The 53,891-nt window shown below is 62.1% G+C and carries 54 protein-coding genes; 31 read left to right on the top strand and 23 right to left on the bottom strand.

Features of this window, described 5'->3' with window-relative positions; genetic code table 11:
- Nucleotides 1-108: hypothetical protein (locus BUE09_RS20720; protein WP_244153209.1), on the top strand; the 108-nt coding region annotated here is incomplete at its 5' end.
- A 70-nt stretch (nt 109-178) separates the two neighbouring features.
- Here the strand turns inward: BUE09_RS20720 and BUE09_RS19740 are convergent.
- Genes BUE09_RS19740 through glyQ form a run of 4 tightly spaced genes read right to left on the bottom strand, consistent with a single transcriptional unit; the run spans nt 179 to nt 4,458 of the window.
- Nucleotides 179-916 carry a lysophospholipid acyltransferase family protein gene (locus tag BUE09_RS19740; RefSeq protein ID WP_073303819.1) on the bottom strand — a complete coding sequence of 246 codons (738 nt, stop codon included), beginning with the start codon at nt 914-916 and terminating at the stop codon, nt 179-181.
- Entirely contained in the window at nt 913-1,455 is a 543-nt protein-coding gene (gene gmhB, locus BUE09_RS19735; RefSeq protein WP_073303838.1) for a D-glycero-beta-D-manno-heptose 1,7-bisphosphate 7-phosphatase, read from the bottom strand. The genes BUE09_RS19740 and gmhB overlap by 4 nt, the downstream gene beginning before the upstream one ends.
- Nucleotides 1,456-1,459: 4 nt before the next feature.
- Nucleotides 1,460-3,514: a glycine--tRNA ligase subunit beta gene (gene glyS, locus BUE09_RS19730; protein WP_073303816.1), complete on the bottom strand. Its 2,055-nt coding sequence runs from the start codon at nt 3,512-3,514 to the stop codon at nt 1,460-1,462.
- The gene (gene glyQ / locus BUE09_RS19725; RefSeq protein WP_073303813.1) at nt 3,511-4,458 is read right to left on the bottom strand and encodes a glycine--tRNA ligase subunit alpha; all 948 of its coding nucleotides are present in this window, start codon (nt 4,456-4,458) and stop codon (nt 3,511-3,513) included. Before glyQ ends, glyS begins: the two co-directional genes overlap by 4 nt.
- Before the next feature lie 139 nt (nt 4,459-4,597).
- Here glyQ and BUE09_RS19720 point away from each other — a divergent pair, with 139 nt between their 5' ends.
- From BUE09_RS19720 to BUE09_RS19710, 3 genes are all read left to right on the top strand, one after another.
- Nucleotides 4,598-5,164, top strand: a complete 567-nt coding sequence (locus tag BUE09_RS19720; RefSeq protein WP_073303810.1) for a DNA-3-methyladenine glycosylase I — start codon at nt 4,598-4,600, stop codon at nt 5,162-5,164.
- Nucleotides 5,165-5,240: 76 nt separating this feature from the next.
- Nucleotides 5,241-6,128, top strand: a complete 888-nt coding sequence (locus BUE09_RS19715; protein ID WP_073303807.1) for a lysophospholipid acyltransferase — start codon at nt 5,241-5,243, stop codon at nt 6,126-6,128.
- Nucleotides 6,129-6,155: 27 nt separating this feature from the next.
- Nucleotides 6,156-6,428, top strand: coding sequence for a PilZ domain-containing protein (locus BUE09_RS19710; RefSeq protein ID WP_073303804.1), 273 nt, complete (start codon nt 6,156-6,158; stop codon nt 6,426-6,428).
- A 33-nt stretch (nt 6,429-6,461) separates the two neighbouring features.
- On the opposite strand, the gene BUE09_RS19705 is transcribed toward BUE09_RS19710, so the two are convergent.
- The 5 genes from BUE09_RS19705 to ehuB all read right to left on the bottom strand — a co-directional run bounded on the left by BUE09_RS19705 (nt 6,462) and on the right by ehuB (nt 10,090).
- Nucleotides 6,462-6,779 carry a tetratricopeptide repeat protein gene (locus tag BUE09_RS19705; RefSeq protein ID WP_073303801.1) on the bottom strand — a complete coding sequence of 106 codons (318 nt, stop codon included), beginning with the start codon at nt 6,777-6,779 and terminating at the stop codon, nt 6,462-6,464.
- Nucleotides 6,780-6,844: 65 nt separating this feature from the next.
- Nucleotides 6,845-7,678 (bottom strand): ectoine/hydroxyectoine ABC transporter ATP-binding protein EhuA, encoded by an 834-nt coding sequence (ehuA, locus tag BUE09_RS19700; RefSeq protein ID WP_073303798.1) that lies wholly within the window; start codon nt 7,676-7,678, stop codon nt 6,845-6,847.
- Nucleotides 7,675-8,334, bottom strand: coding sequence for an ectoine/hydroxyectoine ABC transporter permease subunit EhuD (gene ehuD, locus BUE09_RS19695; RefSeq protein ID WP_019341491.1), 660 nt, complete (start codon nt 8,332-8,334; stop codon nt 7,675-7,677). Before ehuD ends, ehuA begins: the two co-directional genes overlap by 4 nt.
- Nucleotides 8,331-8,990: an ectoine/hydroxyectoine ABC transporter permease subunit EhuC gene (gene ehuC, locus BUE09_RS19690; RefSeq protein ID WP_073303795.1), complete on the bottom strand. Its 660-nt coding sequence runs from the start codon at nt 8,988-8,990 to the stop codon at nt 8,331-8,333. The genes ehuD and ehuC overlap by 4 nt, the downstream gene beginning before the upstream one ends.
- Before the next feature lie 245 nt (nt 8,991-9,235).
- The gene (gene ehuB / locus BUE09_RS19685; protein WP_073303792.1) at nt 9,236-10,090 is read right to left on the bottom strand and encodes an ectoine/hydroxyectoine ABC transporter substrate-binding protein EhuB; all 855 of its coding nucleotides are present in this window, start codon (nt 10,088-10,090) and stop codon (nt 9,236-9,238) included.
- Between the two features lie 245 nt (nt 10,091-10,335).
- Here ehuB and ehuR point away from each other — a divergent pair, with 245 nt between their 5' ends.
- Nucleotides 10,336-11,745, top strand: coding sequence for a MocR-like ectoine utilization transcription factor EhuR (gene ehuR, locus BUE09_RS19680; protein WP_073303789.1), 1,410 nt, complete (start codon nt 10,336-10,338; stop codon nt 11,743-11,745).
- Nucleotides 11,746-11,943: 198 nt separating this feature from the next.
- Nucleotides 11,944-12,597: a 7-cyano-7-deazaguanine/7-aminomethyl-7-deazaguanine transporter gene (locus BUE09_RS19675; protein WP_073303786.1), complete on the top strand. Its 654-nt coding sequence runs from the start codon at nt 11,944-11,946 to the stop codon at nt 12,595-12,597.
- Between the two features lie 68 nt (nt 12,598-12,665).
- On the opposite strand, the gene trkA is transcribed toward BUE09_RS19675, so the two are convergent.
- The 4 genes from trkA to def form a co-directional block, all read right to left on the bottom strand.
- Nucleotides 12,666-14,039 (bottom strand): Trk system potassium transporter TrkA, encoded by a 1,374-nt coding sequence (trkA, locus tag BUE09_RS19670; RefSeq protein ID WP_025239774.1) that lies wholly within the window; start codon nt 14,037-14,039, stop codon nt 12,666-12,668.
- Nucleotides 14,040-14,283: 244 nt separating this feature from the next.
- Complete coding sequence (rsmB, locus tag BUE09_RS19665; RefSeq protein ID WP_073303835.1) at nt 14,284-15,609, bottom strand: 16S rRNA (cytosine(967)-C(5))-methyltransferase RsmB; 1,326 nt, start codon at nt 15,607-15,609, stop codon at nt 14,284-14,286.
- A gap of 5 nt (nt 15,610-15,614) precedes the next feature.
- Nucleotides 15,615-16,544 carry a methionyl-tRNA formyltransferase gene (fmt, locus tag BUE09_RS19660; protein WP_073303783.1) on the bottom strand — a complete coding sequence of 310 codons (930 nt, stop codon included), beginning with the start codon at nt 16,542-16,544 and terminating at the stop codon, nt 15,615-15,617.
- 53 nt (nt 16,545-16,597) lie between these two features.
- A complete protein-coding gene (def, locus tag BUE09_RS19655; protein ID WP_073303780.1) occupies nt 16,598-17,104 on the bottom strand; it encodes a peptide deformylase in 507 nt (168 codons plus the stop codon).
- Nucleotides 17,105-17,252: 148 nt separating this feature from the next.
- On the opposite strand from def, the gene BUE09_RS19650 reads away from it, so the two are divergent.
- The 3 genes from BUE09_RS19650 (at nt 17,253) to tsaC (ending at nt 20,077) form a co-directional block, all read left to right on the top strand.
- Complete coding sequence (locus BUE09_RS19650; RefSeq protein WP_073303777.1) at nt 17,253-18,278, top strand: LysM peptidoglycan-binding domain-containing protein; 1,026 nt, start codon at nt 17,253-17,255, stop codon at nt 18,276-18,278.
- A gap of 86 nt (nt 18,279-18,364) precedes the next feature.
- On the top strand, nt 18,365-19,456 hold the full coding sequence (gene dprA, locus BUE09_RS19645; RefSeq protein WP_073303774.1) for a DNA-processing protein DprA: 1,092 nt from the start codon (nt 18,365-18,367) through the stop codon (nt 19,454-19,456).
- Nucleotides 19,457-19,519: 63 nt separating this feature from the next.
- Nucleotides 19,520-20,077, top strand: coding sequence for an L-threonylcarbamoyladenylate synthase type 1 TsaC (gene tsaC, locus BUE09_RS19640; RefSeq protein ID WP_073303771.1), 558 nt, complete (start codon nt 19,520-19,522; stop codon nt 20,075-20,077).
- 35 nt (nt 20,078-20,112) lie between these two features.
- On the opposite strand, the gene BUE09_RS19635 is transcribed toward tsaC, so the two are convergent.
- Nucleotides 20,113-21,090, bottom strand: coding sequence for a quinone oxidoreductase family protein (locus BUE09_RS19635; protein WP_073303768.1), 978 nt, complete (start codon nt 21,088-21,090; stop codon nt 20,113-20,115).
- A gap of 152 nt (nt 21,091-21,242) precedes the next feature.
- Between BUE09_RS19635 and hemF the strand changes: the two genes are divergently transcribed.
- Both hemF and aroE read left to right on the top strand, forming a co-directional pair.
- Complete coding sequence (hemF, locus tag BUE09_RS19630) at nt 21,243-22,160, top strand: oxygen-dependent coproporphyrinogen oxidase (protein WP_073303765.1); 918 nt, start codon at nt 21,243-21,245, stop codon at nt 22,158-22,160.
- A 77-nt stretch (nt 22,161-22,237) separates the two neighbouring features.
- The gene (aroE, locus tag BUE09_RS19625; RefSeq protein ID WP_073303762.1) at nt 22,238-23,056 is read left to right on the top strand and encodes a shikimate dehydrogenase; all 819 of its coding nucleotides are present in this window, start codon (nt 22,238-22,240) and stop codon (nt 23,054-23,056) included.
- Between the two features lie 7 nt (nt 23,057-23,063).
- Here aroE and BUE09_RS19620 read toward each other — a convergent pair whose 3' ends face one another.
- Nucleotides 23,064-23,675: an NAD(P)-dependent oxidoreductase gene (locus tag BUE09_RS19620; protein ID WP_073303759.1), complete on the bottom strand. Its 612-nt coding sequence runs from the start codon at nt 23,673-23,675 to the stop codon at nt 23,064-23,066.
- A gap of 15 nt (nt 23,676-23,690) precedes the next feature.
- The gene (locus BUE09_RS19615) at nt 23,691-24,002 is read right to left on the bottom strand and encodes a glycine zipper domain-containing protein (protein ID WP_019341475.1); all 312 of its coding nucleotides are present in this window, start codon (nt 24,000-24,002) and stop codon (nt 23,691-23,693) included.
- A 418-nt stretch (nt 24,003-24,420) separates the two neighbouring features.
- Between BUE09_RS19615 and pbpG the strand changes: the two genes are divergently transcribed.
- The 13 genes from pbpG to BUE09_RS19555 all read left to right on the top strand — a co-directional run bounded on the left by pbpG (nt 24,421) and on the right by BUE09_RS19555 (nt 36,882).
- Complete coding sequence (gene pbpG, locus BUE09_RS19610; protein ID WP_073303832.1) at nt 24,421-25,362, top strand: D-alanyl-D-alanine endopeptidase; 942 nt, start codon at nt 24,421-24,423, stop codon at nt 25,360-25,362.
- Between the two features lie 255 nt (nt 25,363-25,617).
- A complete protein-coding gene (gene treS, locus BUE09_RS19605) occupies nt 25,618-27,687 on the top strand; it encodes a maltose alpha-D-glucosyltransferase (RefSeq protein ID WP_073303757.1) in 2,070 nt (689 codons plus the stop codon).
- A gap of 143 nt (nt 27,688-27,830) precedes the next feature.
- Nucleotides 27,831-28,028, top strand: a complete 198-nt coding sequence (locus BUE09_RS20530) for a hypothetical protein (RefSeq protein ID WP_197675241.1) — start codon at nt 27,831-27,833, stop codon at nt 28,026-28,028.
- Between the two features lie 157 nt (nt 28,029-28,185).
- Nucleotides 28,186-28,383 carry a DUF2934 domain-containing protein gene (locus tag BUE09_RS19595; RefSeq protein WP_073303829.1) on the top strand — a complete coding sequence of 66 codons (198 nt, stop codon included), beginning with the start codon at nt 28,186-28,188 and terminating at the stop codon, nt 28,381-28,383.
- Nucleotides 28,384-28,564: 181 nt separating this feature from the next.
- Entirely contained in the window at nt 28,565-30,610 is a 2,046-nt protein-coding gene (locus BUE09_RS19590; protein ID WP_073303754.1) for a hybrid sensor histidine kinase/response regulator, read from the top strand.
- 271 nt (nt 30,611-30,881) lie between these two features.
- A complete protein-coding gene (locus tag BUE09_RS19585) occupies nt 30,882-31,880 on the top strand; it encodes an NAD(P)H-quinone oxidoreductase (RefSeq protein ID WP_073303752.1) in 999 nt (332 codons plus the stop codon).
- A gap of 278 nt (nt 31,881-32,158) precedes the next feature.
- Nucleotides 32,159-32,713, top strand: coding sequence for a hypothetical protein (locus BUE09_RS19580; RefSeq protein WP_231975552.1), 555 nt, complete (start codon nt 32,159-32,161; stop codon nt 32,711-32,713).
- 51 nt (nt 32,714-32,764) lie between these two features.
- Nucleotides 32,765-33,268 carry a DUF1643 domain-containing protein gene (locus BUE09_RS19575; protein ID WP_073303750.1) on the top strand — a complete coding sequence of 168 codons (504 nt, stop codon included), beginning with the start codon at nt 32,765-32,767 and terminating at the stop codon, nt 33,266-33,268.
- A 465-nt stretch (nt 33,269-33,733) separates the two neighbouring features.
- Nucleotides 33,734-34,252: a hypothetical protein gene (locus tag BUE09_RS20220; protein WP_143164691.1), complete on the top strand. Its 519-nt coding sequence runs from the start codon at nt 33,734-33,736 to the stop codon at nt 34,250-34,252.
- Nucleotides 34,253-34,492: 240 nt separating this feature from the next.
- Nucleotides 34,493-34,876: an ACT domain-containing protein gene (locus BUE09_RS19570; RefSeq protein WP_073303747.1), complete on the top strand. Its 384-nt coding sequence runs from the start codon at nt 34,493-34,495 to the stop codon at nt 34,874-34,876.
- 110 nt (nt 34,877-34,986) lie between these two features.
- Nucleotides 34,987-35,553 carry a DUF1993 domain-containing protein gene (locus BUE09_RS19565; protein ID WP_073303745.1) on the top strand — a complete coding sequence of 189 codons (567 nt, stop codon included), beginning with the start codon at nt 34,987-34,989 and terminating at the stop codon, nt 35,551-35,553.
- A gap of 244 nt (nt 35,554-35,797) precedes the next feature.
- The gene (gene pnuC / locus BUE09_RS19560) at nt 35,798-36,361 is read left to right on the top strand and encodes a nicotinamide riboside transporter PnuC (RefSeq protein WP_073303743.1); all 564 of its coding nucleotides are present in this window, start codon (nt 35,798-35,800) and stop codon (nt 36,359-36,361) included.
- Nucleotides 36,358-36,882: an AAA family ATPase gene (locus tag BUE09_RS19555; protein ID WP_073303741.1), complete on the top strand. Its 525-nt coding sequence runs from the start codon at nt 36,358-36,360 to the stop codon at nt 36,880-36,882. Before pnuC ends, BUE09_RS19555 begins: the two co-directional genes overlap by 4 nt.
- Before the next feature lie 114 nt (nt 36,883-36,996).
- Here BUE09_RS19555 and BUE09_RS19550 read toward each other — a convergent pair whose 3' ends face one another.
- The gene (locus BUE09_RS19550; protein WP_073303739.1) at nt 36,997-38,814 is read right to left on the bottom strand and encodes a bifunctional metallophosphatase/5'-nucleotidase; all 1,818 of its coding nucleotides are present in this window, start codon (nt 38,812-38,814) and stop codon (nt 36,997-36,999) included.
- A gap of 191 nt (nt 38,815-39,005) precedes the next feature.
- Here BUE09_RS19550 and BUE09_RS19545 point away from each other — a divergent pair, with 191 nt between their 5' ends.
- Nucleotides 39,006-39,497: a DUF4126 domain-containing protein gene (locus tag BUE09_RS19545; protein WP_073303823.1), complete on the top strand. Its 492-nt coding sequence runs from the start codon at nt 39,006-39,008 to the stop codon at nt 39,495-39,497.
- A 104-nt stretch (nt 39,498-39,601) separates the two neighbouring features.
- Here BUE09_RS19545 and BUE09_RS19540 read toward each other — a convergent pair whose 3' ends face one another.
- The 5 genes from BUE09_RS19540 to trpB form a co-directional block, all read right to left on the bottom strand.
- Nucleotides 39,602-40,396, bottom strand: coding sequence for a hypothetical protein (locus BUE09_RS19540; RefSeq protein ID WP_073303737.1), 795 nt, complete (start codon nt 40,394-40,396; stop codon nt 39,602-39,604).
- 600 nt (nt 40,397-40,996) lie between these two features.
- Entirely contained in the window at nt 40,997-41,839 is an 843-nt protein-coding gene (gene yghU, locus BUE09_RS19535) for a glutathione-dependent disulfide-bond oxidoreductase (protein ID WP_073303735.1), read from the bottom strand.
- 617 nt (nt 41,840-42,456) lie between these two features.
- Complete coding sequence (locus tag BUE09_RS19530) at nt 42,457-42,948, bottom strand: GNAT family N-acetyltransferase (protein WP_073303733.1); 492 nt, start codon at nt 42,946-42,948, stop codon at nt 42,457-42,459.
- A 162-nt stretch (nt 42,949-43,110) separates the two neighbouring features.
- Nucleotides 43,111-43,932, bottom strand: coding sequence for a tryptophan synthase subunit alpha (gene trpA, locus BUE09_RS19525; RefSeq protein WP_073303730.1), 822 nt, complete (start codon nt 43,930-43,932; stop codon nt 43,111-43,113).
- Entirely contained in the window at nt 43,929-45,140 is a 1,212-nt protein-coding gene (gene trpB / locus BUE09_RS19520) for a tryptophan synthase subunit beta (protein ID WP_019341442.1), read from the bottom strand. Before trpB ends, trpA begins: the two co-directional genes overlap by 4 nt.
- A gap of 198 nt (nt 45,141-45,338) precedes the next feature.
- Between trpB and BUE09_RS19515 the strand changes: the two genes are divergently transcribed.
- Nucleotides 45,339-46,223: a LysR family transcriptional regulator gene (locus tag BUE09_RS19515; RefSeq protein WP_073303728.1), complete on the top strand. Its 885-nt coding sequence runs from the start codon at nt 45,339-45,341 to the stop codon at nt 46,221-46,223.
- 147 nt (nt 46,224-46,370) lie between these two features.
- On the opposite strand, the gene galE is transcribed toward BUE09_RS19515, so the two are convergent.
- Nucleotides 46,371-47,441: a UDP-glucose 4-epimerase GalE gene (galE, locus tag BUE09_RS19510; RefSeq protein WP_073303726.1), complete on the bottom strand. Its 1,071-nt coding sequence runs from the start codon at nt 47,439-47,441 to the stop codon at nt 46,371-46,373.
- 401 nt (nt 47,442-47,842) lie between these two features.
- On the opposite strand from galE, the gene BUE09_RS19505 reads away from it, so the two are divergent.
- From BUE09_RS19505 to BUE09_RS19485, 5 genes are read left to right on the top strand one after another with little or no spacing between them, the layout of a single operon-like run.
- Entirely contained in the window at nt 47,843-49,027 is a 1,185-nt protein-coding gene (locus BUE09_RS19505) for a glycosyltransferase family 1 protein (RefSeq protein WP_073303724.1), read from the top strand.
- The gene (gene glf, locus BUE09_RS19500; protein ID WP_073303722.1) at nt 49,015-50,256 is read left to right on the top strand and encodes a UDP-galactopyranose mutase; all 1,242 of its coding nucleotides are present in this window, start codon (nt 49,015-49,017) and stop codon (nt 50,254-50,256) included. The genes BUE09_RS19505 and glf overlap by 13 nt, the downstream gene beginning before the upstream one ends.
- 16 nt (nt 50,257-50,272) lie before the next feature.
- Nucleotides 50,273-51,427, top strand: a complete 1,155-nt coding sequence (locus BUE09_RS19495; protein ID WP_073303720.1) for a glycoside hydrolase family 1 protein — start codon at nt 50,273-50,275, stop codon at nt 51,425-51,427.
- Nucleotides 51,424-53,229: an ABC transporter ATP-binding protein gene (locus BUE09_RS19490; RefSeq protein WP_073303718.1), complete on the top strand. Its 1,806-nt coding sequence runs from the start codon at nt 51,424-51,426 to the stop codon at nt 53,227-53,229. The genes BUE09_RS19495 and BUE09_RS19490 overlap by 4 nt, the downstream gene beginning before the upstream one ends.
- Entirely contained in the window at nt 53,226-53,441 is a 216-nt protein-coding gene (locus BUE09_RS19485; RefSeq protein WP_073303716.1) for a KTSC domain-containing protein, read from the top strand. Before BUE09_RS19490 ends, BUE09_RS19485 begins: the two co-directional genes overlap by 4 nt.
- Nucleotides 53,442-53,891: the final 450 nt, after the last annotated feature.

Below are 53,891 nucleotides of genomic sequence, written 5' to 3'. Positions count from 1 at the left end.
GACGTCACCACGGTGCCGTACAAGCAGATCGTCATCGCGGTTGGCGAGGGGGCTAAAGCCTCGCTGAGCGCTTTTGATCACCTGATCCGCAGCTCTGTCGAAGACTGAGCGTCGAGGTAAAAAGAAGGGGAGCAGACGTCGGTCTGCTCCCCTTTTGCTATCGGCCTGTTTTTTTGAATCAGGCGTTGCGTTCCAGATCCGCCACGGTCGCATTGATCCAGTCTTCGGCGCGCTGGTTGAGCTCAGCGGCTGCACGAGGGCCTTCGCTCTCTGCATGCATGGCCGGTCCTATGACGACTTGGATTACCCCCGGCCGCTTGCCCCAACCGGACTTGGGCCAGAACGTACCGGCATTGTGCGCTACCGGTAAGACCGGGAGCTTGGCGTTGACGGCCAGCGCCGCGCCGCTGCGCGAGAACTTGCCGACCTGTCCGACCGGAACGCGTGTTCCTTCTGGAAAGATCAACACCCAGGCGCCCTGCCCCAGTCGCTCCAACCCCTGTTTGGCGACCTGACGGAGTGCCTCTTTTGGGCTATCGCGGTCAATTGCAATCGGCTTGAGCAGCCAGATTGCCCATCCAAAGAACGGAACGTTGAGCAATTCGCGCTTGAGCACCTGACTCAATGGCTCGAAGTAGGCCGACAAAAAAAACGTCTCCCAGGTGCTTTGGTGCTTGGACAAAATCACGCAGGGCTTTTCCGGGATGTTTTCTGCACCACTCACTTCATAGCGCAAACCGATAACGGTCTTGGCCAACCACACGGCGCTGCGACACCAGGTCTGGACGACGAACCGGTAGCGGGTGCGAAACGACATGAAGGGTGCGAACACCAGGCTGACCAAGCACCATGCGAAGGCCGTGAACGACAGCAACAGGTAGAACAACACGATGCGTAGCGGCAGCAAGACGCTCATCGTTTGGCTCCCAGCAGATGATCGACTACGGCAGCCAGGTCATCGAACACCTGGGTGCCGGTTGGCAACGAACCTTCCAACGCCTTAGAGCCTTTTCCGGTGCGAACCAGGTAAGGCACGCCGCCAAGGTGAATTCCGGCAAGCAGATCACGCTGGCTGTCACCCACCACCGGAACGCCCCGGAGGTCATCGAGATGGAAGTGCTCTGCGATTTGCTGGAACAACCCGGGTAGCGGCTTGCGGCAGTTGCAGCCATCATCAGGGCCATGCGGGCAGTGGACGATCAGATCGATGCGGCCGCCCTCTTCCATTGCCAACTGCTGCAGCTTGAAATGCATGTCGCCAAGAGTGGTGGCGTCGAACAGGCCGCGGGCGAGGCCGGACTGGTTGGTAGCAACTGCCACCGTCCAGCCGGCCTTGCACAGCCGTGCGATCGCCTTGATCGAGCCTGGGATCGGAATCCATTCTTCCAGGCTCTTCACATAGGCGTCGGAGTCCTCGTTGATCACGCCGTCGCGATCAAGCACGATCAGCTTCACCGGCTTAGCCAAGTGCGGAAATATCGGCAACGCCAAGGAACAATCCTCTCAACCGGGCAAGCAAGGCATAGCGGTTGGCGCGAACCGAAGCGTCTTCGGCGTTGACCAATACCGCCTCGAAAAAGGCATCCACCGGACCGCGCAGATGCGCCAGACGCTCGAGCGCCTCGCGATACTGACGACCCGCAGCCAGGGGCTGCACGGCTTGTTCGGCCTGCTGCAGCGCAGAATACAAAGAGAACTCGGTGGCGTTGTCGAAGTAACGAGGCTCGATGGTTTCCGGTAGCTTTGCTTCGAACTTGCTCAGCAGATTCGAGACGCGCTTGTTCGCAGCCGCCAAGGCTTCGGCCTCCGGCAGATTGCGGAATGCCTGTACCGCTTGCACGCGCTGATCGAAGTCCAACGCTGAGCCCGGCTGTACGGCACGAACCGATAGATAGGACGCTACCTCGACGCCTTCGTCTTCATACCGCGCACGCAGGCGATCAAAGATGAAGTCGAGAACCTGATCGGCCAATCCTTCGGTTTTGACTTGACCACCGAACTGGCTGATGGAGAAGCGCACAGCGGCAACCAGATCCAGATCCAGACGCTTCTCGATCAGAATGCGCAGGATGCCCAGGGCCGCGCGCCGAAGCGCGTAAGGATCCTTGCTGCCAGTGGGCAACATACCGATACCGAAGATGCCTACCAAGGTATCCAACTTGTCGGCCACAGCAAGGATGGCACCTGTATGGGTACTGGGCAGCTCTGCGCCCGCACCGCGGGGCATGTACTGCTCGTTTAGTGCCAAGGCGACATCGGTGGGTTCACCATCGTTGGCGGCGTAGTAATAACCAGCAATCCCCTGCATTTCGGGAAACTCGCCGACCATTTCGGTGGCCAGGTCGCACTTGCTCAACAGGCCCGCGCGCGCAGCCCACTGTGCATTGCCTTCGGTGCGTTCGGCGATGAACGCGGCCAGCCTGGAGACGCGCACGGCCTTGTCGTACACGGTCCCGAGCTGAGCCTGGAAGACCACGTTTTTCAGGCGCTCATTGAAGCTGTCGAGCTTCTGCTTCTTGTCCTGCTTGAAGAAGAACTCGGCATCAGTGAGTCGTGGACGCACCACTTTCTCGTTACCCGCAACGATCTGAGCCGGATCCTTGGATTCAATGTTTGCGACCGTGATGAAGCGCGGAAGCAGCTTGCCGTTGGCGTCCAGCAGGCAGAAGTATTTCTGGTTGTCCTGCATGGTGGTAATCAGCGCTTCCTGCGGAACGTCCAGGAAGCGTTCTTCAAACGAACACACCAGCGGCACAGGCCATTCGACCAGTGCAGTTACTTCGTCCAGCAGCGCGGGTGGCACGATAGCACTGCCGCTCTGCTCGCCTGCCAGCTGCTCGACACGCTTGGCGATCAACTCGCGACGTTCGGCGAAATCGGCAATGACGTGAGCGCCGCGCAGGTCTTCCAGATAGCTTGTTGGCTTGGAAATTCGCACCGGATTCGGGCTGTGGAAGCGATGCCCGCGAGATTCGCGACCAGCACGCTGAGTGAGGATGGTGCAGTCGATGACCTGCTCACCGAACAGCATGACCAGCCACTGGGTTGGCCGGACGAACTCTTCCTTGCGCGCGGCCCAGCGCATGCGCTTCGGAATTGGCAGCTCGTTAAGCGATGTCTCGACGATAGCGGGCAGCAGCTCGGCAGTTGCCTGGCCGGGAATCGAACGGCTGTACCGGAGTTTTGGGCCGCTGCGGTCGACTTCGGCAAGGTCCACGCCGCACTTGCGCGCAAAGCCCAGGGCGGCCTGGGTCGGTTCGCCTTCGGCGTCGAACGCCGCCTGCAGCGGCGGCCCGTCGAGGTTGATGCTGCGATCAGGCTGCTCGGTGTCGAGCTGCTCGATCAGCACTGCGAGGCGTCGAGGTGCGGCAAACGCCTGTACCCGGCCATGCTTGAGACCAGCGTCCTTCAAGCCTTTCTCGATGCCCGTGCGAAACGCGTCGGACAACTTGCCCAAGGCCTTGGGCGGCAGCTCTTCGGTGCCGAGCTCGACCAGGAAATCCAGTGCACTCATTCTGCTGCCTCCAGCTTGGCCAGTACTTCGTCACGTAGGTCCGGGGTGGCCATGGGGAAGCCGAGCTTGGCGCGTGCCTGCAAATAGCTCTGCGCCACCGAACGAGCTAGCGCGCGAACGCGCAGGATGTACTGCTGTCGTGCTGTCACCGAGATGGCCCGGCGCGCATCCAGCAGGTTGAAGGTATGCGAGGCCTTCAGCACCATTTCATAGGTGGGCAACGGCAGCGCCAGTTCGATCAACCGGTTGGCTTCCGATTCATAGAAGTCGAAGAGTTCGAACAGCTTGTCGACGTTGGCGTGTTCGAAGTTATAGGTGGACTGCTCCACCTCGTTCTGATGGAACACATCGCCATAGGTGACGGTGCCGAACGGGCCGTCCGTCCAGATCAGGTCGTAGACCGAGTCGACGCCCTGCAGATACATCGCGAGTCGCTCGAGGCCGTAGGTGATTTCGCCTGTAACGGGGTAGCACTCGATGCCGCCGACCTGCTGGAAGTAGGTGAACTGGGTGACTTCCATACCGTTGAGCCAGACTTCCCAACCGAGCCCCCAGGCGCCCAGCGTCGGCGATTCCCAGTTGTCCTCGACGAAACGTACATCGTGCACCGAGGTGTCGACGCCGATGCGACGCAACGACTCCAGATACAGATCCTGGATGTTGTCCGGGTTGGGCTTGAGCACGACCTGAAACTGGTAGTAGTGCTGCAGACGGTTAGGGTTCTCGCCATAACGACCATCGGCAGGGCGACGCGAAGGCTGGACATAGGCTGCGTTCCAGGTTTCAGGACCGACAGCGCGCAAGAATGTGGCGGTGTGGAAGGTGCCGGCGCCCATTTCCATATCGTAGGGTTGCAGAACAACGCAACCCTGCTCTGCCCAATAGCTTTGCAGGGCGAGGATCAGGTCTTGGAAGGTGCGCACGGCAGGCGTAGGCTGGGTCAAAATTTCACCTGTGCTGGCTTCGACAGAAAGCCTCGGAGTATACCCGATAACGGCTCGAACCCGTGGAGACACGTGCTCTACGGCGTAGCGCCGGTGGCACTTCCGATCGGCTTTTCGCCGCGTTCAAGGATCTGAAAACATGCCGCGTTGCGCCTGGTGCAGTGACGACCCGTTATACATCGACTACCACGATAGCGAGTGGGGTGTTCCCACTCGTGATCCTCAGGTCCTCTTCGAATTTCTCGTTCTTGAAGGCGCACAGGCGGGACTGTCCTGGATCACGGTGTTGCGCAAGCGAGAGCGTTATCGCCAGGTGTTGTTCGGCTTCGATCCGACGCGTCTGGCACAGATGACCGATGCCGAGATCGACGAACGCATGCTCGACGCCGGCATCATCCGCAACCGTCGAAAACTCGAAGCCGCAAGGCGCAATGCCCAGCTCTGGCTCGAGTTGGACGACCCGGTGGGTTGGTTGTGGTCCTTCGTTGGGGGCGAGCCGAAGGTCAACCATTTCGAGTCGATCAACCAGGTGCCTGCGGTGACCGCCGAAGCCGAGGCCATGAGCCGTGCATTGAAGAAGGCCGGGTTCGGCTTTGTCGGCCCGACCATCTGTTACGCCTATATGCAGGCGTGCGGCATGGTCATGGACCACACCACTGACTGCGATCGTTACCCCGCTCTGGCGCGGGTACCGGCTAGCACCTAAACGGCTGTGACGCCTTAGGGGTAGCCAATCGCGCTAAGCAGTTACACTAGCGTCTTTGATTTTTCGGGAGAGATCCTTGGACAAGCTCAAAGGTGCGCTGGTGGTTGGCTTTCTGCGCCTGTTCGCCCTACTCCCCTGGCGCGCAGTTCAGGGGTCGGGTCGCTTCATTGGCTGGCTGATGTGGAAGCTGCCCAACCGTTCTCGCGAAGTCGCCCGGATCAATCTTTCCAAGTGCTTTCCAGAACTCGATGCTATCGAGCGCGAGCGCTTGCTCGGACAGAGCCTGCAGCAGATCGGCATGGCGTTCACTGAGAGTGCCTGCGCCTGGATCTGGCCAGCAGACAAGACGCTGCGGCTGGTCAAGGAAGTCGAGGGGCTGGAAGTGCTGGAGCAAGCTTTGACTTCAGGCAAGGGAGTCGTAGGCATCACCAGCCATCTGGGCAACTGGGAAGTCCTCAATCACTTCTACTGCGCACAATGCACACCGATCATTTTCTATCGCCCGCCGAAGCTCAAGGCGGTCGATGATCTCCTGCAACGCCAGCGTGTCCAACTGGGCAACAAGGTCGCGCCCTCAACCCGAGAGGGCATCATCAGCGTCATCAAGGAAGTCCGAAAGGGCGGCGCCGTGGGCATACCCGCGGATCCGGAACCCAGCGAGGGCGCCGGCGTTTTCGTGCCGTTCCTTGGCACACAGGCGCTGACGAGCAAGTTCGTGCCTGGCATGCTGACGGGCGGCAAAGCGGTAGGGGTGTTTCTTCACGCGTTGCGCTTGGATGATGGTTCGGGCTACAAGGTCATTCTCGAGGCGGCACCTCCAGCCATGTACGACGAGGACGTCGAGGTCGCGGTGGCAGCCATGAGCGGCGTCATCGAGCGCTACGTGCGGACTTGGCCGAGCCAGTACATGTGGACGATGAAACGCTTCAAAAAGCGGCCAGCGGGCGAAAAACGCTGGTACTAACGACAGCTCACCCAGCAAAGGACTTCAATGGGAAATCCGAATCAGCGGCAGCATCCACGCGCACCCATGAAGTGCCGTATCCGCATTACCCACGAGTCATTTGGCGAGGTGTTCGCACACACCCGAGATCTCTCGGATGGCGGCGTCTACGTAAAACACCCGCAGTTGACCGAGTTGCAGCCGGGCATGACGGTCAGTGGGCAGGTGCAGGATCTCCCCATTCCTGCCCCTGTGCTGCAAATGGAAGTGATGCGTGTCGATGCTGAGGGTGTTGGCTTGCGCTTCGTCCAGCCCGATTAGTAGCGGTCCGGCAGGGTGTGCGACCGGCTGGCGCTAGCTGCCGGCCTGTTTGTTCAGCTTGCGTAGAAACACATCCATTTCCTTCTCGGCTTGCTTGTCACCGTGTGCTTGCGCCGCGAGCAGACCTTGTTCCCAGGCGCGCCTCGCGCCGTCGAGATCCCCACAAGCTTTTAATGCCTTGCCGAGCAGCTTCCAGGCGGCAGAGTATTTCGGATCCTGTTCGACGCAGCGTTGCAAATGAATCGCCGCTTCAGCTGCGTCCCCAAGATCCAGGTAGCCCTTACCAAGCCCGAAGCGCAGCATGGGGTTGTCCATGCCTTTGGCCAGCATCTTCTGCAGTGATTCGATCATTGCGTTCCCCTGGGAAATCCTTCCTGAAGCAGCCGATGAAGCCGTGACGTGCTCTGACCTCTAGCCTAGCTCGCCTGGGTTACCGCACTGAGAAACTCCTGTGTGCGGGTTTCCTGAGGGTTGCCGAACAGCTCGTCCGGGGTGCCCTGCTCGTGGATTCGTCCTTCATTGAAGAAGCACACGCGATCTGCGAATTCCCGAGCGAAACCCATCTGATGGGTCACCATTAGCATCGTCAGGCTGTGCGCATCGCCCAGTCTGCGGATGACATTGAGCACTTCGCCGCAGAGCTCTGGATCCAGCGCTGATGTCACCTCGTCGAACAGCATCACCTTGGGCCGCATCGCCAAGGCACGGGCAATGGCGACGCGCTGTTGCTGGCCGCCGGACAGTTGCGAAGGATAATGGTCGAGTTTGTCTTCCAGCCCGACCATGGCCAGCAGCTCTTCGGCACGCTCGCGGGCTTCCTTTTTCGACAGCCCTAGTACCTGCACCGGTGCTTCCATCACATTCTGCCGGGTGCTCATGTGCGGGAATAGGTTGAAGCTCTGGAACACCATACCCACCTTGCCGCGGACGCGACGCAGATGCCGTGCGTTGGCGCGAACCAGATTGCCACCGGCATCCGGCATGTGGGTCAGCGGCTGGTCATCAACCATGATCACGCCTTCGTCGATATCTTCCAGGGTCATCAGCGCCCGTAAAAGCGTGGACTTACCCGATCCACTGGGTCCGATGATCGCCACCTTCTCGCCCGTTCGGACATCCAGGTTGAGATGGTTGAGTACGGTCAGATCACCGAAGTGTTTGCTCACATCGCGAAACTGCACCATCAGCTCTGGCTCGTTGGCGGTGCTGGCTAGGTTTTGTGTGTCGCCGGCAGGCATCGATGCGTTCATCGGGCAAGCTCCATTCGGTTTTCCAGTCGGCGAACGAACCAGGCGAGGCCGAGACTGAGAATAAGGAAGAACAGGCCGACCATGGTGATCGGCTCCAGGTAACGGAAGTGTTCCGAGCCGATGTTCTTGGCCCGCTGCATGATTTCCACCACGGTGATGGCGGAGAGCACGGGCGTGTCTTTGAGCATCGAGATCATGTAGTTGCCCAGCGCTGGCAGGATGGGTCGCAGCGCCTGCGGCAAGATTACTTTGCGGTAGGCGTTGAGCGGTTTCATGTTCAGCGCCGTCACCGCCTCCCATTGCGCGCGCGGTACCGCGTCGAGTCCGGCGCGGTAGACCTCGGCCGTGTAGCAGGCGTAGTGCAGTGCGATGCCGATGATCCCAGCTTGCAGCGCGGACAGGTTGAAACCGTAGTTGGGCAACACGAAGAACAGGAAATACACCTGAATCAGCAGCGGTGTGCTGCGGATGAACTCGATCAAGCCGGTCATCGGCCAGGACAACCAGCGATGCCGGCTGCGTCGTGCCACCGCCAGGAACAGGCCCAACACGATGGCGATGGAAAACCCGGCAATGGTGATGCCGATGGTTTTCAGTGAGGCATCGAGCAGTCTGGGCAAAATCTCCCAGGCGAAGTTCCAATCGAAGAAGTTCATGACATGCCCCCTCGCATGCGGCCGCGCGCCAGACGCCGCTCTAGGGTGCGCATGGAGAAGTTGATGATCTGCGCGAGCACGAAATACATCACCAGCGCCAGACCGAAGATTTCCAGTGTCATCAGGGTTGCCTGATCAAGCTGACGAGCCCGGAACGCCAGGTCCGACAAGGTGATCAGCGACACCAGCGACGTGTTTTTCAGTAACTCGATCAGCAGGTTGGTACCGGGCGGGATTGCCGCCAGCAGCGCTTGCGGCAGGATGACCCTGCGCAGGCGCTGACCGGCGGTCATGTTCAGCGCCTGACAGGCTTCGTACTGCCCTTCATGCACTGAGCGGATCGCGCCGCGAAGCACCTCGGCACCGTAGGCGCCGATGTTCAGGCCGAGGCCGATCACCGCGACATTGAATGCGCTCATGGCAATGTTGAACGGGGGCATCGGCAGCACAAAATAGAGCCAGAACAGCTGCACCAGCAACGAGCTGCCGCGGAACACTTCGATATAAGCGATGGCCGCCCAGCGCAGCGGCTTGATCGGAGAAAGGCGGCCTAGGGCGCCGATCAGTGCGGCGAGTATCGCCAGCAGCGAGCCAAAAAAGGTGATCTTCACGGTCACCCAGGCTCCCTCTAGCATGAGTGGGAGTAGTTCGTTCATCGTGGATTTCCGGTTAGCGGCGCGGCGATAGGAGCAGGTCGCCCGTCAGGCTTGGCTGCGTGGGAGGGCCGATCGTGGCGCCGGGTAGCGTTACGCGACGGGCAACAGGCCAGTCGAAAGTGGTCGCATCGCAGTGTTGCGACGGAGCCGGAGAGAAGGGGTAGAGCTATCTGAAGGCTATTCACGTGGGAGCCCGGCAGGGGCTCAAAAAGCCCGCGCCGGTTCCTTGTTCATGCGCCAGTGGATCAGGCGCTGCAGAGTTCCTCAGCGGTCTTATCGGTGATGTTCGAGCGGTCGAAGCCGAAGGGCTCGACGGTTTTGAGATGCTCCTCGCTGCCAAGCCATTTCTTCAGCTCGGCGTTGACTGCGTCACGCAGCGCCTTGTCTTCCGGGCGGAACGCCAGCGCGCCATAACCGGTGTTGGCCGGGTCGTCTTTGAAGTCATCCGTCGCCTCGACCTGATCCCCGGCCTTCTCCGCCAGCCCACGCATGGTCAACTGAGTGCCCACTGCAGCATCGGCGCGGCCAGTGCGTACGGCCTGCAGTTGCGAGGTGGTGTCGGGAACCTGGACGATCTGGGAATCCTTGATGCCGGCCTTGCGTGCGTAATTGAGATTGACGGTGCCGGACATGATGGCAAGTTTGATCGACTCATCCTTGGCGATGTCTTCGTAGCTCTGCAATTGCTTGGGGTTGCCGGCCTTGACCAGCAGCGTATCCTGCAGCTGGTAGTGCGGATCAGTAAACAGAACCTGCTTGCAGCGCTCGGGCGTGATGTACATGCCGGCTGCGATCAGGTCGAAACGGCTGGCGCGCAGGCCGGGAATCAGCGAGCCCCATTCCGTAAGCACGGGTTTGATGGTTTCGATGCCCATCTGCTGGAAGATTTTCTCGACGATCTCAGGGGATTCGCCGGTCACGCTGCCGTCGGTGGCAGTGTAGGCAAAGGGGGTCTCGTTGGCATAGCCAATACGGACGCTGCTCTCGGCCTTGATGTCATCAAGGGTGTCGGCGTGGGCCAGACCGCCAAGGGAAAGACTGGTGAACACTGCGGAGGCCAGCAGAAGCTTGCCGAAATGGAAAGGACGTGCGCGATTCATCGTGAATTCTCCTGTGCTTTTTTATGGTTCGCGGGCCGGAGCCTGCAGTTCTAGGGCAGCTTCAAGAGCATCAGGACAGGGCATTCCCTGCCTCCACGCGGCTTTAGGCCCCTTCTTCTGCGAGAGGTGCGCCGCGTTTCGCTGCCTGAGCATAGCAAAAGCGGTTTTCCTCCTAGGATTGCACTAGGACAATTGCTTGGTGGTGCGCTTCAGCCGATCCTGTCGGCTCGACAGAGGTAGACGTCATGTCCGATTGGAAAGAGGCCTTGCTCGCCGCGCATGGCGGTGGGTCAAAGTACAAGCTGCTGGTAACTGCCATCGCGACCGACATCGAGCGCGGTGAGCTGCGGGATGGCCAACGCCTGCCGACGCAGCGGCTGCTGGCCGAGCAGCTGGATATCAGCGTGCAGACGGTGACCAACGCCTACAAAGAGCTGGAGCGCCAGGGCTGGGTGCGTTGCGAAGTCGGGCGCGGCAGCTTTGTCAGCCGGCGCATCAGCGAGCGGGTCGCCACTTCCATGCTTGATCGCGGCGAACATTCGCTGCTCGATTTCTCGACGGTTCGCATCGTCCGCAACGAGCGCCATGACCGCTACTGGCGGCAGGCTTGCGAGGAACTGGCCGCCGAACACGAGCAGCCATGGATACATGCCTGCCGGCCAATCGCCGGCTTCGAACATCACCGTGAGGCCGGCGCGCAATGGCTCGCCGAGCTGGGGCTCAAGGTCGCGCCGCGGGATCTGCTGCTAACCAATGGCGCCTCTCAGGCTATCTTCCTTGCGCTCGCGTCGCTGGCCGGCCCAGACGACCTGGTGCTGTGTGAAAGCTGTACGGATCACGGCGTGATCGGCACCGCTCAGGTGCTCGGCTTCAAACTGCAGGGCTTGGAGGCTGATCACGATGGTCTCGACCCGGAGCATTTCGAGGATATCTGCGCCAACGAAAGGGTTACCGCGCTGGTCTGTACCCCAAACCTGAACAACCCCACCAGCAGCCTGATGCCCGACGGGCGTCGACGGGAAATCGCCGAGATCGCGCGCCGCTATGGCGTCTACGTTATCGAAGATGACGTCTATGGCCCCTTGCTCGGTGCCGCTCGAGCAGCGCCGCCACTCAGCCACTACCTGCCGGAACTGTCGTTCTACTGCACCAGCCTGACCAAGTCCGTGCTGACCGGCTTGCGCCTCGGCTATTTGGTGATGCCTCGGCGGTTGGCGTTGCGTACCGAGAGCATCTTCAGGGTGAACAGCTGGATGACAGCGCCGCTGCTCGGTGAGATCGCGACGCGCTGGATCGAGCGCGGCCGTGCCAGCGAATTGGTAGGCCTGCAGCGCGAGTTGATTGCTGGCCGGCAGGCAGCGGTGACCGCCGAGCTGGGTGATTACCTGCGCGGCAGCCACCCGGCTTCGCTCAGTGCCTGGTTAAACGTTCCCGAACATTGGGAACTCGACGCCCTGCAGCACGAATTGCGCGCGCGCGGGATCGCATTGACCCTGCCAGATCCCTTCCTTCCGCCTGGTAGCCAGAGGCCCAGGGCGATGCGTCTGTGCATCGGCGCCGAGTGCAGCGACCAGCGCTTGCGCACGGGGCTGGCAAGCATACGAGACGTGTTTGAGCAGTACCCGGAAATCCACGCGTTTCGCGGTGCTCGCTAGCCGCCGGATATCTATCGAGGGCGGCCGTGAAGACGGGTCGCGTCGGCTGGTTAGCCTCGGCAGAGCGACCAGCCGTTCAAGGCATTCCGACCGGGCACGCTATCCGCCAGGTTGAAATGCCACTAGAATGCGCCCCGCTCGGGCCATGTCGGCACGGCAATGGGTTCCCTAACCCCATCACTTCAAAAAGGAAATACCATGTTGCAGCTCCCTTCATCGGTCCGCCGAGCCACTTTGGCCGGTCTGATCGCGTTCCACATCGTCATCATCATCGCCAGCAACTATCTGGTGCAGCTGCCGATCACCCTGTTCGGCTGGCACACCACCTGGGGCGCGTTCAGTTTCCCGTTCATCTTTCTCGCCACTGACCTGACCGTGCGCTTGCTCGGCAAGGGTCCGGCGCGCCGGGTCATCGCCCAGGTGATGATTCCAGCGCTGGTCGCCTCCTACGTGGTCTCGGTGCTGTTTCACCAGGGTGCGTTCGCTGGGTTCTCGGCCCTGGGAGAATTCAATCTGTTCGTGTTCCGCATTGCGGTGGCCAGCTTCCTCGGCTATGCGTTCGGCCAGATCCTCGACATCCAGGTATTCGACCGGCTGCGACGCTTGCGCCAGTGGTGGATCGCGCCGAGCGCTTCGACCATCTTCGGCAACCTGCTGGATACCTTTCTGTTCTTCTCCATTGCCTTCTGGCACAGCGACGACCCCTTCATGGCGGCGAACTGGGTGGAGATTGCCAGCGTCGATTACGTCATCAAGCTGATCATCAGCCTGGCGTTGTTCGTTCCGCTCTACGGCATGCTGCTGAACGCGATCGTGCGCCTCTTCCCAGGCCAGCGGACGGTGACGGCTTAACGAATCTCGACATGCTACCGCTCGGCCTGCGAGTACAGGCCGAGCGGTCAGCGCAAAGTAACTGACCGTCAGAAGAACGTAAGCCCCGCCTGGAACAGCCGCTCCACATCGCGGATATGCTTCTTGTCGACGAGAAACAGAATCACGTGATCGCCTGACTCGATCACCGTGTTGTCATGCGCAATCAACACCTCTTCGTCACGGATCACTGCGCCGATGCTAGTACCGGGCGGCAATGCAATCTTGCCGATGGCCCGGCCAACGACCTTGCTCGAACGCGAGTCACCGTGGGCGATCACTTCGATGGCTTCGGCTGCACCCCGTCGCAAGGAGTGAGCGCTGACGATATCGCCGCGGCGCACGTGGGTCAGCAGCGTACCGATCGTGGCAAGCTGCGGGCTGATGGCAATGTCGATCTCGCCACCCTGGACCAGGTCGACATAGGCCGGGTTGTTGATGATGCACATCACCTTGCGCGCACCGAGGCGCTTGGCCAGCAGCGAGGACATGATGTTGGCCTCGTCATCGTTGGTCAGCGCAAGAAACACGTCGGCGTCGTTGATATTCTCCTCCACCAGCAGGTCGCGATCAGAGGCGCTGCCCTGCAGGATGATGGTGCTGTCGAGGGTGTCGGAGAGGTAGCGGCAGCGTGCCGGATTCATCTCGATGATCTTGACCTGATAACGGCTTTCGATGGCTTCGGCCAGACGCTCGCCGATGTGCCCGCCACCGGCGATGACGATGCGCTTGTAGTTGTCATCGAGCCGGCGCATCTCGCTCATGACCGCGCGGATATGCCCACGCGCCGCGATAAAGAAGACCTCATCGTCGGCCTCGATCACGGTGTCGCCCTGAGGGAGGATCGCCTGGTTGCGGCGGAAAATGGCCGCCACGCGCGTATCGACGTTGGGCATGTGCTTGCGGATCTGGCGGAGTTCCTGACCCACCAGCGGTCCACCATAGTAGGCCCGAACGGCGACCAGCTGGGCCTTGCCGCCGGCGAAGTCGATCACCTGCAGCGAGCCAGGGTGCTCGATCAGACGCTTGATGTAGTTGGTCACCACCTGTTCGGGGCTGATCAACACGTCGACCGGAATCGCTTCGTTGCTGAACAGGCCGGAACGGGTGAGATACACCGACTCGCGAACCCGGGCGATTTTGGTCGGCGTATGAAACAGGGTGTAGGCGACCTGACAGGCGACCATGTTGGTTTCGTCGCTGTTGGTCACCGCGACCAGCATGTCGGCATCATCCGCGCCGGCCTGGCGTAGCACGGTGGGAAACGAGCCGCGTCCGACCACGGTGCGAATGTCCAGTCGATCGCCGAGATCACGCAGGCGATCGGCGTCGGTGTCCACAACGGTGATGTCGTTCGCTTCACTCGCGAGGTTTTCGGCAAGCGTTCCGCCTACCTGCCCTGCACCGAGAATGATGATCTTCACGAAGTTGCTCCTGAAAAACGGTTTTCGCCGCCTTGATTGGCCAAGCTTGTCGTCCACAAAATCCGTAGTGAATTAGCTCACCGTGACGGGATGATGCCGGCGTCTGTCGGTGGGCTGAAGCCCCTCTTTCTCCGTACGCACCGGCGCTGCGAATGGAGCTTGTCAGCCGTAGGGTGGGCTTTAGCCCACCGCAACCCAGTCCGCACTGCCTCGCTGGACCCATCTCACCTAAATGGATGCGGTCCTATGTCGAAATGTTCGTGGGCGATTGAGCGGCGATTTTTATCAGTTTGGCGTAGTAGAAGCCGTCGTGGCCATTCTCCTGCGGAAACAGCTGACGTCCATGAGACTGTTCGATGCCAAAACCGCTCGGCAGATCCAGCTCACGGGCGCCTGGCATGCGCGCCAGGAAGGCCTCGATCACGTTGCGATTCTCCGTTGGAAGCACCGAACAGGTGGCATACAGCAGTACGCCCCCAACCGCCAGCGTCGGCCAGAGTGCGTCGAGCATCTCGCCTTGCAAGGTCGCCAGCGGTGCGATGTCGTCAGCCTGGCGGGCCAGTTTGATGTCGGGGTGGCGGCGGATCACGCCGGTCGCCGAACACGGGGCGTCCAGCAGGATGCGCTGAAACGGTTGGCCGTCCCACCACTGATCCGTGGCACGGGCATCAGCGGCCACCAGCGTGGCGTTCAGCTGCAGGCGGTCGAGGTTTTCCCGCACCCGCTGCAGCCGCTTGGGCTCGAGATCCAGCGCGATGACTTCAGCCAGCGCTGGCTCGCGTTCCAGGATATGGCAGGTCTTGCCGCCCGGCGCGCAGCAGGCATCCAGCACCCGTTGACCGGGGGCGAGGTCGAGCAGTCCCGCAGCGAGTTGTGCCGCTTCGTCCTGGACGCTGATGCGCCCCTCGGCAAAACCCGGCAGCTGAGTGACGTCGCAAGCCGCAGCGAGTCGGATGCCGTCTCTGCTGTGGCTGCACGCAAAGGCTTCGATGCCTGCGTCCTGCAGCTCTGCGAGGTAGGCATCGCGCTCGACCTGGCGATGGTTAACCCGCAGCATCATCGGGGGATGCAGGTTGTTCGCCGTGCAGATTGCTTCCCAGTGCTCCGGCCAATGCGCCTTGAGCGATTTCTGCAGCCAGCGCGGGTGGGCGAAGCGAATCACCGGATCGCGTTCGAGCTCGGCGAACAGCGCTTCGCCGTCACGCTGGGCATTGCGCAGCACCGCGTTGAGCAGGCCTTTCGCCCAGGGCTTCTTCAGCTTCTCTGCGCAGCCTACGGTTTCGCCAATGGCGGCATGCGGCGGAATCCGGGTGTAGAACAGCTGGTACAGGCCGACCAGCAGCAAGGCTTCGACATCGCGGTCCGCTGCCTTGAACGGCTTCTGCAACAGGCGCTCAGCAAGGCCTGACAGACGCGGCTGCCAACGGGCAGTGCCGAACGCCAGTTCCTGGGTCAGGCCTCGATCACGCGCATCCACCTTGGCCAGTACGTCGGGCAGGCTGCTGTTCAGCGAGGCCTTGCCGGACAGCACCACGGCCAGTGCGCGTGCTGCGGCGAGGCGCGGATTCATCGACATTATTCGAACACCTTGCCGACGGCGAACTGTTCACGGCGACTATTGAACAGGTCGCTGACAGCCAGCGCCTTACCGCCAGGGAGTTGCAGGCGCATGAGCACCAACGAACCCGCGCCACAAGCGACTTCCAGGCCGTCCTTGCTTGCGTCGATGATCTGCCCAGGCGCGCCCTGCCCTGTGGATGCGCGCGCAGCGTGAATCTTCACCGCAGCGCCATCGAGGCTGCTGTGGCAGGTCGGCCAAGGGTTGAATGCCCGCACCAGCCGCTCAAGCTCAACCGCCGGTCGCTTCCAGTCGAGCCGTGCTTCGTCCTTGTTCAGCTTGTGGGCATAGGTGGCCAGATTGTCGTCCTGAAACTCGCCCTTCAGTGTGCCTGCTTCCAGCGCCGCTACTGCTTCGACCACTGCATGCGAGCCGAGCTCGGCCAAGCGATCATGCAGGGTGCCGCCCGTATCCTCACGGGTAATCGGCGTGCTGACCTTGAGCAGCATCGGCCCGGTATCCAGCCCTGCTTCCATTTGCATGACGGTGACACCGGACTCGGCATCACCCGCTTCGATAGCCCGCTGAATCGGCGCTGCGCCACGCCAACGTGGCAGCAACGAGGCATGGCTGTTGATGCAGCCCAGGCGCGGCATGTCCAGCACGGCCTGCGGCAGAATCAAGCCATAGGCGACCACGACCATGAGGTCTGCCTGCAAGTCGGCCAGCTCTGCCTGGGCAGCCGGGTCGCGTAGCGACTGTGGCTGATACACAGGAATCTCATGCTGCAGCGCCAGCTGCTTGACCGGGCTGGGCATCAGTTTCTGACCACGACCTGCCGGGCGATCCGGCTGCGTATACACCGCCACGACCTGACGCTTGGCGTCGAGCAGGGCTTGTAGATGCTGAGCGGCGAATTCCGGCGTGCCGGCGAAAACGATGCGCATAGAAGACTCATCAATAAAAAAGGCTTGCTGCTGCAAGCCTTTGGAGTGGGAGATCAAGCCTGCTGACGGTGAAGCTTTTCCAGCTTCTTCTTGATCCGGTCGCGCTTGAGGTTGGACAGGTAGTCGACGAACAGCTTGCCGTTGAGGTGATCGCACTCGTGCTGGATGCACACGGCAAGCAGGCCTTCAGCGATGAGTTCGTAAGGCTGGCCATCGCGGTCCAGCGCCTTGATCTTCACTTTCTGAGGGCGGTCGACGTTTTCGTAGAAGCCGGGGACTGACAGGCAACCTTCCTGGTACTGCTCCATCTCGTCGGTGAGGAACTCGAACTCGGGATTGATGAAGACCCGCGGCTCGGATTTGTCCTCGGACAGATCCATCACCACGACCCGCTTGTGCACGTTGACCTGGGTCGCGGCCAAGCCGATGCCGGGCGCGTCGTACATGGTCTCGAACATGTCGTCGATGAGCTGACGAATGCCGTCGTCGACCACGTCCACCGGTTTGGCAATGGTGCGCAGGCGCGGATCGGGAAATTCTAGGATGTTCAGGATTGCCATATGCGTTTGTGATGCACTTATGGAATAAAGTCAAAAGCCGCTGCTAAGATGCCGAGCAGCTTGTAAACGGCTTAACGCCGCTTTCCACAAGGGTTTCTGCGGCGCTAGGGCGCTTTACGTGAAGGCACATCATAAAGGGATTCACCACATGAGGAAATCACTACTCGCCCTGCTGTTGGTGGCGGTTGGCGGCATGGCGCAGGCCGCTGTGGAGCTGAAGGATGGCCATCCTGAGCAATACACCGTAGTGAAAGGCGACACACTCTGGGACATTTCCGGTCGCTTCCTCAGCGAGCCCTGGAAATGGCCGGAGCTCTGGCATGCGAACCCGCAGGTGGAAAACCCGCATCTGATCTATCCGGGCGACAGCCTCAGCCTGGTCTACATCGACGGCCAGCCGCGACTCATGCTCAACCGTGGCGCCTCGCGCGGCACGATCAAGCTCTCCCCCACCATCCGTACAACGCCCATGGCCGAGGCGATCAGCACCATCCCGCTGGGAGCCATCAACAGCTTCCTGCTGAGCAACCGTATTGTCGACAGCGCTGCTGAATTCGAGGCCGCGCCCTACATCGTCGCCGGCAACGCCGAGCGCGTGATCAGTGGTTCTGGCGACCGCGTCTACGGCCGCGGCGAGTTCCAGGACGACATCGCAGTCTACGGCATCTTCCGTCAGGGCAAGACCTATGTTGACCCTGAGAGCGAGGAGTTTCTTGGCATCAATGCCGATGACGTAGGCACCGCCGAGCTTCTCGACATGGAGGGCGACATCGCCACCATGATGCTCACGCGCGTCACCCAGGAAGCGCGCATCGGCGACCGCCTGTTCCCCAGCGAAGAGCGTGCAGTGAATTCGACCTTCATGCCGAGCGAGCCGGAAGGTGAAGTCAACGGCGTGATCCTCGACGTGCCGCGTGGCGTGACCCAGATCGGCCAGTTCGATGTGGTGACCCTGAACCGGGGCGCGCGTGACGGGCTTAAAGTGGGCAATGTGCTGGCCGTGTACAAGACCGGCGAAACCGTGCGCGACCGGGTTACCGGTGAAAACGTCAAGATCCCGGACGAGCGTTCGGGCCTGCTGATGGTGTTCCGCACCTATGACAAGCTCAGCTATGGTCTGGTCCTGCAGGCGACTCGCTCGCTGTCGGTGATGGATAAGATCCGCAACCCTTGATACTCCAAGCCCCGCATCGCGGGGCTTGTCATTTCTAGCTGAACAGCACCGCATGGATGCGCTGCGACGAGACAAGGACTGTTCGTATGCCCTCGATTTCCCCTGCCGAACTGGAAGCACGCCTGCGCCTGCATGTATTGCCGGAGCTAGGCCCGCGTCGCCTGCATAAACTACTCAGTGCCTTTCCCGATGCGTCCTCAGCACTCAGTGCGCCAGCCTCCGCGTGGCGCTCGCTGGGCTTGCCGGCCAGTTGCGCCGAAGCCCGGCGCAGCCCGGCCATACGTGAGCGAGCTGCGGCTAGCCTGGCCTGGCTGGAGGAGCCGGGGCACCATGCGTTGATGTGGGATGACCCGGCGTACCCCGGGTTGCTGGAAGAACTGCCAGACGCCCCGCCGCTGCTGTTCATTGAAGGTGACTCAGGCCTGCTGGAGCGACCGCAGCTGGCCATGGTCGGCAGCCGGCGTGCCTCTCGGCCGGGGCTGGATAACGCCACTGCTTTTGCTCGCAGCCTGGCTCGCGGCGGTTTCGTGATTACCAGCGGGCTTGCGCTGGGTATTGATGGTGCAGCTCATCAGGGCGCGCTGGATGTAAGCGGCAAGACGATCGCCGTGCTGGGTACAGGGCTGCAGTGCCTCTATCCACGTCGCCATCTGGGACTGGCTGCGCGCATCGTTGAGGGTGGTGGTGCGCTGGTATCCGAGTTACCGCTCGATTGCCCGCCGCAGGCCGCCAACTTCCCTCGCCGCAATCGAATTATCAGTGGCTTGTCATTGGGTGTGCTGGTGGTTGAGGCGAGCCCTTCGAGCGGCTCGCTGATCACCGCCCGCCTGGCTGCCGAGCAGGGCCGTGAGGTCTATGCGATTCCTGGATCGATCCACCATCCAGGCGCCCGCGGCTGCCATCAACTGATCCGCCAGGGCGCGGCGCTGGTGGAAAGTGTCGAGGACGTATTGCAAGCCTTGCGCGGCTGGCAGCTAACGCCGGTCACAGCTGAAGCGCAACGATCCGAGCCACCCCACCCACTGATCGCCCAGCTACATGCCGCGCCTATGAGCAGCGAGGCGCTGGCCGGCGCCGTCAATCAGCCTTTGTCACACATCCTCGCCGAACTCACCGAGCTGGAAATCGAAGGACTGGTCGCTTGCGAGAACGGCCGCTGGTCCGCCTGCGCGGGTTGAGGGCTGCTGTGCTGCTATAAGCGCTTGGGTACACTTCGCCGATCAGTCTCAGCGGAGGTGGCAATGGTTGGCAATTGGCGAGTGCAACAGGCGGCGTGGGTCGTCAGACGTGGCGGAGTGATCGCTTATCCGACCGAGGCGGTGTGGGGGCTGGGCTGCGATCCCTGGGACAGCGATGCGGTGCATCGGTTGCTCGCCCTCAAGGAACGGCCGGTTGAGAAAGGCCTGATCCTCGTCGCCGATTGCATCGAGCAGTTCGAATTTCTGCTGGATGATCTGCCTGAGCGCTGGCTGGACCGCTTGGTTGGCAGCTGGCCGGGGCCGAATACCTGGCTGGTCCCGCACCGCGACCGTCTGCCTGACTGGATCACCGGCGAACACGACAGCGTGGCGCTGCGTGTGACCGATCACCCGCTGATGGCCAGGCTTTGCGCCTTGACCGGCCCATTGGTGTCCACCTCAGCCAACCCTGCCGGCCGACCATCTGCGCGCTCGCGTCTGCGCGTCGAGCAGTACTTCCCAGGTGAGCTTGACGGCGTGCTTGGCGGCAGCCTCGGCGGACGTAAACACCCCTCCACCATTCGCGACATACGCAACGGCGAGGTCATTCGCGCCTCCTGACGCCGCTGGGCGTCAGGGCATATACGTCTGCTGGCTCAGGGCAGGAGGATGGTCGAACCGGTCGTCTTGCCTGCGGCCAGCTGGCGCTGCGCCTCGGCCGCCTCGGCAAGCGGGTAGCGCTGGTCGATCTCGACCTTGATCTTGCCGCTGGCAATCATCTCGAACAGTTCGCTCGCCATCGCCTGCAGGCGCTCGGCGGTGTCCGCGTAGCCGGCGAGCGTCGGTCGGGTGACATACAGCGAGCCCTTCTGCGCCAGCACTCCGAGGTTCACTCCGGTGACGGCGCCTGAGGCATTGCCGAAGCTGACCAGCAGGCCGCGTGGTGCGACGCAATCCAGCGAGATCTCCCAGCTGCTTTTGCCCACCGAGTCGTAGACCACCGGGCATTTCTTACCCTCGGTGAGTTCCAGCACGCGCTGGACAACGTCCTCGCGGGTGCGGTCGATGGTCGCCCAGGCACCCAGCGCCTTGGCCCGTTCGGCCTTGTCCGTCGAGCCGACGACACCGATCAGTTTCGCGCCGATGGCCTTGGCCCACTGGCAGGCGATCGAACCAACACCACCGGCTGCGGCATGGAACAGCACGATTTCGCCGGCCTGCAACGCGTGAGTCTGGCGCAGCAGATACTGCGTGGTCAGGCCCTTGAGCATTACGGCGGCGGCCTGCTCGTAGCTGATGGCGTCCGGCAGTTTCACCAGGTGCCGCGCCGGCAAGGTGTGATGCTGGCCATAGGCGCCCAATGGGCCGGTGCCATAGGCGACGCGGTCGCCAACCTGAAATCCGCTGACGCCCTCGCCAACGGCCTCGACTTCACCCGCACCTTCGGCACCCAGGCCGGACGGCAGGCTCGGCGGTACATAGAGGCCGCTGCGGAAATAGGTATCGATGAAATTCAGCCCGATCGCATGGTTACGCACCCGAACTTCGCCGGCCCCCGGCGCTGTGACGGGCACGTCTACTTGTTCGAGAACCTCGGGACCACCGTGCTGACTGAACTGGATGCGCTGCGACATATCGACTCCTGGCAAAAGCAAAGGAGCCTATCCAACGCTTCCTGGGCGCGTCCGTCAATTGGCCCGGTGATATGCTTGCCGGCCTTCTTTCTAGCGTTACCGCTTTGAGCCCACGCTCGGCGGCGGCGCAGCCCACTTGCCAAGGTGAATTCGTGAACGAGCGTACCGAAGCCGTCAAAGCCTACCTGCTCGACCTGCAGGACCGTATCTGCGCCGCCTTCGAAGCCGAAGACGGCGGCGCGCGCTTCGTCGAGGATGCCTGGACGCGCCCCGCAGGCGGTGGTGGTCGGACCCGGGTCATCGAAAACGGTGCGCTGATCGAAAAGGCTGGCGTCAACTTTTCCCACGTGCATGGCAGCGGCCTGCCGCCTTCGGCCAGTGCCCATCGTCCGGAACTGGCCGGCCGCGGCTTCGAGGCGCTCGGCGTGTCGCTGGTAATCCATCCGGAGAACCCCTACGTGCCAACCTCGCATGCCAACGTGCGGTTCTTCATTGCCGAAAAGGAAGGCGAAGAGCCGGTCTGGTGGTTCGGCGGCGGTTTCGACCTGACGCCCTATTACGGCAACGAGGAAGACTGCATCCACTGGCACCGCGTGGCCCGCGATGCCTGTGCGCCCTTCGGCGCGGATGTGTATCCGCGCTACAAGGAATGGTGTGATCGGTATTTCCACATCAAGCACCGCAACGAGCCGCGCGGGGTCGGCGGGCTGTTCTTCGACGACCTGAACGAATGGGATTTCGACACCAGCTTCGCCTTCATGCGGGCAGTGGGCGATGCCTACATCGACGCTTACCTGCCCATTGTCCAGCGTCGCAAGGCGATGCCCTTCGGTGAGCGCGAGCGGGAATTCCAGGAGCTGCGCCGCGGTCGCTATGTCGAATACAACCTGGTCTACGACCGCGGCACCCTGTTCGGTCTGCAGTCAGGTGGACGCACCGAGTCGATCCTGATGTCGCTGCCGCCGCTGGTGCGCTGGGGTTACGACAAGCATCCCGAGCCCGGCACACCCGAGGCGCGGCTGACCGAGTACTTCCTGCAGGATCGTGACTGGCTGGGCGAGCAGCGCTGACACGACTTACTCAGGCGTTGCGTCGGTCAGGCCACGCGTGACGGGTTAAAAACATATTGGAAGCGGAGTAACTGTTGATGGACCGCTACGGCGTCTTTGGTAACCCCATCGGGCACAGCAAGTCGCCCCAGATCCACCGTCTGTTTGCCGAACAGACCGGGCAGGTGCTCAGTTACGAGCCCTTGCTGGCGCCGCTGGAAGACTTTCCTGGCTTTGCCAAAGGCTTTTTCGAGACGGGTCTGGGCGCCAATGTCACCGTGCCGTTCAAGGAACAGGCGTTTCGCCTTGCCGACCAGCTGAGCGAGCGCGCCCAACGTGCCGGGGCGGTGAACACCTTGACGAAGCTCGAAGACGGTCGCCTGCTCGGCGACAACACCGACGGCATCGGTCTGGTCCGCGATCTGCTGGATAACGCCGGCGCCAGCCTGCAAGGCAAGCGGATTCTGCTGTTGGGTGCTGGGGGGGCGGTGCGCGGCGTGCTCGAGCCCCTGCTGGCGCAGCGCCCTGCCGCGCTGGTCATCGCCAACCGCACCCTGGCCAAGGCCGAACAGCTGGCCGGCGAATTTGCCGAACTGGGGGCTGTGAGTGCCAGCGCTTTCGAGCAGCTGCATGGCCCGTTCGATGTGATCATCAATGGCACATCGGCCAGCCTCGGCGGCGAGCTGCCGCCGTTGGCCGATGGCCTGATCGAGCCGGGCGTCACTTTCTGCTACGACATGATGTACGGCGCGAAGCCGACGCCTTTCTGCCAATGGGCGGCTGAACGTGGCGCAACGTCTCGCGATGGGCTCGGCATGCTGGTCGAACAGGCAGCGGCGGCGTTCGAGTTGTGGCGCGGGGTACGACCGGAATCCGGCCCGATGCTGACGCAGCTGCGCAGCCAGCTCGGCGCTTGAGGGCCGCTCAGATACGGAAGTGAATTTGCTCGTGCAGGTGCTGCGGTGTTTCCAGCTCATCGACGATTCCCGCCGCGATACGCCGTAGCTGCACACGTCGATCGCTGGGGTCCAGATCGTCGATCACGCTGAAATCCTCGATCGACAGATCATCGCCATCGGCTTCGGCATCCACCACGGTCCACTTCAACGAATTCACTGCAACGCGTTGCAGCGCGGCGGCGACGCCCGGGTCGTCGCGCTTGGCGGACAGGTCTGCGACCAGCACCAGGCGCTCGACGCCGACCTTTGGCAAACCGGACAGCAGCGCATCTACAGCCTGATAAAGCTCATGTGGTTGCCCTGCAGCGGCCCCGCCCGAAGCGGTCGCCAGCGAGGGGCTGTCATACAGACAGATCACCGCATCCATCCCGGCCACACTCTGCGAGACGCTGATCGCATCGAACAGATCGCCGGTCTTGGCGCGCAATCCGGGCCGAACGGTCATCGAGTTGAGATCGTTGACCAGGGTCACAGCTTCGTGCTGTCGGCTCAGCAGCTCGCAGAGCAGCGCGTTGCCGAGGCTCGAATGCGCCCCATACAGAGCGAATTTGAGCCGGGGCGTTTCAGCATTGAGCATGACGGTGTAGCCGGATCAGCGTCGGGTGACGAGATAGCCAATCAGCGCGACCGCGCCAGCCGCCAACGCAACCGTGCTCAGCGGATGCTCGCGTGCGCAGTCCTTGGCCATGCGCCCGGCATCGCGCCCGCGGCGGGACAGGTCGTGGCAGTGCTCGTCCCAACGGTTGTCGTTCCACAACGTCTCGGCGCGCGAGCGCAGCGCATTGAAACGACTACGCGACCCGCGCGACGCGTCGTCCTTGAGGTCATCGAGCGCAGCCATGAGGTTGTGGATTTCGCGCTCGATTTCGTCGCGGGTGGTAGGCGTGCGGCTAAAGCGGGACATATGTGTTCTCCCTTGAAATGTACGGTTTGGACTCTGCGAAGCGGTGAAGGTGCGCTCGGCCGTGCCCAATCAAAACACCAGACTGCTATGAGGGGACCTGCCGAAGGCAGCCGGGTTCCGCTGGTCGGCTCGGCTGTGGCGAAAAGCCGCGCGGCCGATAACGGTTTGGGCGGCGAGCCCGACACTCGACAGCAGCGCAGCGCATCTTGTTCTACGCTTTGAGCGGGGTCCGTTGCGTTGAACGGTCCGGGTAGCAAAACGAGCGAAACGGTCGGGGCCCTGCGCCTGGCTGATCCGCTGGAAGCGCCGAAATATAAGGGCTCGCGGCCATGTTTATGCTCGCCTTTTCCGTATAATGCGCGCCGCGTCCGTCTGCTTCGGCGCGCCTTTTTTCACTGCCAATTCATCGGTGTCCATCTTGAAGCTTCGTCATTCCATTCTCGGATTGCTGCTCGCCTGCAGCAGCGTCATGTCATCTCCCGTTTCCACCGCCGCAGCCAAGGCCCCTGCTCAGCAGGTACTGGCGTCCGGCAGCGCGCTGCTGGTTGACCTGAAGACCAACGAAATCCTCTATTCCAGCAATCCAGACGTGGTCGTGCCTATTGCCTCGGTGACCAAGCTGATGACCGCAATGGTGGCGCTGGACGCCAAGCTGCCGCTCGACCAGCGCCTGTCGGTCACCATCCGCGATGCGCGTGAGATGCAGGGCGTCTACTCGCGTGTGCGCATCGGCAGCGAAATCAGCCGCAGGGAAATGCTGCTGCTGACCCTGATGTCGTCCGAGAACCGCGCCGCCGCGAGTCTGGCGCACCATTACCCGGGCGGTTACAGCGCTTTCATCCAGGCGATGAACGCCAAGGCCAAGGCGCTGGGGATGACCCACACACGCTATGTCGAGCCGACCGGTCTGTCCGAGCAGAATGTCTCCAGCGCCAATGACCTGGTCAAGCTGCTCAAGGCCAGTCAGGCCTACCCGCTGATTGAGCAGTTCAGCACCACCAGCGAAAAGACCGTGGCCTTCCACAAGCCCAACTACACCCTGGGTTTCCGCAATACCAACGCACTGGTGCGCAAGCCTGACTGGAGCATCCAGCTGACCAAGACCGGTTTCACCAATGCGGCCGGCCATTGCCTGGTGATGCGCACGGTGATGGACAAGCGCCCGGTGGCCTTTGTCGTGCTCGACGCCTTTGGCAAGTACACCCACATGGCTGACGCCAACCGCCTGAAGAAGTGGATGGAAACCGGCAAGGTGACGCCCGTCGCGCCGGCTGCTCTGGCCTATAAGCAGCAGAAGATGGCGCAGCGTCAGCTTGCTGGCCAACCGGGCGATGCGGCGACGGTGATCGGCACGCGCTGACCGAGGCGGTACGCAAGCGCTTTGCCGCTGCGCGCCGGGTTTGGCGGCTGAGGTGAAGCCGCCGGTTGCAACGCGTTAGCGGACGTTGCGTTGAGCGGGCTCATGAAGCGCGCCGCTCGGGTGCCTCATGAGCTACCCGTCTTCGGCGCCGCGTAGAGCAACCGGCATCAGCGCGACTTTTCGATGCAACGATGCCGGGGCAGTCGACTCAAACGACTACATTCGCCCTCAGCGCAACGGGAATCGAAGGTCGTTATGAGCACGCCAGACAATACCTACATCGAGTGGCTGGAAAGCCAGTCCATGCTTCACGCCGCCCGCGAACGGGCCCGACTCTATGCCGGCCAGGCGCGGCTCTGGCAGCGACCTTACGCCCAGGCGCGGCCGCGTGATGCCAGCGCAATCTCCTCGGTGTGGTTCACCGCCTACCCCGCCGCGATCATCACGCCCGAAGGCGGCTCGGTGCTGCAGGCGCTGGGGGATGATCGTCTCTGGAGTGCGCTGTCCGAGCTTGGCGTGCAGGGCATTCACAACGGCCCGATGAAGCGTTCGGGCGGTTTGCGCGGGCGCGAGTACACACCAACCATTGACGGCAACTTCGACCGCATCAGCTTCGACATCGACCCCAACCTCGGCACCGAGGCGGAGATGCAGCAGCTCAGCCGCATGGCGGCCGCGCACAACGCCATCGTCATCGACGACATCGTGCCGGCGCACACCGGCAAAGGCGCGGATTTTCGCCTCGCCGAAATGGCCTACGGCGATTACCCCGGCCTCTACCACATGGTCGAGATCAATGAGGAAGACTGGCCCCTGCTGCCGGATGTTCCCAAGGGCCGCGATGCGATCAACCTGCCGCCGCCGGTGGTCGACCAGCTCAAGGAAAAGCACTACATCGTCGGCCAGCTGCAGCGGGTGATCTTCTTCGAGCCGGGCATCAAGGACACCGACTGGAGCGTGACTAATGTGGTGACCGGGGTCGATGGCAAGCGTCGTCGCTGGGTCTATCTGCACTACTTCAAAGAAGGCCAGCCGTCGCTGAACTGGCTCGACCCGACCTTCGCTGCCCAGCAGCTGATCATTGGCGATGCGCTCCACGCCATCGACGTTTCCGGCGCGCGGGTGCTGCGTCTGGATGCCAACGGCTTCCTCGGCATCGAGCGCCGCGCGGAAGGTACGGCCTGGTCCGAAAGCCATCCGCTGTCGGTGACCGGCAACCAGCTCATCGCGGGTGCGATCCGCAAGGCCGGAGGTTTCAGCTTCCAGGAACTGAACCTGACCATCGACGACATCGCCTCGATGTCCCACGGCGGCGCCGACCTGTCCTACGACTTCATCACCCGTCCGGCCTATCACCACGCCCTGGTCACCGGCGATACCGAGTTCCTGCGGCTGATGCTGCGCGAGGTCCACGCGTTCGGCATCGATCCGGCCTCGCTCATCCATGCGATGCAGAACCACGACGAGCTGACCCTGGAGCTGGTGCATTTCTGGACGCTGCACGCCTACGACCATTACCACTACCACGGCCAGACCCTGTCCGGCGGCATCCTCCGTGAGCACATCCGTGAAGAGATGTACGAGCGCCTGACCGGCGAGCACGCGCCGTACAACCTCAAGTTCGTCACCAACGGCGTGTCCTGCACCACCGTCAGCGTGATCACGGCGGCGCTGGGCATCCGCGACCTCAATACCATCACCGCAGCCGACATCGAACAGATCCAGCGCCTGCATATCCTGCTGGTGATGTTCAACGCCATGCAGCCCGGCGTGTTCGCCCTCTCCGGCTGGGATCTGGTCGGTGCACTGCCATTGGAAGCCGAGCAGGTCGAGCACCTGATGACCGAAGGCGACACCCGCTGGCTGCACCGCGGCGGCTACGACCTGGCCGATATCGCGCCCGAGGCCGAGACCTCCAGCGAAGGCCTGCCCAGGGCGCGCTCGCTATATGGCAGCCTGGTCGAGCAACTGCAGAACGGAGGTTCTTTTGCCTGCCAGCTCAAGCGCATCCTCAGCGTGCGCCGCGCCTACGACATCGCGGCGAGCAAGCAGATCCTGATTCCGGACGTTCAGGCGCCCGGGTTGCTGGTCATGGTTCATGAACTGCCGGCCGGCAAGGGTGTGCAGATCACCGCGCTGAACTTCAGCGCCGAGACCATCAGTGAAACGGTCGTCCTGCCCGGCATCGCGCCCGGCCCGGTGGTCGACATCATTCACGAAAGCATCGAAGGCGACCTGACCGAAAACGGCGAGATGACCTTTAACCTCGACCCGTACGAAGGCCTTGCCCTGCGCGTGGTCAGCGCCGCGTCACCGGTGCTCTGAGCCGCGGCGGGTGATGGAACGCCTCCCATCAACCGGGTCCCGCGTATCGCTGACGGACGCCCGCAGGGTGTGGCCGTCCTCGCGACGTCGATCAGGCCCAGCCACGGCAGATCGCCGAACGCCTGTGCGCGACGCTGCAGGACATGTCCTGTGGCGCGCTGCGCACCACCTCCTCCGTGAGCGTTGCGCCCTACCCGCGGGATAGCGATTCGGCCCTCGCCCTGCTGCTGCGTGTGGACGAAGCACTGGATGCAGCCAGGCGCGCCATGACGTTCTCGGTCAGCGCTCTGGCCGAGCGGATGGCCGAACTCTTCAAGCCTTCATCAGCGTTTCGCGGCTGAATTCCGACCCTTTAACTAGGGCTTTCGTCGGCTTCCCGCCTCTGCACTGGAACCATCCGCCCGCTACTCGCCTCTGCTAGATACCCGGTGTGAAAGCACCGAACCGAGCCGAGACGCTTTGCAACGGCGCTTCGGCCAGCACAGCGAGGGTAATGACATGACCGACGAACAGCGCGTCCGCGAACGCGCCCACGAAATCTGGGAGGCCAAGGGTCGTCCCGAAGGCCAGGAGCAAGAGCACTGGGCGCAGGCCCGTGACGAGTTGGAGCCCTTCTACAAGGAAGGCGATGCTACCGCTGGCAGCATCGAAAGCAGCGTTGCGATTCCGATGCCCAGGCGCGAAGACAGCAAATGACTTGTGCCTGGCTCAGGGCCGGTGATGCCCCAGGCATCGCCGGCCCCGGCGCGATGTCCGTCAGGCCCGCGGGCTCGGCTCAGGCCCGTCACATGCAGTGATGGGAACCCTGCCGCCACTTGGCTCTGTCGGTAGTCTCGCTGCCCGGCGCCAAAACCACCAAAAAGGCCCGACCGTCCTGATGAAACAACCCTTTGACCTCAAGGCAATCTTCGAAGCCCTTCCCAACCTCAATCTGGTGCTCTCCGCCGACCCGGATTTCATCATGCTGGCGGCGAGTGACGCGCGGCTGCGGGCCACCAATATCAGCCGCGAGGATTGCATCGGCCGTTCGATTTTCGAGGTCTTCGGCAACAACCCGGACGAAACGGCAGGATCGGGCGCCGGTGTGCTGCGCGCCTCGCTGGAGCGCGTGCTGCAGACGCGTGCGCCTGATCGGATGGCGACCACCAAATACGACATTCGCCGGCATGCGTCCGACGGAGGTGGCTTCGAAGTGCGTTACTGGAGTCCGATCAACGTGCCGGTGCTGGACGAACAGGGAAATGTCACCTGCATCATCCACCAGACTCAGGATGTGACCGAGCAGGTACTCATGCAGGACGCGGCAATCCTGAGCCATTCCGAAGAGCGATTCCGCGCCGCGCTGCTGGCCTCCGGTACGGGCACCTTCAACTGGTATCCGGGCGACGGCAGTCTCTACCTCGACCGTGCGCTGGAACAGATCCTTCAGCTGCCGCTGGGGCAAACGCTCGATACCTTCGAGCGCTTTATCGAGCAGGTGCACCCGGATGACCGCTCGCAGGTGAGCCTCGCTTTCGGTAACCGAAGCCAGGTGCACGACGTTACCGTCGAGTTCCGTCTGGCCCGGCCTGACCCGGAACAGTGGCTGGCCTGCAAGGCCAAGGGCTTTCGCGATGCCCACGACGAACTCGCCTACATGGCCGGTGCATGCACCGACATCAGCGCCCGCAGACATGCCGAAGACGCGCTGCGCATCAGCGAGACCCGGCTGCGCCAGCTCAATGAAGAGCTTGAAGCCCGTGTGGCTGCAGAAGTCGCTGAGCGCAGCCATACCGAGGAAGCGCTGCGTCAGGCGCAGAAGATGGACGCCGTTGGTCAACTCACCGGCGGTATCGCCCACGACTTCAACAATCTGCTGACCGGCATTATTGGCAGTCTCGACCTGATGCAGCGGCGCCACCTGCGCGGCGAGCAAAACCTCGAGCGCTACATCGACGCCGCGGTCACTTCCGCCCAGCGCGCTGCGGCGCTGACCCAGCGGCTGCTGGCGTTCTCGCGCAGGCAAACCCTTCACCTCCAACCGGTCGACGTGAACCAGCTGGTGATCTCGCTGGAGGACCTGCTGAATCGCACCACCGGCGAAAATATCGCGCTGCAGACCAAGCTCGGCACCAGCCTGCTGCCTGCCTGTCTGGATGCCAACCAGCTGGAAAGCGCGATGATCAATCTCGTCATCAATGCGCGCGATGCCATGCCTCACGGCGGTCATATCACCGTGTCGACGTCTTCGTTCGTCATGGGCAACCGGCCCGATCCGGCCAAGCGTGGCCTGACCGAGGGCGAATACATTCTGCTTAGCGTGACCGACACCGGCACCGGCATGAGGCCTGAAGTGATCGAGCGCGCCTTCGAGCCCTTTTTCACCACCAAGCCGATCGGCCAGGGCACCGGCCTCGGCCTCTCGATGGTTTACGGCTATATCAAACAGGTCAAAGGCTACATACAGATCGAGTCTAGGCCCTTCGATGGCACCAGCGTGCACCTCTACCTGCCGGTCCACCGCGGCGAAACCACGCTTGAGGAGGTTGAGCCTGAACGCACGCCGCAGGGCACTGGCGAAACCATTCTGGTCGTCGAGGACGAACCCGTGGTCCGCTCGCTGGTGGTCGAAGTGCTCAACGACCTGGGCTACGAGACACTGGAAGCCGGCGAAGCCTCCGAGGCGCTGTTGATCACCGAAAGCCAGCAGCGGATTGACCTGATGGTCTCCGACGTCGGCCTCCCCGGCATGAACGGCCGGCAGCTGGCCGAAATCGTTCGCCAGCAACGCCCGGGCCTGAAAGTGCTCTTCGCCACCGGTTACGCCGAGAGCTTCGCGGCCAACGACATCCTCGGCCCGGACATGGCCGTGATGACCAAGCCGTTCGCCATCGATGCCTTCGCCCTCAAGGTCGGCGAGATGCTCGGCACACCTGCAGGCTGAATGCAGCGACGGAGTGGCGTTTTCCGGCCATATGGGTTGAGTTGCGCCGGCCAACGTAGAGCCTCGGCGCCGCGTTTCAGCGAAGCGCATTGATCACCTTGCGCAATCAAGGTTGGCTCCGTGGCGCACGCGCACTACCGTGTACCGACCAGACCATTTCAATCAATGCGGCCATGAACCCCTGAGCAGCTGGCGAGCAAGCGTCAGGCTGTTTCAGCAGGACCGAACGCAGCCGCTCAACGGCCCCGGCCCCACGAAAGGAGAAACACTGATGAGTGCAGAAACCATGCGTCATATCGATCACCGCCCCGGCGGCGGCGCCGAATGCCTGCGGATGGCCGAAGGCCCGGTGCCCGAGCCCGGTCCGCACGACGTCCTGGTGCGGGTGGCCTACGCTGGCATCAATCGCCCGGACGTGTTTCAGCGCTCCGGCAGCTACCCGCCGCCACCCGACGCCTCGCCGCTGCTCGGCCTGGAAATCTCCGGCGAAATCGTCGCGCTCGGCGCTGACGTCAGCGGCTGGAAAGTCGGCGATCAGGTCTGCGCCCTAACCCCCGGCGGCGGCTACGCCGAATACTGCGTGGCGCCAGCCGAACACTGCCTGCCAGTGCCTGCCGGGCTGTCATTGCTGGAAGCGGCGGCGCTGCCGGAAACCTACTTCACCGTCTGGAGCAACGTGTTCGAGCGCGGTGCCCTGCAACCCGGCGAAGCCTTCCTGGTGCACGGCGGCTCCAGCGGCATCGGTCTGACCGCCATCCAGCTCGCCAAGCAATTCGGCGCCACTGTCTACACGACGGTTGGCAGCAGCGAAAAAGCCGACGCCTGCCGGCGTGCCGGTGCGGACCGGGTGATCAACTACCACGAAGAAGACTTCGTCGAGGTGCTCAAACAGGCCACCGACGGCAACGGCGTCAACGTCATCCTCGACATGGTCGGCGGCGACTACATCCCCCGCAACATCAAATCCCTCGCTGTGGAAGGCCGCCTGGTGCAGATCGCCTTCCTCAAAGGCAGCCGTGTCGAACTCGACACCGCACCGATCATGCGCAAGCGCCTCACCTTCACCGGCTCCACCCTGCGCCCCCGCAGCCGCGCGGAAAAAGCCGACATCGCCAAGGCGCTGCAGGACAAGGTTTGGCCGCTGCTCGACCAGGGCCTCTGCCACCCCGTCATCCACGCCACCTTCCCCCTCGAAGAAGCCGCCGAAGCGCACCGGCTGATGGAGAGCAGCAAGCACATTGGGAAGATTATGTTGGGGGTTGGGCAGTAGCGGCTGGGACTGGGTCGGTAACTACCGGCCCTTGCGGGACTGCTGACCAGTTGCTGATGAAATGGCGGAAGTCCGGCCGGTTAGCGCAATGGGGTATAACATTCCGGGCAGGTTCCGATAACGTTAAAGTGCCCATGCTAGAGCTGTTTGGCTAGCCAACATCGCGAATGTTATACACCTGACCCGTCGGGCGTCTTATACGCCACTTGGTGTCTAATTGTAGTTAGAGGTCTATGCGGCTTATGCAATTGACACAAAAGTTAATCGAAAAATTCTGCATGAATACTCTCAGCGCCACAGGCATGCTTTACAGAGAAAAGCTATATGGGCAAATGCTAGTTCTACTGTATTCATCCATCGATTCCATGGGCCTGCTTGACGCTCGTCCTACTCAAACAAGCGCCTCAGGAGAGTCATTCAAAAACTGGGTAAAAAAATGCCTCCTGACATACCCGGGCCTTGAATATAACGAAGTTGACCTTTGGGCTGCTCGCTGCGCCGTTTTGCACACGTTCACCTCAGAGTCCGACTTATCGAAAGGAGGTAGAGCCCGAGAGGTTCAGCATTACTCCGGCCCTAAAGACTCTCCCATGGCTAAAGCTTTTGTGGCTGCTACAAAGACCATCGACAATGGCAAACATGTCCATGCTCACATTGAAGACACTTACCTCGCATTCCTTGAGGCACTGAAGGTCTTTCCGAAAGATCTATTGAATAACTCCGGTAAAGATCCAGCGTATGAGGCGCGGCTTCACAAAGTCTTGCAGCAGTTCGCGTTGTTGACCTCTAACAACGCGCTAAAATCGCGCACTTCGTTTGCTGGGACGGGCTAAAGCCCTCCCCTTAGCTTAATCGTTAAATGTCAGCCAGAGACGAGGTTGGAAATGGTATTCAAGCATATCAATGGAGTTGTAGCCGAGGCTCAGTTCTCTCCTTGTGGCCGCTACAGATATCGATTGACGATTGATCGAGAAGATTCGATGGGGGATCGCAGCGTATCTGTCATTATGCAGAATCCGAGCGTCGCCAATTCTGAAGTTGCAGACAGATCTGTCCAGTTTCTGGAAAATCTGATTTTCAACAAAGACTATGATGAGTTCAATGGCGTCAAACGCATAATCGTCGTTAACCAGTTCGCTTTGATTCAAACGAATGATTTTGAAGGCGTTGACGATCACATTGGCATCGAAAATGACCGCCATATAGAAAATGCTCTCAATGAGTCTGATATTGTTCTTATTGCCTGGGGCGCCGGGAACCCTTATCTAGAACGGCAGAAAGCCATCACTTCGATGCTTACACAACATTGCGGGAAGAGGCTTCTGAAGACTAAAAAGCACCCGTCCCGTGGCTCATATAAAGATTTCGTCGAGCCACTCCACATTTAACAATTCGCGTAAGGCGGACGGACGTCCCTGACGGGCCGCCGCTTCGCTCCGCTTTATGTGTCAGAACGGATGTAGTATGACCGAGGAAGAAATTGATGAGCAGATCTGCATAGAAAGAGTGAATGATCTAATTTGCTCTCGCACAAGCGAAGTCGTGAGAGTCGGAGAAAAATTTTATTGTGTGCATTGCCACGCAAAAGATCGTCGCATCACACAACTGCGACCGCTAAGAAACGAAATAAATAAATTCAGCTGTGTTTATTGTTCCTCGCCCACCAAGCACTGGCACCAGTGATCGATAAGAAAAATTGGAATACAAGTTCTTTGCAATAGTTTTGACTCGCGCTGTCAATGCAAATCTGGGCGATTGCAGGAGCTGAGTGCAGCACATAACAAGCGGTTCAAATCGCTCGCTGGGACGGGCGAAAGCCCGCCGCTTAACCAGACGTTAGGGTATTTATCAAAATGGAACTTGACGAGATAGCTGTAAATTACTATCACGAGTCTCTAGCTCTAGCACAGAAATCGCTAATTTCTGGCATCACTATTTCGGCGGTTGCTTATTTAGTTGCAATATCTGGAATAGGAAAATCTTCATACTCAATACCTTTTATTGGCATTGAAGTAGAGTCGTTGAGTTATTTTTCTATATCGCTTCTATGTTTGTATTTCGCTTGTGGCATGCTGTGCATGCACGGCATGGAAAAAGCTGATACAAACTGGAAGCTTGTCTCAGACGCTGATCTTTCGGCCAGACTGCTTCAAACGCCTAATATATTAATGGCGAAAAGCATATCAAAAGCATTTTTGTATGGTGGTCTATTCATGGTGGGAGCCTTGTTGTCTGCAAAGATTCTTAATCTTGAAGGTTGGAGGGTTTCTATAGTTGGCAGTATTGTGAGCGCTCCTTATTTCTTGGCCCTTAGAACGTCCGCATATTTCAAAAAACCTTCGCCCCATAAGAGTACGGACAACCCTAACTAGCAAAGTAGCCTGGACGAAACGCGTGGAAAAGGCTCCGCCGTTTTCCACCCTACGTGATGCCAAGGCCCGGCGGAGCAGGCGAGGGTCGTGGCGTAGGGTGGACAACGCTTCGCTTGTCCAAGCGTTGCTGCCTGATGGTGACGCCTGGGTAAAAGGACCTATTTTTCTTCTGCCGTTAGTTGGCGGGTCGCCTATTTCTTACCGTCGCGGCCCACTCGCTAAATCACCAGGTGACATGACATGAACCACGCCTTTGCTGTACTCACCCAGGGCTTCGTGATTGCACAGTTGGAGCCGGATGCTGACCTGCCGAACGAGGTTTTGGCGTCACCAGGCTTTATGTCGATCACCTGGACGGATGATGAGCTTTCGATGGTCTGCGCTGAGGGTGTCGCAACCGGTTTAGCCCGAGTGGACAGCGGTTGGCGCGTGATCAAGGTGCAGGGTCCGTTCGCCTTTGATCAGACGGGTGTCCTGGCCTCCTTCCTTGACCCGCTCGCGGCTGCCGCTATCGGAATTTTCGCGGTGAGCACGTTCGATACCGACTACATATTGGTCAAGTCGATGAATCTCGAAAATGCCGTGCAGGTTTTGAAAGACGCGGGTCACCGCCTCCTGGGCTGATAACTCGCAGTAGGGAAAAGCGAACGGTTATTTACCTTTCAGTTAGTTAGCTTCATAACACCCTGTCACTTTCTTCGACGTAGCCGCTCAATCCCACAAGGTGTGAAGCCATGCAGCTAACGACACTGCTCGTCCCAACTTATACCCAAATGCTCAAAACCCTCTCAGGCTGGCTAAAGAAGGCGCAGGTCCAGCTACCGGAAGCAGAGGCACAAGCACTGTTATCCGCACGTTTGGCGCCCGACATGTATCCGCTGTCGACTCAGGTTCGCTTTGCCTGTGTGCAGGCGCGAGAAGCCGTGTGCCGGCTGAGGGGAGAGGCGTTTCCGCCTACTATCAACGAGCTGCTGAACGAGGGACGTCAGGCTGTCAAAAGCCCCGGATCGCTCGCTGATGCTCATGCGCGGATCGATGAGACGGTCGCGTTGCTCGACGGCCTCGCAGCCGATGCGCTCGATGTAGGCGGGGATAAGCCCATCGCCCATGAACTCCCGAACGGGATGGTCTTGGATCTGACCGCAGACCAATACGTCCGTGACTGGACGCTGGGCCAGTTCTATTTTCACGTCATGACTGCGTATTCGATATTGCGCAAAGAAGGAATCAATCTCGGCAAGGCGGATTATGTGGCGCACCTGCTGCCCTATGTGCGTCCGGAAACGATTCCGAAGGGCTAGCAAAGTTGCTGGGACGTGGCGCGTGGAAAAGGCTTCGCCGTTTTCCACCCTACGCAACGGCCGGGCTCCGACGGAGCAGGCAGGAGCGGTGAAGTAGGGTGGACAATGCTTTGTTGCCCACGCGGTCATGGCTTGTACGTACGCCTCGCTCGACGTTGCACATCCAGCTAGCCAGCCAGCGGTACCTCAGCTCCAGGCACACCTGCCGTATCATGCCCGCCCGTTTCTGCTTCTGATAACCCCCATGACCACCCTCGAAATCATTGCCTCCGCACTCGGTGTGCTTTCCGTCTGGCTCACCGTGCGGCAGAACCCGCTGTGCTGGCCCATTGGGTTGGTGATGGTGTCGCTGTATGCCTGGTTCTTTTTCGAGGTACGGTTGTATTCGCAGGTGCTGCTCAACGGGGTGTTCGCCGCCATGCAGCTGTATGGCTGGTGGCAGTGGACGCGCGGCAGCAACGGTGAGGGAGGGCGGCCGGTGGTAGGCGCGACGGCGAGCGAGGTCGGTGTTGGACTCGTTGTGGCGGTGCTGTGGAGTGTCGGGTTGGGTTTGCTGATGGCGACGGTTACCGAAGCGGCCTACCCCTGGCCGGATGCGACGCTGACGGCTTTCAGCCTGCTCGCTCAGCTGTGGATGGCGCTCAAGCGCTGGCAGTGCTGGGTGTTGTGGATCGTGGTGGACACGCTCTACGTGGGCTTCTTCGTTTTTCAGGAGTACTGGCTCACCGCCGGGCTGTACGGGTTGTTCACGCTGCTGGCGGTGATGGGCCTGCACGAGTGGCGGCAGGCCAGGGGAGCGGCGCGATGAAGGTGCTGGTGCTTACCGGAGCCGAATCGACCGGCAAGAGCTGGCTGGCCGCGCGGCTGCAACAGCGCTTTGGCGGACGGGTGGTGGGCGAGTACGTTCGGCATTTCATTGACAGCGAACAGCGCGACACCTGCCTCGCCGATATTCCGGCCATCGCCCGTGGCCAACTGGTCTGGGAAGACGCCGCGCGAGACCAGCGACCGGAGCTACTGATCCTCGATACCCACCTGCTGAGCAACATGCTCTGGAGCCGGGTGCTGTTCAATGATTGCCCAGCGTGGCTGGAGGATGAACTGTTGGCGCGCCGCTACGACCAGCACCTCCTGCTCTCGCCTGAAGGGGCTGAATGGCACGCAGACGGCCAGCGCTGCCAACCGGAGGCCGCCGAGCGCTTGGGCTTTCATGACGCCTGCCGGGGCTGGTTCGAGCGGCATCAGCAGCCCTTCGTGGAGATTGCCGGTGATTGGGCCAGCCGCGAGGCCCAGGCCATCGCTCAGGTTCGGGCCTTGCTGGAGCCATAGGGCTTCAGCGGCTCGAAAGGCATTCAGCAGCTCAACCAGGTTACCTGTGTAATCCGAAAGCCCGGTGAGCATTTAGCCCACCCGGCCGTTACCACAACACAGGCGCTCTACTGGTCAGTCCAGCCGCTGAATCCGCCCTTCAACCGTCGCGGAAAATGGTTGCGGCAATGCTTCGATGTAATCGACCAGCGCATCCAGGTCCACCGCGCCGACGACACGGTTCTTGCCTTCGGTGAGGATGGTGAAGTTATCGCCGCCGCCCGCCAGGAACGAGTTGACCGTGACCCGATAGACTGCCGCCGGGTTGATGAGCGCGCCGGCGGCATCGCGTATCTCGATCACGCGGCTGCCTTCGGGGCGGCTCGTCGACCAGCTGTACCGGATGCCGGAGGGCTTGAGCAGGCGCGGGTAGCTCTGGCCGATCCACTGCTGTTCGAGCAGTGTCTTGATCTGTGCGCCGGTCAGGTCCATGGACACCAGATCGTTGGCGAATGGCTGGATGGCGAACAGTGCGCCCCATGCGACCTCGCCGCTCGCCAGATCAGCACGGATGCCGCCCGGGTTCATGAAGCTGATCTGCGCGTCGGTCGCCACACGCTGGGCATCGGCAATTAGGTTGCCCAGCGCCGATTCGCCGGCTGGCGTTTCGCTGCGGGTGATGTCGCCCTGGGCCACACCTACTACGCGCGCTACCGGCGGTTCGACGCGGGCATCGGCTCGTGCCACCAGCGCGGCCACGTTCGGGTCCGGCGAAAGACCGGCGCCCTGGTCGGCCCAGGTGGTGATTACAGCGGCGGATTTCTCCACGATGTCGCGGCTGCGGCGGCTGACCACCAGCTCGATATCGGCATAGGCGGTGCCGGCCGAGAATGCCTGGGTCACCAGGATCGGTTTGCCGTTAGCGTTGGGCACCATGGCGTTGGTGAAGCCGTGGGCGTGTCCGGAGATGACCACATCCACTTCATCATCCAGACGCTCGATAATGTTGACCACCGGGCCGGTAACCGTATCGGCTTGCGGGTTGGTCGGGCCGTCATAGCTCACCTGCCGTCCGCCCTGATGCAGCGCGACGACGATGGCGCGCACACCGTGTCGGCGCAGTTCGGCCACGGACCGGTTGATGGCGTCCGCCTCGTCGACGAAGCGCAGACCAGCCACACCGCTTGGCGAGACGATGGACGGCGTTTCCTTGAGCGCCGCGCCGATCACGCCGATGCGCACGCCGTTGCTGAAGTAGATGGAGTAGGGCGGTAACAGGGATTCGCCAGTGCTCTGGTCGATGACGTTGCTCGACACCATGGGAAAGCGTGCGCCTTGCCAGGAATCTTCAAGAAACGGGCCGTTGCGATGATTGCCGCCAATGAGCAGGCGCAGCAGCTCGGAGCGGCCGTCGTCGAACTCATGATTGCCCAGCGTACCGATCAGGTTGCAGCGCTGTTGGGCGAAGGGTTGCACGCTGCGGGGCATTCGCAGCTGGCGGCTGAATGCGCGGCAATGCGGGTTGGCCAGCAGATTGAGAAAGCTGACCGAGGGCTCGTCCTGCAACAGCGCGGAGTTGGGCGGCGAGGCGCCAACCTGATCGCCGTCGTGCACGATAAGCGTGTTGTCGTCGCTGGCAGCCTTGAGATAAGCGGCCAGCACCGCCGCACCACCGGCGGGGCGTCCGGCCACGCTGCGTGGCGACAGCTGACCATGGAAGTCGTTGATGCTGAGCAGATTGAAGGTCACCACCGGCTCGACCCGCCAGTCCGGTGCGCGCCAGCTGCGACGTTCGCTGGCCTGCCGCCGCACCTTGATTCCCTCCAGACGTTCTTCACGGTAGTCCCGCTCGATAGAACCGTGCTCGGCCTGTCCTTGCGTTTGTGCCAGCGTCGGGGCGGCGATGCCGGCCAGGCTGGCGGCGAACAACCAATCCAGGATGCGCGTGCGCATTGTTGTTTCCTCGGTGCGGTGGGGTGCGACCGAAACTAGAAAGCGCAGGTGGCAGGTTGATGACTGCATGTTGGCGTTTTTAGCGAGAGGCGACGCGCGGTTGGCTCGGGTGGCGCCACGAGCTGCAGATCAAGATGAACGGCTGGAGGCCAATCCCGGTCGCACATAAGGAGCAATCGGGAGCCATGCACATGAGCACATCGAGCAATGTTTTATGGGGCGCCTTAGCGCTTGGCCTAGTGACGGGTATGCGCAGCATGCTGGCGCCGACCCTGACCAGCCGGGCGCTGGCTGCGCGGGACGATATCGATGAAGCCGGCGAGCCGGCGCGCACGCTGGCGGCACACCGCACGCGACAATTTCTGATGCCGCTGGCTGCAGGCGAACTACTGGGCGACAAGATGACCTTCGCACCGGACCGGACCATCCTGCCTTCGATGGCGTTTCGTGCGTTGTCCGGCGGGGTGACCGCTGCGGCACTGGCCAGCGCTCGGCAACAGCCGATAGGGCTGCCGATGCTGATTGGCGCGAGCGCAGCATTGGTCGCGTCGAAGGTCGGGTTGAGTCTGCGTAAACCGCATCAGGCCAGGCCGTTGACCAACGCTGCTCTCGGCCTTGCAGAAGATTGCCTGGCGCTGGTGATCGGCAATGCTGGCCTGCAGCGTGCACTGGGCGAGCGCTGACGGGCAACGCCTCGCTCAAGCCAATCGATCAAGCCAATCAATCAAACCACGGGCCGCGCCATGCGGCCCATGATCGCTCAGCGGCTAATGGCTAGCGCTCAGCTTTAGCGCTTGATCACGCAAACGCGGTCAGTGCAGGTGCCTGCATAAGTAGCATCCAGACCTTGCGTCGCGTCCCGAGTGCCGACGGTCTCGCCGGCCAGGCCGCCGCCAGTCGGCGAGGCGGTACCGGCATTTTCCGGGTAGCCGGTGCCGGCGCGTTTGGCGGCGGTGCCAACATCGTAACGGCCGGTGTCGCCGGAGCCCGTGTGGGTCGCCGTCGTATGAGCTGCAGCTGTAGCACCCGTTGTGCCGGTGACCGGCGCGCCTGCCTCGCGATGGGTGCCGGTCAGATGCCCGGTCGCCCCGGCAGCATGGCCGGCGGAACCAACAAAATGCTTATCCAGATGGCTGTCGCCGCCGGTTGCGCCGGCATAGGGGCTGGTGGGTCCGGCATAACCTGGGGTTGAGCCGACACCGTTGTCGTCGATATTGAGCGCGCCGTTGTATTCCAGGGCGTCGCGTGCGCGGATCAGTTGATCCTCGTCGTACACATCCACCGCGAGCACCAGTGAGCCTCGGCGCACGGCTTCCGGGTAGGCCGCGGCGTGGCGACGGTGCTCTTCGTGCGGCTCATGGCCGAACAACGATTTGAAGAAGTGCGCGACCTTGGACTCGTGGTGCTCACGGTCGACAGTGCCGCCGTCGGTTGAGTAGGGCGCGTCGTAGGCATGAATGTTTGCGCTGTCGGCACCTACGGAGTGGATCTGCTCCTGAGGGATGCCCCGCGCCATCAGGTCGCCCTGGGTACGGTTGGCATCGGTCAGCGTCGCGAACGCTGCGACAAGTGTGTGTTTCATGGTTCACCTCGCGTTGTGTTGCACAACTGGGTTATCCGAGCACTGCGCTTATCCCGGGGCTGATGAGTACAGCTGCCGTAACGCTGGAAGCCCATCTGCTCCTCAGAGCAGCGCTCATGAATATTGGGTCTGGCGGGCCGGCCATAGTTCAGAAAATAAGTGGCAGCAGGTCGGGGCGCTTCGGTTGACAGGGCAGCTGAGATGGGGAGTCGTCAGCGCGCGTTTTAGGAGGCTTTCCGTAGGAGCGGTCTTGACCGCGAATGGTGCGACGCCGGTTCACGGGTTGACTGGCCTTAAACGGGCGCCACTTGTAATGAGCCTGATGTGGGCGTTGAGTTGCGCAAGCTTCGCGGTCAAGACCGCTCCCACGGGCCTGCGTGGTTTTACGGGTGAGGATGCTGTCTGCGACTCCGCGTCGCCCCCACGGGCCTGCGTGGTTTGCGGGTGGGGATGCTGTCTGCGGTCCGCGTCACTCAAGCGGTGAAGGCCGCTCACACGGGCCTGTGTGGTTTGCGGGTGCGGATGCTGTCTGCGGTCCGCGTCGCTCAAACGGTGAACCCAGGCGGGCCGAACGCGACTGGGCGTCCAGCCCCTTGCCGATCAGTCCAGATCCGCTGCGCTGTGACGTTCAGGCGCCTGTTCGGATTCGTCGCCCCAGGTGCGGTTGACCTTGCGCCCGCGGATCACGCCTGGTCGCTCGGCCACTTCAGCGGCCCAGCGCTGTACGTGTTTGTAGTCCTGCACCGAGAGGAACTCACCGGCGTCGTACAGCTCACCGAGGGCCAGCACGCCGTACCAGGGCCAGATGGCCATGTCGGCGATGGTGAATTCATCGCCGGTGATGTAGCGGTTCTCGGCCAGTTGGCGATCCAACACGTCGAGCTGGCGCTTGACCTCCATCGCGTAACGATTGATCGGGTACTCGTACTTCTCCGGCGCGTAGGCGTAGAAATGCCCGAAGCCGCCGCCGAGGAAGGGCGCCGAGCCCATCTGCCAGCACAGCCAGTTCAGGGTTTCGGTGCGCGCGCGGGTTTCGGTCGGCAGAAAGGCGCCGAATTTCTCGGCCAGATAGACCAGGATCGAGCCGGACTCGAACACCCGCAGCGGCTCGCCGTCGACGCTGTGGTCGGCCAATGCCGGAATCTTCGAGTTCGGGTTGAGCCCGACAAAGCCACTGCCGAACTGGTCGCCGTCACCGATCTTGATCAGCCAGGCGTCATATTCCGCACCGCTGTGGCGGAGGGCGAGCAGCTCTTCGAGCATGATCGAGACCTTCACCCCGTTGGGTGTGGCCAGGGAGTAGAGCTGCAGCGGATGCTTGCCCACCGGCAGCGCCTTCTCTTCCCGCGCACCGGCGGTAGGGGCGTTGATGTTGGCAAATTTGCCGCCCGAAGGCGCGTCGTGGGTCCAGACTTTCGGCGGTACGTAAGTGCTTTCGGGCATGAACAATCTCCTCGCGTGGTACTGGGGATGTGCAGGGCATGCTACGCGTTCGGTCATCGCTGTCGAAATCAAGCAGATCGATATTGGTCATCGATGGGCGATGGTTGGTTCTGCGATGGCCAGACGACCAAGTCCCGAAGGACCGCAGCAGGGCCGCAACAATCGTAGGGTGGGCTTCAGCCCACCAAGACCATCGGGCGGCGATGATGGGTCAGGTTGTTCGCTTGGTTCCGAGCGTAGGCGGTGGGCTAAAGCCCACCCTACGGCTGCGGCCTGGACGATGCATCGGTGACATCGCGACCTCGTAGGGTGGGCTTCAGCCCGCCAAGACTATCGGGCGGCGATAATGGGCCAGGTTGTTCGCTTGGCTCCGAGCGGTAGGCGGTGGGCTAAAGCCCACCCTACGGCTGCGGCCGGACGGAGCGTCGGTAATATCGCGACCTCGTAGGGTGGGCTTCAGCCCACCAAGACCATCGGACGGCGATGATGGGTCAGGCTGTTCGCTTGGCTCCGAGCGGTAGGCGGTGGGCTAAAGCCCACCCTACGGTTCACCGGCGCCGGGCGGCGCGTACGCCTCCGGACCGCTCTCGGCACAGCCCAAGCACACCCTCGCCGCGCTATGCGCTAGCGTTAGCGCTCAATAGACGCATATGAATCAGCGCCACCCGGCTGCCTTGTTGATCGACACGCTCCTCGATGGCAAACGGCTCGAACCCAAGTTTGGGGTAGAGCAGCAGGCCGGCAGCGTTCTGATTGAAACAGGAGACCGTCACCTCACGGGCCTGGTACTGGCTGAACGCAAGGCTGATCATCTGCTCCATCAGGTACCGAGCGGCGCCTCGTCCGCGCGCAGCGGGAGCGACTACGACATTGCCTATCGAACAGCGTCCTTTCATTTCCCAGCGGTAGAAATTGGCGAATGCCACAACCTTGCCGCCCAGCTCAACCACGGTTGCATCTGCGCGCTCGGCAATTGCCTGGCGTAGCTGCGTATGGGTGAGTGGAAACTGAGCTTTTGGGAAAAAGAAGAACAGCTCCTGCGCATCCTGAGCGAAACCGCACACTGCTTGAAGATCCAGTTCGGTGGCTGGGCGGTGCGTCATGGGCATAGGTGAGCCTTCCTCGGGCGATCTCGATGTGAAGGGCGAACGGGGCGAGCCCGTTCTCTTGCGCTATTGAGCCTGATTGATCGTCCGGCACAATCGTGGCCGATACGAAAAAGCCGCTGCCTGAGTAGACGAGGCAGCGGCTTCGGTGCAACCGGCTGAACGTCAGCCGCGTGCGCCGCGTATTCCGGCACTGATCTCGCGACACAGCCCAAGCACACCCTCGACGGCTTGCTCGGAGGTTTCGGCACTGGCGATCTTGTCGATCAATGCCGAGCCGACCACCACGCCTTCGCTCAGGCGTGCAATCGCAGCGGCCTGGTCCGGTGTGCGGATGCCAAAGCCGACGCATACCGGCAGATCGGTGTGGCGCTTCAACCGCGCTACGGCTTCTTCGACGTGCTCCAGCGTCGCGGAACCGGCGCCGGTCACGCCGGCCACCGACACGTAATAGACGAAGCCCGAGCTGCCGTTGAGCACGGTGGGCAGGCGCTGGTCGTCGGTGGTCGGCGTGGTCAGACGGATGAAGTCGATGCCCACGGCCTGGGCCGGGTCGCAGAGGTCTTCGTTATGCTCAGGCGGCAGGTCGACCACGATCAGCCCATCAACGCCGGCTTCCACGGCCTCAGCGAGGAAGCGCTCGACGCCCATCTTGTGGATGGGGTTGAAGTAGCCCATCAGCACCAGTGGCGTGGTTTGGTTGTCCTGGCGGAAGTCGCGAACCATCTGCAACGTCTTGGCCAGATCCTGCTTGGCGGCCAGGGCGCGGATGTTGGCCAGTTGGATCGCCGGGCCGTCGGCCATCGGGTCGGTGAAGGGCATGCCCAGCTCGATCACATCGGCGCCAGCGGCGGGCAGACCCTTGAGGATTTCCAGCGAGGTGGCGTAGTCCGGATCGCCAGCAGTGATGAAGGTCACCAGGGCCGCACGGTTTTCCTGTTTTAGTTGCTCGAAGCGGGTGTGCAGGCGGGAGTTCACCGAGCTCATATATGTTCTTCCTGTTCGTCGTAGTGGTGCATGACGGTCTGCATGTCCTTGTCGCCGCGGCCGGAGAGGTTGACCACCATCAGATGATCTTTCGGCAGGGTTGGCGCGCGTTTGAAAACTTCGGCCAGTGCGTGGGCGCTCTCCAGCGCGGGGATGATGCCTTCCAGACGGCAGCACTTGTGGAAGGCGGCGAGCGCTTCTTTATCGGTGATCGAGGTGTACTCGACACGGCCGATGTCGTGCAGCCAGGCGTGCTCGGGGCCAATGCCTGGGTAGTCGAGGCCGGCGGAAATAGAGTGGGCGTCGATGATCTGACCGTCGTCGTCCTGCAGCAGGAAGGTGCGGTTGCCGTGCAGCACGCCCGGCACGCCGCCGTTGAGGCTGGCGGCATGCTTGCCGGATTCGATGCCATGGCCGGCTGCTTCGACGCCGATAATGGCTACGCTCTGGTCATCGAGGAAGGGGTGGAACAGGCCCATGGCGTTGGAGCCGCCGCCGATACAGGCGACCAGCGTATCGGGCAGGCGGCCTTCCTGAGCCATCATCTGGTCGCGGGTTTCCTTGCCGATCACCGCCTGGAAGTCGCGGACCATGGCCGGGTAGGGGTGCGGGCCGGCGACGGTGCCGATCAGGTAGAAGGTGTCGTGGATGTTGGTCACCCAGTCGCGCAGGGCTTCGTTCATCGCGTCTTTCAGCGTGCCGGTGCCGGCGGTGACCGGGATCACCGTGGCGCCGAGCAGCTTCATGCGGAAGACGTTGGCCTGCTGGCGCTCGATGTCGGTGGTGCCCATGTAGATCACGCACTGCATGCCGAAGCGCGCGGCGACGGTGGCGGTGGCCACACCGTGCATGCCGGCGCCGGTCTCGGCGATAATGCGCTGCTTGCCCATGCGCCGCGCCAGCAGGATCTGGCCGATGCAATTGTTGATCTTGTGCGCGCCGGTGTGGTTCAGCTCTTCGCGCTTGAGGTAGATCTTCGCGCCGCCGCAATGCTCGGTCAGGCGCTCGGCGAAATACAGCGGGGAAGGGCGGCCGACATAATCGCGCTGGAAGTAGGCCAGCTCTTTGGCAAATTCCGGATCTTGCTTGGCTTTTTCGTATTCGGCGGCCAGCTCATGGATGAGTGGCATCAGGGTTTCGGCGACGTACTGACCGCCGAAGTGGCCGAACAGGCCCTTGGCGTCAGGGCCGTTGCGCAATGAGGTCATGTCGGGCTCCAGTTGAGATTCAAAGCGGCAGCATCTTGGGTCGGAGCGGTCTCGACCGCGAAGCTGTCAGTCGAATTCGCGGTCAAGACCGCTCCCACAACGTGCCTGGTCGGCACGTCTGCGATGGCCAAAGGTTACGGCTCCCGGCGCTCAGAAAAAAGCGATAAGATCGCCGCAATATGTCAGGAAATATCACGTATGAGCCAGAGCCTTCCCCCTCTCAATGCACTGCGTGCTTTCGAAGCGGCGGCACGCCTGCAGAGTGTAAGCCAAGCGGCAGTGGAGCTCAGCGTGACCCACGGGGCCGTCAGTCGGCAGATCCGCCTGCTCGAAGACGACCTTGGCGTCGCGTTGTTCAGCAAAGATGGCCGCGGCGTTAAACTCACCGATGCGGGCCTGCGCTTGCGTGATGCGGCGGGTGAGGCGTTCGCGCGGCTACGCGACACCTGCGCCGAGCTGCGCCAGCAGACCATCGATGCGCCGTTTGTGCTCGGCTGCCCGGGCAGCCTGCTGGCGCGTTGGTTCATCCCGCGGCTCGACCGACTCAACCGCGAGCCGCCCGATCTGCGCTTGCAGTTGTCCGCCAGCGAGGGCGAACTGGACCCGCGGCGCCCGGGGCTGGACGCCACTCTGTTGTACGCCGAGCCGCCGTGGCCGGCTGATATGCAGGTTTTCGAGCTGGCCACCGAGTGCATTGGGCCGGTGCTCAGCCCGCATCATCCGAACTGCGCCGCGCTGCGCCAGGCACCGCCGGCGGTGTTGTTCAGCGAAGCGCTGTTGTTTACCTCCTCTCGACCGCAGGCGTGGCCAGCCTGGGCTCAGGGTAATGGCCTTGATCCGGCTGGGTTACGCATGGGGCAGGGCTTCGAGCATCTCTATTTTCTGCTGGAAGCGGCGCTGGCCGGGCTAGGCGTAGCTATCGCACCGCAACAGCTGGTCGCCGATGACCTGCGCCATGGCCGCCTGCTGGCGCCCTGGGGCTTCGTCGAAACAGGAGCACGGCTGGCGCTCTGGGTACCGTCACGCCGCACGGATCGACGCGCTGAGCGATTGGCGGACTGGCTGCGCCAGCAGCTAGCTTAATAGAGCCCGCACCATAAGGTGCGACGTGAACCCTCAGCTCACTGGCGCAGTACAGCGAACTGTCGGCTCGATGCGTCGAAGATTCGCGCCGAATTGATCTGCAGCGCCCCTAAGCCGGACTGGGTTGGGCACCCGAACGGCGGGTGCTCAGCTGGCCATTGCCGTACTGCTGTTCGCCGCCACATGAGTGATGGTCGCGGGTTCCCCGGACGTATAGCCCTGAGGGTTGCGACTTTGCCAGCGCCAGGCATCGGTGAGCATGGTGAGCAGGTCTCGTTCGGCCACCCAGCCCAGATCATCGCGGGCCTTGCTCGGGTCAGACCAGCATTGCGCGACATCCCCCGGACGTCGCGCCTTGAACACGTGCGGCAAGGGCCGACCAATGACCTCCTCAAATGCGGTCATCATCTGTCGTACCGAATAACCGCGGCCGGTGCCAAGGTTCCACGTGGAAACACCGTGGACTAGATTAAGCCGCTCCAGTGCTTTCAGATGTCCCTTGGCCAGATCCACTACGTGGATGTAATCCCGTACGCCGGTACCGTCCGGCGTCGGGTAGTCGGCGCCGTATACGTTCAATTGCTTACGACGGCCGACCGCTACCTGCAGCATGTAGGGCAACAGGTTATTGGGGATGCCGTTGGGGTCTTCGCCGATAAGGCCAGACTCGTGTGCGCCGATCGGGTTGAAATAGCGCAGCAGGGCGATTGACCAGCGCGGGTCGGAATCGGCTAGGCCCATGAGCACGTTTTCTGCCATCAGCTTGGACTGGCCATAGGGATTGGTCGGAAGGCCGGTTGGGCAGCTTTCGGTGATCGGCATCCTGGGCGAATCGCCGTAGACAGTCGCGGATGAGCTGAACACCAGCTTGAAGACGCCGGCTTCGGCCATCGCCTGACACAACGCGATGCTGCCGCTGACGTTGGTCTCGTAATAGCGCAGCGGTTCGCGAACGCTTTCGCCTACCGCCTTGAGGCCGGCGAAGTGCAGCACCGCTGTGACCGGATAAGAGGCGAACAGCGCTTTGAGCAATGCGCGATTGCGCACATCGCCTTTGACGAACTGAACCTTGCGGCCGGCCAGTTGCTCGGCCCGGTCCAGTGCGACTTTCGAACTGTTGCAGAGATTGTCCAGCACCACCACTTCGTGGCCCGCCAGGAGCAGCTCCAGCACCGCATGCGACCCGATGTATCCCGCTCCACCTGTGACCAGAATCATGTCTACCTCGCCTAGCAAATTATCCGACGCGCACGGGAGCGCACGGCTGACCGTATGAGCGCGGCCGCTGCAAGCATCTCCAGGGTTGGGTCGGCGAATCGGGCGGTACTGACTGCAGGAAGCACACAGCGCCGATGCCGGGGTGAATCAGGCGTCCTGTGATAAGGACGGAGGAAGGTGCGAGCAAGTTCCAACGAAGCGGCAGTCAGCCGATGACCGACCTCTGCAGTAGGGCATGGGGAACCTTGGATCGTCTGCTGCCGTCCATAGCCGGCGGGCAGCGCTGGCGGGTTGGATTTTCTGCTATCGCGCCATCAGGTTTTGCTTGCGCGGGCTGCGCAGGCTTATGCGATGCGGCAGAACGGACTCTGAAGGGCATTGCCACCCTTTACGAGGTTTCCATGAGCTGGGCCGGCCCCTACCAATACGAAATTGGCAAATCCCCCGATAAACAAGCGACGCCACCCGAAGTCGTCTTCGACGAGCTGGTGCCGACCTTGCTGTGCCTGTCGCATCTGCGCTGGAGCTTTGTCTACCAACGCCCGCAGCACCTTATGTCGCGGTTCGCGCGCGATTTCAACGTGCTGTTCGTCGAAGAGCCAATACCCACCGAGGACGCCCAGCCCTGGCTGGAAGTGCGTCCCGAGGAAAACGGCGTGCAGGTGCTGATCCCGCGCTTGCCCCAGGGTTGCGAAGGCGAAACGGCCCTGCGGGTTCAGCGCGACTTGCTCGATGGCTACCTCAAGAAGCTCGGCGTCAATGACCTGCTGCTCTGGTACTACACGCCGATGGCGTTGGGTTATGCCGATCACTTGAAGCCCAGGCTCACGGTCTACGACTGTATGGACGAGCTCTCGGCCTTTCGCGGCGCCCCGCCAGAACTGGTGCAGCGCGAGCGTGAGTTGCTGCAGCGCGCCGATCTGGTCTTCACCGGCGGCTACAGCATCTGGGAAGCCAAGCGCGAGCTGCACGACAACGCCTTTGCCTTTCCCAGCAGCGTCGACGTGGCGCACTTCGCTGAGGCCCGGCGGACCCAGGCCGATCTCGACGATCAGGCCGAGATTCCCCACCCGCGATTGGGCTTCTACGGTGTGATCGACGAGCGCTTCGATATCGAACTGGTCGCCGACATGGCGGAAAAACGCCCTGACTGGCAGTTCGCGCTGGTCGGCCCGGTGGTCAAGATCGACCCGGCGGACCTGCCTCAGCGCGACAACATTCACTACCTGGGCGGCAAGACGTACGACGAGCTGCCGCGCTACCTGTCCGGCTGGGACGTGGCCATCATGCCATTCGCGATGAACGAGTCGACCCGTTTCATCAGCCCGACCAAAACCCCGGAATACCTCGCGGGCGGTTGCCCGGTGGTGTCCACGCCGATCAAGGACGTGGTGCGCACCTACGGCGACACCGAGATCGTCTATATCGCCGACACGCCCGATGCGTTCATCGATGCCGTGGAAAAGGCGCTGGTCGATGCGGAAGACCGCGATCGTTTGTTGAAAACCGCCGACGACATTCTCGGTGACATGTCCTGGGACCACACCTGGGCGCTGATGAAGGAGAAGATGCAATGCGCGATGTGAGCCTGCAAGACAGGAATACCGAGCATGCAGGCGGCGGCACCAGCAACGGCTCGTCCAGCAGTCGCCGTGGCTTCGACTACCTGATCGTCGGTGCCGGTTTTGCCGGCAGCGTGCTGGCCGAGCGCCTGGCCGCCGGGCTGAACAAGCGCGTGCTGGTGGTCGACCGCCGGCCGCATATCGGCGGCAATGCATACGATCATTACGACGAAGCCGGTGTATTGATCCACCGCTACGGCCCGCACATCTTCCACACCAACGCCCAGCGCATCGTCGACTACCTGTCGCGCTTCACCGAATGGCGCCCCTACGAGCATCGCGTGCTCGCCCAGGTGGACGGTCAGGAAGTACCGATCCCGATCAATATGACCACGCTGAACAAACTCTACGGCCTGACCATGACCACCGAACAGGAAGCAGCGGACTTCCTCGCCAGCCGTGCCGAGCCGGTAGAGCACATCCAGACCAGCGAAGACGTGGTGATCAACGGCATCGGCCGTGAACTGTATCAGAAGTTTTTCCGCGGCTACACGCGCAAGCAGTGGGGGCTCGATCCGTCGCAGCTGGACAAGTCGGTGACCTCGCGCATTCCCACGCGTACCAACACCGATGATCGCTACTTCACCGACACCTTTCAGCAGATGCCCAAGCACGGCTACACCAAGATGTTCGAGAAGATGCTCGCGCACCCGAACATCAAGGTGATGATCAACACCGACTACCGGGAGATCCGCGACGAGGTGCAGTTCGACCATCTGATCTTCTGCGGGCCGATCGACGAATACTTCGACTACCGCTTCGGCAAGCTGCCGTACCGCTCGCTGAAGTTCGAGCACAAGCAGCTCGATCAGGAACAATTTCAGGCGGTCGGCACGGTCAACTACCCAAGCGAGGATGTGCCCTACACCCGCATCAGCGAGTACAAGCACCTCACGGGGCAGGTCCACCCGAAGACCAGCATCACCTATGAATACCCCTCGGCCGAGGGCGACCCCTACTACCCGATCCCGCGTCCGGAAAATGCCGAGCTGTACAAGCGCTACCAGAAGCTGGCGGACGAGACGCCGGGCGTCACCTTCGTCGGCCGGCTCGGCACGTACAAGTACTACAACATGGATCAGGTGGTGGGTCAGGCGCTGGCGCTGTACAAGCGCATCGAAGAAGCCGAGGTCGGCGCCGCAGCCGGCGAAAGCGCCGAACACCGTCAATCGCTGGCCGTACAGGCCCCCTGAAAAACTGAGAGCGAAGATGCATCAGCCCACGCTTTTTAAAAGTTTTTTCATGGGCGGGTTCGAATGCTCGAACCACCGCCGCAGCGATGGTCGCCGTCTCGATCTGCTGGCGGCCACCGGCCATGACCGCTGGGCCGCGCATGACTACGGCGTGTTGCACCGTCACGGTCTGCACAGCGTGCGCGACGGCTTGCGCTGGCACTTGATCGAGCGCGAGCCGGGCCGGTATGACTGGTCGAGCTTCCAGCCCATGCTGCAGGCGGCGCAGCGCCAGGGCACCCAGGTTATCTGGGATCTGTGTCATTACGGCTGGCCGGACGACATCGACATCTGGCGGCCGCAGTTCGTTGAACGTTTTGCCCGGTATGCGGCGGCGGCGGCGCAGTTGATCAAGGACGAAACCGATACGGTGCCTTTCTACGCGCCGCTGAACGAGATTTCGTTCTGGGCCTGGGCGGGTGGTGATGAGGCGTACTTCAACCCGATGGCTCGTGGTCGCGGCTTCGAACTCAAGCATCAGCTGGTCCGCGCGACCATCGCGGCGATGCAGGCGATCCGTGACGTGGAGCCGCGGGCACGCTTCGTTCAGGTCGATCCGGCCATTCACGTCGTCGCACCCAACGACCGGCCCGGGCCGCAGCGTGAGGCGGAGCGCTTTCGTCAGTCGCAGTTCGAGGCTTGGGACATGCTCTGTGGCGAGCAGTGGCCGGGCCTCGGCGGGGCGCCGGAGTACCTCGACGTATTGGGCGTGAATTACTACTCCGACAACCAGTGGTACCACGGTGACGGCCGCACCATCGACCGCGACAATCCGGACTATCGGCCCTTCAAGGGGATTCTCAGCGAAATCTGGCAGCGCTATCAGCGGCCCTTGCTGATCGCCGAAACTGGCGCCGAGGGCGATGTGCGTGGCGACTGGCTGCGCTATGTCAGTGAACAGGCCGGGCTGGCGATGCAGCGCGGGGTTCCGGTGGAGGGCATCTGCCTGTATCCCGTGCTGGATTACCCCGGCTGGACCGACGAACGGCATTGCCCGGTGGGGCTGCTGGGTTTCCCCGACGAGAATGGCAACCGCTGCGTCCACGAAGGGCTCGCCGACGAGTTGCGCCTGCAGCAAATGCGCTTCAGCCAGTTCAACCACGCTGTGCAGCTCGCCGACGCCCTGTCATGAACGCCCCGGAGAAGGCACCCCAGGCGAAACCGCAGCCGGTGCCGCTGCCGAGCCGACCGGTCCCCTTTCTCTGGCATTACATTTGTGCGCGGCCCTGGCACTTCGGCGGCTTGCTGGCGCTGATCATCGGTGCGGCCAGCTGCGCGGTGGCCGTGCAGTACGGCATGAAGCTGCTGGTCGACGCCATGGCACAAGGCACCGCGGACCGCGGCTCGGCCAACGTGTGGTGGCCACTGGGCCTGTTCATCAGCCTGATCGTCATTGAAAACGTGTTCTGGCGCCTCGGCGGCTGGCTTGGCTGCCGCACCGTCGTCGCCAGCGTGGTGGACTTGCGCGTCGACCTGTTCAAGCACCTGACCGGGCACCCGATGCGCTACTTCACCGAGCACTTCGCCGGCTCGCTGGGCAATCGGATCTCCGCCCTTGGCCAGGCGGCGGGCGCGATCTATGGAGGCTTGGCGTGGAAGATCGTCCCGCCCATTATCGATTTCATCGGCGCGGTGGTGGTGCTGTTGACCGTGGACGTACGCATGGCCGTGGCGCTGATCCTGTTCGTTGCTATCGTTGCCGCGCTGATTACCGGCTTTGGCATTCGCGGCCGGGCCAAGCACCAGCGTTTCGCGGCCCAGTCGGCGCGCGTCGGGGGAGAGCTGGTGGATGCGGTTTCCAACGTGTGGACCATCAAAGCGTTCTCCGCCCGCGACCGCGAGGCCGAGCGACTGGCGCAGGAAATCGGCTACGAAGCCCGCGCGCAGCGGCGCAGTTGGATGTACCTGGAAAAAGCCCGGGTGATGCACGACATCTGCCTGTCAGTTATGGCCGGCGGCATGCTGATCTGGGCGATCAGCCTGTGGGTGGGCGGTGAAGTGACGGCCGGTGACGTGGTGCTGGTCAGTGCGCTGACCTTCCGCATTCTGCACGGCTCGCGGGATCTGGCGCTGGCGCTGGTGGATGCGACCCAGCAGATCGGTGCCATCGACGACACCTTGCGCATCATCGTCCAGCCGCATGGCCTGGAAGACAGCGACAACCAGCTGCTGCTGGCGGAGGGAGGCATCACCTTCGAGCGCGTCAGCTTCAGCTATCCGGACCGCGGTGCGGTGTTCGAGGCGCTGGACCTGCACATACCGGCGGGGCAGAAGGTCGGTGTGGTGGGCTCGTCAGGCGCTGGCAAGTCGACGCTGATCCATCTCATCCAGCGCCTCGACGACGTTCAGGACGGCCGCATTCTCATCGACGGTCAGGACATCCGCAGCGTCAGCCAGGACAGCCTGCGGGAGAAGATTGCGGTGGTGCCGCAGGAGACGGCGCTGTTTAACCGCAGCATTCGCGAGAACATTCGCTATGGTCGCCCCGGCGCGACCGACGACGAGGTGGTGGAAGCCGCACGCAGCGCGTTCTGCGATGCCTTCATCCGTCAGCTGCCGCAGGGCTACGATACGCTTGTCGGCGAGCGTGGTGTGATGCTCTCCGGCGGGCAGCGCCAGCGCCTGGGCATCGCCCGGGCCTTTCTGAAGAACGCGCCGATCCTGATCCTCGACGAGGCGACGTCGGCGCTGGATACCCAGTCCGAAGCCGAGATCCAGGTCGCGCTCAACGATCTGGTGCACAACCGCACGGTGGTGGCGGTGGCGCATCGGCTCTCGACCTTGGCGAGCTTCGATCGCATCGTCGTGCTGCGTGACGGGCGCATCGTCGAGGACGGCCCGCCCCATGAGCTGCGCAACCGTGGCGGCGCATTCGACGCGCTGTGGCGAATGCAGGCCGAAGGTTTCAAGGCGCAGCCCGATCCGGCCGCATGAAGCGCGTCGCGGTCAATTCCCGCAGCCTTCAGGCGTTGGGGTACGACCCCGAAGAGCGCGTCCTGGAGGTGCTGTTTCACAACGGCTCGCTGTACCGCTACGAACAGGTGCCAGCTGACGTGGTGCAGGCGCTGCTGGAAGCCGATTCCCTGGGACGCCATTTCAATCAGGTATTCAAGGCGCAGCATTACCCCTACCGGCGTATCAGATAACCCGTCCGTGTGTGTCGAAAAACTCGCGGTCGAGACCGCTCCCACAAAAGCCCAGCCCGCCGCCATCAGCTACCCGTGGGAGCGGTCTTGACCGCGAATGCCGGCTGTAAGCCAGCTCATGATCGGAAGGCGTCGGTCTCGGACGCTTCGGATGGCGCTGGAGCCATGTAGGGTGGGTTTCAGCCCACCAGAGGGGGTGAGTGTACCGGTGGGCTAAAGCCCACCCTACAGTGCTCGCGGTCGAGACCGCTCCCACAAAAGCCCGGCCCGCCGCCATAGCCCACCCGTGGGAGCGGTCTTGACCGCGAATGCCGGCTGTAAGCCAGCTCATGATCGGAAGGTGTCAGTCTCGCATTGGACTTGCCCCTATCAAACCGGACACCGCAACCCTGTTAAGTTGATGTTACAGCCAACCGCCTGAACTCCCGAGGCGAGCGGTACTTCAGTGCG

This window comes from Stutzerimonas xanthomarina DSM 18231 (assembly GCF_900129835.1).
GTDB lineage: Bacteria > Pseudomonadota > Gammaproteobacteria > Pseudomonadales > Pseudomonadaceae > Stutzerimonas > Stutzerimonas xanthomarina.
Note: the sequence above shows the minus strand (reverse complement) of the source record. Positions and strands in the feature narration are given on the sequence as shown.

What these genes read in the sequence shown, in the direction of transcription:
- ehuA (WP_073303798.1), bottom strand. Translation starts at nt 7,678, where the DNA reads ATGAACGCATCGATGCCTGCCGGCGACACACAAAACCTAGCCAGCACC.
- BUE09_RS19615 (WP_019341475.1), bottom strand. Translation starts at nt 24,002, where the DNA reads ATGTCCCGCTTTAGCCGCACGCCTACCACCCGCGACGAAATCGAGCGC.
- BUE09_RS19580 (WP_231975552.1), top strand. Translation starts at nt 32,159, where the DNA reads ATGAATACTCTCAGCGCCACAGGCATGCTTTACAGAGAAAAGCTATAT.
- BUE09_RS19555 (WP_073303741.1), top strand. Translation starts at nt 36,358, where the DNA reads ATGAAGGTGCTGGTGCTTACCGGAGCCGAATCGACCGGCAAGAGCTGG.
- BUE09_RS20530 (WP_197675241.1), top strand. Translation starts at nt 27,831, where the DNA reads ATGTCCTGTGGCGCGCTGCGCACCACCTCCTCCGTGAGCGTTGCGCCC.
- BUE09_RS19595 (WP_073303829.1), top strand. Translation starts at nt 28,186, where the DNA reads ATGACCGACGAACAGCGCGTCCGCGAACGCGCCCACGAAATCTGGGAG.
- BUE09_RS19575 (WP_073303750.1), top strand. Translation starts at nt 32,765, where the DNA reads ATGGTATTCAAGCATATCAATGGAGTTGTAGCCGAGGCTCAGTTCTCT.
- BUE09_RS19635 (WP_073303768.1), bottom strand. Translation starts at nt 21,090, where the DNA reads ATGTCGCAGCGCATCCAGTTCAGTCAGCACGGTGGTCCCGAGGTTCTC.
- BUE09_RS19540 (WP_073303737.1), bottom strand. Translation starts at nt 40,396, where the DNA reads ATGAAACACACACTTGTCGCAGCGTTCGCGACGCTGACCGATGCCAAC.
- BUE09_RS19650 (WP_073303777.1), top strand. Translation starts at nt 17,253, where the DNA reads ATGAGGAAATCACTACTCGCCCTGCTGTTGGTGGCGGTTGGCGGCATG.
- BUE09_RS19530 (WP_073303733.1), bottom strand. Translation starts at nt 42,948, where the DNA reads ATGCCCATGACGCACCGCCCAGCCACCGAACTGGATCTTCAAGCAGTG.
- ehuB (WP_073303792.1), bottom strand. Translation starts at nt 10,090, where the DNA reads ATGAATCGCGCACGTCCTTTCCATTTCGGCAAGCTTCTGCTGGCCTCC.
- trpB (WP_019341442.1), bottom strand. Translation starts at nt 45,140, where the DNA reads ATGACCTCATTGCGCAACGGCCCTGACGCCAAGGGCCTGTTCGGCCAC.
- ehuC (WP_073303795.1), bottom strand. Translation starts at nt 8,990, where the DNA reads ATGAACGAACTACTCCCACTCATGCTAGAGGGAGCCTGGGTGACCGTG.
- BUE09_RS20220 (WP_143164691.1), top strand. Translation starts at nt 33,734, where the DNA reads ATGGAACTTGACGAGATAGCTGTAAATTACTATCACGAGTCTCTAGCT.
- glyS (WP_073303816.1), bottom strand. Translation starts at nt 3,514, where the DNA reads ATGAGTGCACTGGATTTCCTGGTCGAGCTCGGCACCGAAGAGCTGCCG.
- BUE09_RS19485 (WP_073303716.1), top strand. Translation starts at nt 53,226, where the DNA reads ATGAAGCGCGTCGCGGTCAATTCCCGCAGCCTTCAGGCGTTGGGGTAC.
- fmt (WP_073303783.1), bottom strand. Translation starts at nt 16,544, where the DNA reads ATGCGCATCGTTTTCGCCGGCACGCCGGAATTCGCCGCTCAGCATCTA.
- BUE09_RS19710 (WP_073303804.1), top strand. Translation starts at nt 6,156, where the DNA reads ATGGGAAATCCGAATCAGCGGCAGCATCCACGCGCACCCATGAAGTGC.
- BUE09_RS19570 (WP_073303747.1), top strand. Translation starts at nt 34,493, where the DNA reads ATGAACCACGCCTTTGCTGTACTCACCCAGGGCTTCGTGATTGCACAG.
- BUE09_RS19550 (WP_073303739.1), bottom strand. Translation starts at nt 38,814, where the DNA reads ATGCGCACGCGCATCCTGGATTGGTTGTTCGCCGCCAGCCTGGCCGGC.
- aroE (WP_073303762.1), top strand. Translation starts at nt 22,238, where the DNA reads ATGGACCGCTACGGCGTCTTTGGTAACCCCATCGGGCACAGCAAGTCG.
- treS (WP_073303757.1), top strand. Translation starts at nt 25,618, where the DNA reads ATGAGCACGCCAGACAATACCTACATCGAGTGGCTGGAAAGCCAGTCC.
- ehuR (WP_073303789.1), top strand. Translation starts at nt 10,336, where the DNA reads ATGTCCGATTGGAAAGAGGCCTTGCTCGCCGCGCATGGCGGTGGGTCA.
- BUE09_RS19620 (WP_073303759.1), bottom strand. Translation starts at nt 23,675, where the DNA reads ATGCTCAATGCTGAAACGCCCCGGCTCAAATTCGCTCTGTATGGGGCG.
- BUE09_RS19675 (WP_073303786.1), top strand. Translation starts at nt 11,944, where the DNA reads ATGTTGCAGCTCCCTTCATCGGTCCGCCGAGCCACTTTGGCCGGTCTG.
- BUE09_RS19545 (WP_073303823.1), top strand. Translation starts at nt 39,006, where the DNA reads ATGAGCACATCGAGCAATGTTTTATGGGGCGCCTTAGCGCTTGGCCTA.
- trpA (WP_073303730.1), bottom strand. Translation starts at nt 43,932, where the DNA reads ATGAGCTCGGTGAACTCCCGCCTGCACACCCGCTTCGAGCAACTAAAA.
- pnuC (WP_073303743.1), top strand. Translation starts at nt 35,798, where the DNA reads ATGACCACCCTCGAAATCATTGCCTCCGCACTCGGTGTGCTTTCCGTC.
- BUE09_RS19720 (WP_073303810.1), top strand. Translation starts at nt 4,598, where the DNA reads ATGCCGCGTTGCGCCTGGTGCAGTGACGACCCGTTATACATCGACTAC.
- BUE09_RS19740 (WP_073303819.1), bottom strand. Translation starts at nt 916, where the DNA reads ATGAGCGTCTTGCTGCCGCTACGCATCGTGTTGTTCTACCTGTTGCTG.
- ehuD (WP_019341491.1), bottom strand. Translation starts at nt 8,334, where the DNA reads ATGAACTTCTTCGATTGGAACTTCGCCTGGGAGATTTTGCCCAGACTG.
- galE (WP_073303726.1), bottom strand. Translation starts at nt 47,441, where the DNA reads ATGATTCTGGTCACAGGTGGAGCGGGATACATCGGGTCGCATGCGGTG.
- BUE09_RS19490 (WP_073303718.1), top strand. Translation starts at nt 51,424, where the DNA reads ATGAACGCCCCGGAGAAGGCACCCCAGGCGAAACCGCAGCCGGTGCCG.
- rsmB (WP_073303835.1), bottom strand. Translation starts at nt 15,609, where the DNA reads ATGAATCCGCGCCTCGCCGCAGCACGCGCACTGGCCGTGGTGCTGTCC.
- BUE09_RS19505 (WP_073303724.1), top strand. Translation starts at nt 47,843, where the DNA reads ATGAGCTGGGCCGGCCCCTACCAATACGAAATTGGCAAATCCCCCGAT.
- dprA (WP_073303774.1), top strand. Translation starts at nt 18,365, where the DNA reads ATGCCCTCGATTTCCCCTGCCGAACTGGAAGCACGCCTGCGCCTGCAT.
- BUE09_RS19705 (WP_073303801.1), bottom strand. Translation starts at nt 6,779, where the DNA reads ATGATCGAATCACTGCAGAAGATGCTGGCCAAAGGCATGGACAACCCC.
- BUE09_RS19495 (WP_073303720.1), top strand. Translation starts at nt 50,273, where the DNA reads ATGCATCAGCCCACGCTTTTTAAAAGTTTTTTCATGGGCGGGTTCGAA.
- yghU (WP_073303735.1), bottom strand. Translation starts at nt 41,839, where the DNA reads ATGCCCGAAAGCACTTACGTACCGCCGAAAGTCTGGACCCACGACGCG.
- glf (WP_073303722.1), top strand. Translation starts at nt 49,015, where the DNA reads ATGCGCGATGTGAGCCTGCAAGACAGGAATACCGAGCATGCAGGCGGC.
- BUE09_RS19590 (WP_073303754.1), top strand. Translation starts at nt 28,565, where the DNA reads ATGAAACAACCCTTTGACCTCAAGGCAATCTTCGAAGCCCTTCCCAAC.
- def (WP_073303780.1), bottom strand. Translation starts at nt 17,104, where the DNA reads ATGGCAATCCTGAACATCCTAGAATTTCCCGATCCGCGCCTGCGCACC.
- BUE09_RS19565 (WP_073303745.1), top strand. Translation starts at nt 34,987, where the DNA reads ATGCAGCTAACGACACTGCTCGTCCCAACTTATACCCAAATGCTCAAA.
- BUE09_RS19515 (WP_073303728.1), top strand. Translation starts at nt 45,339, where the DNA reads ATGAGCCAGAGCCTTCCCCCTCTCAATGCACTGCGTGCTTTCGAAGCG.
- tsaC (WP_073303771.1), top strand. Translation starts at nt 19,520, where the DNA reads ATGGTTGGCAATTGGCGAGTGCAACAGGCGGCGTGGGTCGTCAGACGT.
- BUE09_RS19585 (WP_073303752.1), top strand. Translation starts at nt 30,882, where the DNA reads ATGAGTGCAGAAACCATGCGTCATATCGATCACCGCCCCGGCGGCGGC.